Source organism: Candidatus Poriferisocius sp. (assembly GCF_965214065.1).
In the GTDB taxonomy this organism is placed as follows: domain Bacteria; phylum Actinomycetota; class Acidimicrobiia; order Acidimicrobiales; family Bin134; genus Poriferisocius.
On sequence record NZ_CBDCAT010000027.1, the window covers coordinates 343,255 to 399,460 of the forward strand.

The 56,206-nt window shown below is 65.7% G+C and carries 55 protein-coding genes and 1 tRNA gene (1 of these 56 cut by a window edge); 17 read left to right on the plus strand and 39 right to left on the minus strand.

The genetic code is table 11. The annotated features are described in order from the left end of the window. Positions 1–47: 47 nt before the first annotated feature. The 6 genes from ACOOGG_RS07880 to ACOOGG_RS07905 are packed head-to-tail and all read left to right on the plus strand — an operon-like array spanning position 48 to position 7,991. Entirely contained in the window at positions 48–785 is a 738-nt protein-coding gene (locus ACOOGG_RS07880) for a class II aldolase/adducin family protein (protein WP_420433999.1), read from the plus strand. A gap of 27 nt (positions 786–812) precedes the next feature. After that, a complete protein-coding gene (locus ACOOGG_RS07885; protein ID WP_420434001.1) occupies positions 813–3,236 on the plus strand; it encodes a CaiB/BaiF CoA transferase family protein in 2,424 nt (807 codons plus the stop codon). Between the two features lie 20 nt (positions 3,237–3,256). Next, positions 3,257–4,132 carry a hypothetical protein gene (locus ACOOGG_RS07890; protein ID WP_420434003.1) on the plus strand — a complete coding sequence of 292 codons (876 nt, stop codon included), beginning with the start codon at positions 3,257–3,259 and terminating at the stop codon, positions 4,130–4,132. Positions 4,133–4,171: 39 nt separating this feature from the next. Further along, positions 4,172–6,424, plus strand: coding sequence for a molybdopterin-dependent oxidoreductase (locus ACOOGG_RS07895; RefSeq protein WP_420434005.1), 2,253 nt, complete (start codon positions 4,172–4,174; stop codon positions 6,422–6,424). A 36-nt stretch (positions 6,425–6,460) separates the two neighbouring features. Further along, positions 6,461–7,549 carry a phosphotransferase family protein gene (locus tag ACOOGG_RS07900; protein WP_420434007.1) on the plus strand — a complete coding sequence of 363 codons (1,089 nt, stop codon included), beginning with the start codon at positions 6,461–6,463 and terminating at the stop codon, positions 7,547–7,549. Between the two features lie 10 nt (positions 7,550–7,559). Beyond that, positions 7,560–7,991 carry a nuclear transport factor 2 family protein gene (locus ACOOGG_RS07905; RefSeq protein ID WP_420434009.1) on the plus strand — a complete coding sequence of 144 codons (432 nt, stop codon included), beginning with the start codon at positions 7,560–7,562 and terminating at the stop codon, positions 7,989–7,991. Positions 7,992–7,994: 3 nt separating this feature from the next. Here the strand turns inward: ACOOGG_RS07905 and ACOOGG_RS07910 are convergent, their stop codons facing one another. Genes ACOOGG_RS07910 through ACOOGG_RS07935 form a run of 6 tightly spaced genes read right to left on the minus strand, consistent with a single transcriptional unit; the run spans position 7,995 to position 14,788 of the window. Then, entirely contained in the window at positions 7,995–8,771 is a 777-nt protein-coding gene (locus ACOOGG_RS07910; protein WP_420434011.1) for a hypothetical protein, read from the minus strand. A 20-nt stretch (positions 8,772–8,791) separates the two neighbouring features. Next, positions 8,792–9,463 carry a metal-dependent transcriptional regulator gene (locus ACOOGG_RS07915; RefSeq protein WP_420434013.1) on the minus strand — a complete coding sequence of 224 codons (672 nt, stop codon included), beginning with the start codon at positions 9,461–9,463 and terminating at the stop codon, positions 8,792–8,794. 10 nt (positions 9,464–9,473) lie between these two features. Further along, positions 9,474–10,829: a class I adenylate-forming enzyme family protein gene (locus ACOOGG_RS07920; protein WP_420434015.1), complete on the minus strand. Its 1,356-nt coding sequence runs from the start codon at positions 10,827–10,829 to the stop codon at positions 9,474–9,476. 8 nt (positions 10,830–10,837) lie between these two features. Next, positions 10,838–12,496: a class I adenylate-forming enzyme family protein gene (locus ACOOGG_RS07925; protein WP_420434017.1), complete on the minus strand. Its 1,659-nt coding sequence runs from the start codon at positions 12,494–12,496 to the stop codon at positions 10,838–10,840. Next, positions 12,497–13,426: an LLM class F420-dependent oxidoreductase gene (locus ACOOGG_RS07930; protein ID WP_420434019.1), complete on the minus strand. Its 930-nt coding sequence runs from the start codon at positions 13,424–13,426 to the stop codon at positions 12,497–12,499. It lies immediately after the preceding gene. Positions 13,427–13,459: 33 nt separating this feature from the next. Next, the gene (locus ACOOGG_RS07935) at positions 13,460–14,788 is read right to left on the minus strand and encodes a xylulokinase (RefSeq protein WP_420434021.1); all 1,329 of its coding nucleotides are present in this window, start codon (positions 14,786–14,788) and stop codon (positions 13,460–13,462) included. 3 nt (positions 14,789–14,791) lie between these two features. Here ACOOGG_RS07935 and ACOOGG_RS07940 point away from each other — a divergent pair, with 3 nt between their 5' ends. Both ACOOGG_RS07940 and ACOOGG_RS07945 read left to right on the plus strand, forming a co-directional pair. Continuing rightward, the gene (locus tag ACOOGG_RS07940; RefSeq protein ID WP_420434023.1) at positions 14,792–15,763 is read left to right on the plus strand and encodes an NAD(P)-dependent oxidoreductase; all 972 of its coding nucleotides are present in this window, start codon (positions 14,792–14,794) and stop codon (positions 15,761–15,763) included. Beyond that, positions 15,760–16,419, plus strand: a complete 660-nt coding sequence (locus tag ACOOGG_RS07945) for a class II aldolase/adducin family protein (RefSeq protein ID WP_420434025.1) — start codon at positions 15,760–15,762, stop codon at positions 16,417–16,419. Before ACOOGG_RS07940 ends, ACOOGG_RS07945 begins: the two co-directional genes overlap by 4 nt. Before the next feature lie 3 nt (positions 16,420–16,422). Here ACOOGG_RS07945 and ACOOGG_RS07950 read toward each other — a convergent pair whose 3' ends face one another. Both ACOOGG_RS07950 and ACOOGG_RS07955 read right to left on the minus strand, forming a co-directional pair. Beyond that, on the minus strand, positions 16,423–16,992 hold the full coding sequence (locus ACOOGG_RS07950; RefSeq protein ID WP_420434027.1) for a nuclear transport factor 2 family protein: 570 nt from the start codon (positions 16,990–16,992) through the stop codon (positions 16,423–16,425). Between the two features lie 42 nt (positions 16,993–17,034). Then, entirely contained in the window at positions 17,035–17,604 is a 570-nt protein-coding gene (locus ACOOGG_RS07955; protein WP_420434029.1) for a hypothetical protein, read from the minus strand. Between the two features lie 70 nt (positions 17,605–17,674). Between ACOOGG_RS07955 and ACOOGG_RS07960 the strand changes: the two genes are divergently transcribed. Both ACOOGG_RS07960 and ACOOGG_RS07965 read left to right on the plus strand, forming a co-directional pair. Then, the gene (locus ACOOGG_RS07960) at positions 17,675–18,823 is read left to right on the plus strand and encodes a thiolase C-terminal domain-containing protein (RefSeq protein ID WP_420434031.1); all 1,149 of its coding nucleotides are present in this window, start codon (positions 17,675–17,677) and stop codon (positions 18,821–18,823) included. Next, entirely contained in the window at positions 18,820–19,236 is a 417-nt protein-coding gene (locus ACOOGG_RS07965; protein WP_420434033.1) for a Zn-ribbon domain-containing OB-fold protein, read from the plus strand. The genes ACOOGG_RS07960 and ACOOGG_RS07965 overlap by 4 nt, the downstream gene beginning before the upstream one ends. A 32-nt stretch (positions 19,237–19,268) precedes the next feature. On the opposite strand, the gene ACOOGG_RS07970 is transcribed toward ACOOGG_RS07965, so the two are convergent. The 4 genes from ACOOGG_RS07970 to ACOOGG_RS07985 are packed head-to-tail and all read right to left on the minus strand — an operon-like array spanning position 19,269 to position 24,031. Then, positions 19,269–20,039, minus strand: a complete 771-nt coding sequence (locus ACOOGG_RS07970) for an SDR family NAD(P)-dependent oxidoreductase (protein ID WP_420434035.1) — start codon at positions 20,037–20,039, stop codon at positions 19,269–19,271. A 58-nt stretch (positions 20,040–20,097) separates the two neighbouring features. Further along, on the minus strand, positions 20,098–21,783 hold the full coding sequence (locus tag ACOOGG_RS07975; protein ID WP_420434037.1) for an N-acyl-D-amino-acid deacylase family protein: 1,686 nt from the start codon (positions 21,781–21,783) through the stop codon (positions 20,098–20,100). A gap of 42 nt (positions 21,784–21,825) precedes the next feature. Continuing rightward, the gene (locus ACOOGG_RS07980; RefSeq protein WP_420434039.1) at positions 21,826–23,118 is read right to left on the minus strand and encodes a cytochrome P450; all 1,293 of its coding nucleotides are present in this window, start codon (positions 23,116–23,118) and stop codon (positions 21,826–21,828) included. Positions 23,119–23,128: 10 nt separating this feature from the next. Then, positions 23,129–24,031 carry a hypothetical protein gene (locus ACOOGG_RS07985; RefSeq protein ID WP_420434041.1) on the minus strand — a complete coding sequence of 301 codons (903 nt, stop codon included), beginning with the start codon at positions 24,029–24,031 and terminating at the stop codon, positions 23,129–23,131. A 168-nt stretch (positions 24,032–24,199) separates the two neighbouring features. Between ACOOGG_RS07985 and ACOOGG_RS07990 the strand changes: the two genes are divergently transcribed. Then, positions 24,200–24,757: an orotate phosphoribosyltransferase gene (locus ACOOGG_RS07990; RefSeq protein WP_420434043.1), complete on the plus strand. Its 558-nt coding sequence runs from the start codon at positions 24,200–24,202 to the stop codon at positions 24,755–24,757. A 14-nt stretch (positions 24,758–24,771) separates the two neighbouring features. Here the strand turns inward: ACOOGG_RS07990 and ACOOGG_RS07995 are convergent, their stop codons facing one another. Next, positions 24,772–26,445, minus strand: coding sequence for an N-acyl-D-amino-acid deacylase family protein (locus tag ACOOGG_RS07995; protein WP_420434045.1), 1,674 nt, complete (start codon positions 26,443–26,445; stop codon positions 24,772–24,774). 63 nt (positions 26,446–26,508) lie between these two features. On the opposite strand from ACOOGG_RS07995, the gene ACOOGG_RS08000 reads away from it, so the two are divergent. After that, positions 26,509–27,690 carry an amidohydrolase family protein gene (locus tag ACOOGG_RS08000; protein ID WP_420434047.1) on the plus strand — a complete coding sequence of 394 codons (1,182 nt, stop codon included), beginning with the start codon at positions 26,509–26,511 and terminating at the stop codon, positions 27,688–27,690. On the opposite strand, the gene ACOOGG_RS08005 is transcribed toward ACOOGG_RS08000, so the two are convergent. From ACOOGG_RS08005 to ACOOGG_RS08030, 6 genes are all read right to left on the minus strand, one after another. Further along, a complete protein-coding gene (locus tag ACOOGG_RS08005) occupies positions 27,687–29,039 on the minus strand; it encodes an amidohydrolase family protein (protein WP_420434049.1) in 1,353 nt (450 codons plus the stop codon). The two genes, ACOOGG_RS08000 and ACOOGG_RS08005, sit on opposite strands and share 4 nt — an antisense overlap. Before the next feature lie 47 nt (positions 29,040–29,086). Beyond that, positions 29,087–30,601, minus strand: coding sequence for an ATP-binding protein (locus tag ACOOGG_RS08010; RefSeq protein ID WP_420434051.1), 1,515 nt, complete (start codon positions 30,599–30,601; stop codon positions 29,087–29,089). Between the two features lie 108 nt (positions 30,602–30,709). After that, positions 30,710–31,792, minus strand: coding sequence for a phosphotransferase family protein (locus tag ACOOGG_RS08015; RefSeq protein ID WP_420434053.1), 1,083 nt, complete (start codon positions 31,790–31,792; stop codon positions 30,710–30,712). After that, entirely contained in the window at positions 31,789–33,135 is a 1,347-nt protein-coding gene (locus tag ACOOGG_RS08020) for an aromatic ring-hydroxylating oxygenase subunit alpha (protein WP_420434055.1), read from the minus strand. The genes ACOOGG_RS08015 and ACOOGG_RS08020 overlap by 4 nt, the downstream gene beginning before the upstream one ends. 22 nt (positions 33,136–33,157) lie before the next feature. Further along, positions 33,158–33,838, minus strand: a complete 681-nt coding sequence (locus ACOOGG_RS08025; protein WP_420434057.1) for a PaaI family thioesterase — start codon at positions 33,836–33,838, stop codon at positions 33,158–33,160. A gap of 8 nt (positions 33,839–33,846) precedes the next feature. After that, complete coding sequence (locus tag ACOOGG_RS08030; RefSeq protein ID WP_420434059.1) at positions 33,847–35,115, minus strand: sulfotransferase family protein; 1,269 nt, start codon at positions 35,113–35,115, stop codon at positions 33,847–33,849. A 58-nt stretch (positions 35,116–35,173) separates the two neighbouring features. Between ACOOGG_RS08030 and ACOOGG_RS08035 the strand changes: the two genes are divergently transcribed. Continuing rightward, the gene (locus ACOOGG_RS08035) at positions 35,174–35,932 is read left to right on the plus strand and encodes an SDR family NAD(P)-dependent oxidoreductase (protein WP_420434061.1); all 759 of its coding nucleotides are present in this window, start codon (positions 35,174–35,176) and stop codon (positions 35,930–35,932) included. A gap of 51 nt (positions 35,933–35,983) precedes the next feature. Here ACOOGG_RS08035 and ACOOGG_RS08040 read toward each other — a convergent pair whose 3' ends face one another. Genes ACOOGG_RS08040 through ACOOGG_RS08050 form a run of 3 tightly spaced genes read right to left on the minus strand, consistent with a single transcriptional unit; the run spans position 35,984 to position 39,110 of the window. Then, a complete protein-coding gene (locus tag ACOOGG_RS08040; RefSeq protein ID WP_420434063.1) occupies positions 35,984–37,195 on the minus strand; it encodes a hypothetical protein in 1,212 nt (403 codons plus the stop codon). After that, the gene (locus ACOOGG_RS08045; RefSeq protein WP_420434065.1) at positions 37,192–38,145 is read right to left on the minus strand and encodes an alpha/beta fold hydrolase; all 954 of its coding nucleotides are present in this window, start codon (positions 38,143–38,145) and stop codon (positions 37,192–37,194) included. The genes ACOOGG_RS08040 and ACOOGG_RS08045 overlap by 4 nt, the downstream gene beginning before the upstream one ends. After that, on the minus strand, positions 38,145–39,110 hold the full coding sequence (locus ACOOGG_RS08050; RefSeq protein WP_420434067.1) for an alpha/beta fold hydrolase: 966 nt from the start codon (positions 39,108–39,110) through the stop codon (positions 38,145–38,147). Before ACOOGG_RS08050 ends, ACOOGG_RS08045 begins: the two co-directional genes overlap by 1 nt. 93 nt (positions 39,111–39,203) lie before the next feature. Between ACOOGG_RS08050 and ACOOGG_RS08055 the strand changes: the two genes are divergently transcribed. The 3 genes from ACOOGG_RS08055 to ACOOGG_RS08065 are packed head-to-tail and all read left to right on the plus strand — an operon-like array spanning position 39,204 to position 41,959. Next, positions 39,204–40,331: an LLM class flavin-dependent oxidoreductase gene (locus ACOOGG_RS08055; RefSeq protein WP_420434069.1), complete on the plus strand. Its 1,128-nt coding sequence runs from the start codon at positions 39,204–39,206 to the stop codon at positions 40,329–40,331. 9 nt (positions 40,332–40,340) lie between these two features. Further along, positions 40,341–41,150 carry an enoyl-CoA hydratase/isomerase family protein gene (locus ACOOGG_RS08060; RefSeq protein ID WP_420434071.1) on the plus strand — a complete coding sequence of 270 codons (810 nt, stop codon included), beginning with the start codon at positions 40,341–40,343 and terminating at the stop codon, positions 41,148–41,150. A 32-nt stretch (positions 41,151–41,182) separates the two neighbouring features. Beyond that, positions 41,183–41,959, plus strand: a complete 777-nt coding sequence (locus ACOOGG_RS08065; RefSeq protein ID WP_420434073.1) for a Gmad2 immunoglobulin-like domain-containing protein — start codon at positions 41,183–41,185, stop codon at positions 41,957–41,959. 372 nt (positions 41,960–42,331) lie between these two features. Here ACOOGG_RS08065 and ACOOGG_RS08070 read toward each other — a convergent pair whose 3' ends face one another. The 6 genes from ACOOGG_RS08070 to ACOOGG_RS08095 all read right to left on the minus strand — a co-directional run bounded on the left by ACOOGG_RS08070 (position 42,332) and on the right by ACOOGG_RS08095 (position 45,459). Continuing rightward, a complete protein-coding gene (locus ACOOGG_RS08070) occupies positions 42,332–43,453 on the minus strand; it encodes an amidohydrolase family protein (protein ID WP_420434075.1) in 1,122 nt (373 codons plus the stop codon). A gap of 161 nt (positions 43,454–43,614) precedes the next feature. Next, a complete protein-coding gene (locus ACOOGG_RS08075) occupies positions 43,615–43,881 on the minus strand; it encodes a type II toxin-antitoxin system YafQ family toxin (RefSeq protein ID WP_420434077.1) in 267 nt (88 codons plus the stop codon). 6 nt (positions 43,882–43,887) lie between these two features. After that, positions 43,888–44,142 carry a type II toxin-antitoxin system RelB/DinJ family antitoxin gene (locus ACOOGG_RS08080; RefSeq protein WP_420434079.1) on the minus strand — a complete coding sequence of 85 codons (255 nt, stop codon included), beginning with the start codon at positions 44,140–44,142 and terminating at the stop codon, positions 43,888–43,890. Positions 44,143–44,230: 88 nt separating this feature from the next. Then, positions 44,231–44,848 carry a helix-turn-helix domain-containing protein gene (locus ACOOGG_RS08085; RefSeq protein WP_420434081.1) on the minus strand — a complete coding sequence of 206 codons (618 nt, stop codon included), beginning with the start codon at positions 44,846–44,848 and terminating at the stop codon, positions 44,231–44,233. Next, entirely contained in the window at positions 44,845–45,102 is a 258-nt protein-coding gene (locus ACOOGG_RS08090; protein ID WP_420434083.1) for a DUF433 domain-containing protein, read from the minus strand. Before ACOOGG_RS08090 ends, ACOOGG_RS08085 begins: the two co-directional genes overlap by 4 nt. 284 nt (positions 45,103–45,386) lie before the next feature. Beyond that, positions 45,387–45,459: transfer RNA gene (locus ACOOGG_RS08095), tRNA-Thr, on the minus strand. 241 nt (positions 45,460–45,700) lie between these two features. Between ACOOGG_RS08095 and ACOOGG_RS08100 the strand changes: the two genes are divergently transcribed. Further along, complete coding sequence (locus tag ACOOGG_RS08100) at positions 45,701–46,330, plus strand: NYN domain-containing protein (protein WP_420434085.1); 630 nt, start codon at positions 45,701–45,703, stop codon at positions 46,328–46,330. A 29-nt stretch (positions 46,331–46,359) separates the two neighbouring features. Here the strand turns inward: ACOOGG_RS08100 and ACOOGG_RS08105 are convergent, their stop codons facing one another. The 11 genes from ACOOGG_RS08105 to ACOOGG_RS08155 form a co-directional block, all read right to left on the minus strand. Continuing rightward, complete coding sequence (locus ACOOGG_RS08105; protein ID WP_420434087.1) at positions 46,360–47,418, minus strand: ATP-binding protein; 1,059 nt, start codon at positions 47,416–47,418, stop codon at positions 46,360–46,362. Further along, the gene (gene tmk, locus ACOOGG_RS08110; RefSeq protein ID WP_420434089.1) at positions 47,411–48,013 is read right to left on the minus strand and encodes a dTMP kinase; all 603 of its coding nucleotides are present in this window, start codon (positions 48,011–48,013) and stop codon (positions 47,411–47,413) included. Before tmk ends, ACOOGG_RS08105 begins: the two co-directional genes overlap by 8 nt. Next, entirely contained in the window at positions 48,010–49,389 is a 1,380-nt protein-coding gene (locus ACOOGG_RS08115) for an MFS transporter (protein ID WP_420434091.1), read from the minus strand. Before ACOOGG_RS08115 ends, tmk begins: the two co-directional genes overlap by 4 nt. 37 nt (positions 49,390–49,426) lie before the next feature. Then, the gene (gene topA, locus ACOOGG_RS08120; RefSeq protein ID WP_420434093.1) at positions 49,427–52,150 is read right to left on the minus strand and encodes a type I DNA topoisomerase; all 2,724 of its coding nucleotides are present in this window, start codon (positions 52,148–52,150) and stop codon (positions 49,427–49,429) included. A gap of 73 nt (positions 52,151–52,223) precedes the next feature. Next, complete coding sequence (gene nhaA, locus ACOOGG_RS08125) at positions 52,224–53,561, minus strand: Na+/H+ antiporter NhaA (RefSeq protein ID WP_420434095.1); 1,338 nt, start codon at positions 53,559–53,561, stop codon at positions 52,224–52,226. A gap of 75 nt (positions 53,562–53,636) precedes the next feature. After that, positions 53,637–54,086, minus strand: coding sequence for an ATP-binding protein (locus ACOOGG_RS08130; RefSeq protein ID WP_420434097.1), 450 nt, complete (start codon positions 54,084–54,086; stop codon positions 53,637–53,639). Continuing rightward, positions 54,083–54,427: an STAS domain-containing protein gene (locus tag ACOOGG_RS08135; RefSeq protein WP_420434099.1), complete on the minus strand. Its 345-nt coding sequence runs from the start codon at positions 54,425–54,427 to the stop codon at positions 54,083–54,085. The genes ACOOGG_RS08130 and ACOOGG_RS08135 overlap by 4 nt, the downstream gene beginning before the upstream one ends. A 46-nt stretch (positions 54,428–54,473) precedes the next feature. Beyond that, positions 54,474–54,860: a TadE/TadG family type IV pilus assembly protein gene (locus ACOOGG_RS08140; protein ID WP_420434101.1), complete on the minus strand. Its 387-nt coding sequence runs from the start codon at positions 54,858–54,860 to the stop codon at positions 54,474–54,476. A 14-nt stretch (positions 54,861–54,874) separates the two neighbouring features. Continuing rightward, positions 54,875–55,081, minus strand: coding sequence for a DUF4244 domain-containing protein (locus tag ACOOGG_RS08145; RefSeq protein ID WP_420434103.1), 207 nt, complete (start codon positions 55,079–55,081; stop codon positions 54,875–54,877). Positions 55,082–55,130: 49 nt separating this feature from the next. Next, the gene (locus tag ACOOGG_RS08150; RefSeq protein ID WP_420434105.1) at positions 55,131–55,835 is read right to left on the minus strand and encodes a type II secretion system F family protein; all 705 of its coding nucleotides are present in this window, start codon (positions 55,833–55,835) and stop codon (positions 55,131–55,133) included. Between the two features lies 1 nt (position 55,836). After that, on the minus strand, positions 55,837–56,206 hold the final stretch of the coding sequence (locus ACOOGG_RS08155; protein ID WP_420434107.1) for a type II secretion system F family protein. It continues 401 nt past the right edge of the window; only the last 370 of its 771 coding nucleotides appear in the window; the start codon falls outside the window, past its right edge; the stop codon is at positions 55,837–55,839.

Consider the following 56,206-nt stretch of genomic DNA (forward strand, 5'->3'; position numbering starts at 1 on the left):
TTCGACCGGGAAAGCCGTTTGCCATCTGCGCCCACTACTGTGGGCCCATGGCGTTCACCCCCACTGCTGAAAAGCTGGTCCCCGATCTGTCCACCGCCGAGGAACTGGTGCTCTTGGCCCGCTGCCTTTGGCATGAGGGCTACAACGACCATCTAGCCGGTCACATCACCGTGAACATGGGCGACGGCACTCTGCTGTGCAACCCGTGGCTCATCACCTGGGACGAGCTGCATCCCAGCCAGGTGATCCGCATCGACCTCGACGGAAACGTGGTGGAGGGCGACTGGCCGGTGCCCCCCGGCATCCCGCTGCACCTGGAGCTGCACAAGCTCCGCCCCGGAGTGGCCTGGGCCATGCACAACCACCCGCTTTACGGCACGGTGTGGGCCGACATGGCCGAGGTGCCCCCGGCGATGGACCAGTCATCATCGCTGGGCGGCGGCGACCTGGTGATGGTCGACGAGTACGACGGCGCGGTGAACGACCCCGCCTCGGCCCGCAGCGCTTGCGTGAAGATGGGCGACTCCGAACTCGCCTTGCTGGCCGGCCACGGCGTGTTCGTGCTGGGCAACTCGGCCCGAGCCGTGCACCAGCGGGCGGTGGCCCTCGAACAGCGCTGCCAGCGGGCCTGGCACATCCGGGCGGCCGGCGGGGAACTGGCGCCGGTGCTGCCCGATAGCTACGTGCAGATGATGAAGCGCAGCCAGGGCGACAACTTCATCGGGTTCTGGGAGGCGATGGTGCGAGCTGAGCTGCGCCGCGACCCCGATCTGCTCGACGGCTGAGGCCCGGCGAAACTTAGAGGTGAGTCGATGAGCGGCGCCCTCGACGGCATACGAGTCCTCGATCTGACCACCCGCAGCGCAGAGATCGCCGGCAAGACGCTAGCCGATCTCGGGGCCGAGGTGATCAAGGTAGAGCCCCCCGGCGGTTGCGGCGCCCGAACCACCCCGCCTTTTTCCGCCGACGGCCGCTCGCTGTTCTGGGAGGCGATGGGCCTGGGCAAATACAGCGTGATGTGCGACATCAACACCCACCAGGGCCAAAACAAGATCCGCGCCCTAGTAGCCAGCGCCGATGTGCTGTTGGAGTCGTTCACTCCCGGCCATATGGCCGAGCGGAACCTTGGCCCCGACGACATAGCCGCCGTCAACCCCGCTTTGGTGTACGTGTCGGTGACCCCGTTCGGCATCGGCACCCCAGATGAGGCCGCGCCCCAGACCGATCTCACCCTGTCGGCGGCCGGCGGGCTGTTGGCCATGCAAGGCGACCACGACCGAGTGCCCACTCCGGTGGGCTACTCCGAGACGTCGTTCCTCGGGGCCATGCAGGCCGCGGCCGACGCCATCATGGCCCTGTGCGAGCGCGACCGCAGCGGCCTGGGCCAGCACCTCGACAGCTCCATTCAGGCCGCGGTGATGTGGTCGCTGATGTCGATCACCAGCTACGGCGCCCTGGGCCAGGACTTCCCCGGTCGGGGCGACGACCGGGCCGACGTGACCCACCCCGAGGTGGTGCCCGGCGTGCGGATGCCGTTCATCGAGCCCTGCGCCGACGGCTATGTGGGCATGACCCTGGTGCTGGGCGAGCAGGGCAACCGGGGGATGAGGTCGCTCATGGGCTGGGTGATCGAGGAGGGCGCGCTCGACGACGACCTGGCCGAGGTCGACTGGGAGCGCTATCTCGAGATGCTGGGCGACGAGACGCTGTCGAAAGACGACGCCAACCGGGCCTTGGGCCAGATGCTGGAGTTCCTAAAGACCAAGACCCAGGGCGAGATCCAAAAGCATGCGGTGGCCGGCAAGATGCTGGTAGCCCCCTGCTACACACCGGCCCATCTGGCTGCCGACCCCCAGCTTGGCGCTCGGGACTTCTGGGTGGAGGTGGAGGGCACCGTGCACGCCGGACCGTTTGCCCGCCTGTCGGCCACCCCCGTCTCCTTCCGCCATCGGGCTCCCGAACTGGGCCAGCACCAGGAGATCCTAGAAGGACTCGATCCCGTTTCCCGGCCGCCAGCCGACGACAAAGTGTGGGCAGAGCCCCGAGGACCGCTGTTCGAGGGCCTCAAGGTGGCCGACCTGTCATGGATCGCGGCGGGGCCGCTCATCACCAAGGACTTGGCCAATCTAGGGGCCACCGTGATTCGAGTGGAGACCGAGGCCCGCCTCGACACCCTGCGCTGGATTCCCCCCCATCTGCCCCACGCCTCGCCCATGAGCGCCGGGCACCCCATGGCCAACATGAACCAGTCGAAGCTCGGCCTGGCCCTCAACTTCACCATTCCCGAGGCCACCGCGGTGATCGACCGAATGATCGAGTGGGCCGACGTGCTGGTGGAGAACTACACCCCCGGCACCGCCGACCGCCTGGGCTTCGGGTATGAGCGGGTGCGATCCCTCAATCCGTCGGCGGTGATGCTGTCGAGCTGTATGCGGGGCCAGACCGGTCCCGAGGCCCGCCACACCGGCTTCGGCCTACACGGGGCCTGCCTGGCCGGTTTCACCGCCATCACCGGCTGGCCCGACCGGCCGCCGCACCCACCTTGGGGGGCCTACACCGACTTCATCTCCCCCCGCTATGCCCTCTCCGCCCTCGGCGCGGCCCTGCACCACCGCAGCCGCACCGGCCAGGGCCAGTACATCGACCTGTCCCAGATCGAGGCCTCCATCCACTTTCTGGCCCCGCTGGTGCTGGAGTACCGCGACAGCGGCCGAGTGCGCGCCCAGGGCGGGTTGGATTGCGACCGGGCCGCTCCCAATGGCGTGTTCCGCACCGCCGGTGTTGAGCGCTTCTGCGCGGTCGCGGTGGAGACCGACGAGCAGTGGGATGGGCTGTGCTCGGTCGTGCCCGATCTGCACGAGATAGACGACCGGTGGTCGCCGATCGGGGTGGCCAAAGCCGACGACCTGCTGGAGCCCTGGTTCTCTGGCCGCGACAACTTCGAGGCCGCCGCGGAGCTGCGGGCCGCGGGCGTTCCCGCCTATGCGGCCCTGAGGGCCAGCGACTTCTACGCCGATCCCAACTTGGTGGCCCGCGAGTTCTTCATAGAGCTCGACCACGGCGCCATCGGCACCATGACCTTCGACGGCCCCGTCACCCTGTTCTCCGCCACCCCTGCCCGCCCCTGGCGGGCCGGCCCCCTAGTCGGAGAGCACACCCAACAAGTGATGTCGGAGATCCTAGGCTTCTCCGAGGACGAGATCTCCGCTCTCGCCGCCGCCGGCGCTTTGACCTAGCCACCCCGAGGAGGCGTTCCATGACCAGCTTCGAGCCCGACCGGACCCCGGCCGACCGGTCGGTATATGAGCGTCTGGCGCTGCATCTGCCTAATGACATCGGCATCGGCAGCGCGCTCATCACCATGGTGGAGCCCCATGAGGGTTGCGAATACGAGTACAACCGCTGGTACGAGGACGACCACTTCTACTCCGGGGCCATGCACGGCCCCTGGGTGTTCGCTGGACGGCGCTGGGTGGCCCCCAAGTCGCTGCGCGACCTGCGCCCTGAAGTGGACGAGCCCGCCTTCGATCCCCCCGAATCCGGCTGCTACATCTCGCTGTACTGGAGCACGGCGGGCCACGAGGACGATACCGAGCGGTGGAGCTTTCTGGCCATGGCCGAGGCGCTCATGCCCCACGGCCGGGGCTTCCCCCGGCGCACCCACGTCTACACCGCCTTCCACCACTACCGCTTCGGTTTGGTCCGCCCCGGCAGCGGCCCAATGAAGCCCCATCTGGCCCTCGACCACCCCTTCGCCGGGCTGGTGGTTGAGGTGGTGGACGCCGCCGATCCCGACGACCAGGACGCCCTCGAGGAGTGGCTGGCCAACGACCACCTGCCCTCGGTGCTGCTGGGCTCGCCCGCGCAGATGTGTCTGGCCTTCGCCCCCCGCGAGTTCGCCCAGGGCCGCATCGAGCAGCCCGGCACCCCGCCAGTGGCCCCCACCGCCAAGGTGGGCCAGCGCCTGTGCTTGCTGTGGTTCTTGGACCAGGATCCCGCCGACGTGTACCCCGACGCCCTCGCCACCCACCACACCGCCCTAGCCACCCACCCCAAGGCCAGCCTGGCCCTATCAGCCCCCTTCATCCCTACCGTCCCCGGCACCGACACCTACGTAGACCAACTCCGCTGACTTCGGGGGCCGCAGCCGGCCTTCGATAAAATCCCCGGCGTGAACGCCGAAACCCCAGCCCCCAAGTCGTCCAGCAACGGCAACCAGGTGAAGACCCATTTGAGGACCTGTCCGCTGTGTGAGGCCATGTGCGGGATGGTGATCAAGACCGAGGGCGAAAAAGTGCTAGCGCCCATCCGGCCCGACCGCGACGACGTGTGGAGCAAGGGCTTCATCTGCCCCAAGGGCACCACGCTGGGCCACTTGCATGAGGATCCCGACCGGGTGCGGGTGCCGCTGGTCAAAGACTCCAGCGGCACCTTCCAAGAGGCCACCTGGGAGGAGGCCTATGCCCGGTGCGAGGAGCTCCTGCACGGCGTGCGGAACAAGTACGGCGTCGAGGCCATGACCTACTACATCGGCAATCCCGCGGCCCACAACTTCTCCATCAGCCGCTATGTGGGCGCGCTGGTGATGCTGTCGGGCGTGCAGATGGGCTACTCGGCGGGCACCGTGGACCAGTGGCCCAAGAACGTTTCGTCGGTGTGCATGTACGGCAACTCTTGGACGTTCCCCACACCCGACATCATGCGCACCCAGTACCTGGTGGTGATGGGGGCCAACCCCCACGCCTCCCAGGGGAGCCTTCTGGCCTGCCCCGACGTGCTAGGCGAGATGGACAAAATCCGCGAGCGGGGCGGCAAGTGCGTGGTGATCGACCCTCGCCGCACCGGCACCTGCGACCACGCCGATGAGTGGGTGCCCATCACCCCGGGCACCGACGCGGCGTTCCTCTTAGCCCTGTGCCATGTGCTGTTCGACGAGGGCCTCGTCGATTTGGGCACCATGGCCGGCCACGTGAACGGCCTGGACGAGGTGCGTGCCCTGGTGGCCGACTGGACCCCGGAGATGGTGGAGGCCACCACCCAGGTGCCGGCTGAGACCACTCGCCGGCTGGCCCGGGAGATCGCCGCGGCCGACAGCGCCAGCGTTTACGGCCGCATCGGGCTGTGCAACCAGGAGTTCGGCACGCTGGCCTCGTGGCTCATCGACGTGGTGAACCTGCTCACCGCCAACTTCGACGTGCCCGGCGGAATGATGTTCGCCACCCCGATAGCCCCGGCCATGGCCACCCTCAACTTCGAGGAGCCCAAAGAGCCCGAGTTCGGGCGCTGGTACAGCCGGGTGCGGGGCGCCCCCGAGGTGCTGGGCCAGGTGCCGGTGTCGTGCCTGTCGGAGGAGATCATGACCCCCGGCGAGGGCCAGCTGAAGGCGCTGGTGGTGGTGGCCGGCAACCCGGTGATCAGCTCGCCCGAGGCCGGCCGCCTCGATGAGGCCCTGCCCATGCTCGACGCCATGATCTGCGTCGACAACTGGGTCAACGCCACCACCCGCCACGCCGATGTGATCTTGCCCGGCCTCTCCCCGCTGGAGCAGCCCCATTGGGACGAGATGATCTGGTCTTGGGCCGCCCGCACCGCGGGCAACTGGTCGGACCGCATCTTCGATTTCGGCGACCGCCCCGACGAGTGGGAGGTGCTCGTGCGGGTGGGCGCCTTGATGGGAGGCCAGGCAAACGACGAGATCGACGAGAAGGCCATCGACGACGGGTTCTTCTCCGGGATCTGCATGTTCTTTGGCCTCGATCCCGAGCACGTGCTGTCGCACTACGACGAGGGCGGTCCTGAGCGGATGACCGACTTCATGATCCGGGTGGGCCATCGGGGCGACCGCTACGGCGAGAACCCCGACGGCCTCACGTTGCAGGATTTCAAGGACAACCCCCACGGCCTGGACTTCGGCCCGATGGTGCCCCGGGTGCCGGAGATCCTCCACACCCCGTCGGGCCGCATCGAGATGGCCCCGCCCTACATCACCGCCGACGTGGGCCGGCTGCAACGGCGCCTGGGCCGCGAAGACGGCATGGTGCTGGTGAGCCGCCGCCACGTGCGCTCCAACAACTCGTGGATGCACAACGTGAAGGTGCTGGTGAAGGGCAAGGACAGATGCACGCTGATCGTGCACCCCGAAGACGCCGAGGGCATCGGCCTGGCCGACGGTTCGGTGGCCCGGGTGAGCACCGAGATCGGCAGCATCGAGGTGCCGGTGGAGGTGAGCGACGAGATGATGCCCGGCGTGGTGTCGCTGCCCCATGGCTGGGGCCACAGCCTCGACGGGGTGCAGCTCTCGGTGGCCAAGGAGTTCGCCGGGGTCAACAACAACCTTTTGGCCCCGGGCGAGCTGGTGGACGAGATCTCCGGCAACGCCATCGTCAATGGGATCAAGGTGGAGGTGGTGCCCGTCCCCGCCTGATATTCGGCCCGCTTCGGTGGGTATTCTCAGGCTCCTATGGCTATTCCCCAAGACCGCGACATCGATGCCCTCAAGGCCTCCCTGTCCGACTGGATGAACACCCGCCCCGGCGTGTCCGACGCCGAGGTGTCCTTTCTGGTGAACCCCGAGGCGTCCGGATTCAGCAACGAGACCCTGGTGTGCGACGCCGCTTACACCCGCGACGGCCAGACCCGGGACTCGGGCATTGTGGTGCGCAAGCGGCCCACCGACTACGCCATCTTCCCGACCTACGACATGAGCGTCCAGTACCGGAGCATGCAGAACATGGCCGCCTGCGGCAGTGTGCCGGTGCCCGAGATCCTGTGGGTGGAGGACACCGGCGACGTGCTGGGCGAGCCGTTTTTCATCATGGAGCGCCTGCACGGCCGGGTGCCTTCCGACAACCCGCCGTTCTTCTCCGAGGGCTGGGTGTTCGAGGCTTCGCCCGAACAGCAGGCTGAGCTGTACAACTCGTCGGTGGACACCCTCGCCGCGGTGGCCAGAACCGACTGGAAGGCCAACGGCTTCGACTTTGTGGAGCGCCCCCAATACGGCGGCCCCGGTTTCGCCCAGCAGCTCGGCTACCAGCGCTACTACGCCGGCTGGGCCGCCGAGGACCGGCCCAAGCCGCTGATCGACGCTGCGCTCGACTGGTTCGACGCCAACGACCCCTCAGGCTCGATGCCCACTGAGCTGAACTGGGGCGATGCCCGGCCCAGCAACCTCATGTACGGCGACGACTTCAAGGTGATGGCCGTGTTCGACTGGGAGATGGCCGACTTGGGGCCCGGCGAGGTGGACCTGGGCTGGTTCTTGTACATGAACCGGTTCTTGAGCGAGGGCGCCGGCATTAGCTGGCTGCCCGGCTTCGCCGACCGGGAGGGCACCATCGCCCGCTGGGAGCAGGCCATGGGCCGCACGGCCGAGCACGTGGACTACTTCGAGGCCTGGGGCTGTCTGCGCTTTTGCATCATCATGGTGGCCATCGTGAACATGCAGGTGAAGTACGGCGCCCTCAGTGCCGAGGAGGGTTCCTACTACGAGCAGAACAACCCCTCTACCCAGATGCTGGCCCAGTACCTGGGCCTGCCCGCCCCCGAGTGAGGAGAGCCCCATGAGCAACGAAGCTGCCAACCGAGCGCTGGCCGAGGCCCTGTTCGCCGCCCTGGAGCAGATGGACTGGCCCGCGGTGGCCGAGCTGTTCACCGAGGACGGCACCTACCAGGACATGCCCTTCGAGACCGACTCCGGCGGCACCGTCGGCCACGCCGGCATCATCGGCAAGCTGGAAGTCGGCCTGAGCGCCCTGAACCGCTTCGACCTCGGCGTCACCGACATCTGGGTGAGCGGCGACAACGTGCTCGTCGAGCGAGTCGAAGTCTGGCACCACCCCGACGGCACCGTCGCCAGCCTCCCCGTGCTGTGCCGCCTCCAAATCCGCGATAACAAAATCGCCCACTGGCGCGAATACTGGGACTACAACTACCTCATCGCCCAACAACCAGACTCTTGGCTCCCCCAATCCCCCCGCCCCCGCTGGGACTGACCCCTACCAGTAGACCCTTCGCTTGCGCACCCAGTCGGCGGTGCGGAAGAGCAGCAGCCAGGTGGCGGTGAGTCCCATGGCCATGATCGCCAGGTAGATGAGGAGGCCCATTACTCCGACAAATAAGAGAGGGGGCAGGAAGAACAACGACAGGTTGATGGACTCATTTAGCGACAAGCTTTGTGAGGGTGATGCCACAGTCTTGGCTGCCGCGGTACCAAGCGAAAGGCCGGCTGAGGTGAGGCCGCCCAGCAGGAGCGCACCCATCGCCATCCGCCTCGTTGGCTTGAGCCCCACTTTGGAGAGATGGCGAGCAGTCGATTCCGGCCTGACCTTGGATGCGGCTACGCAGAGAATCGTGACGAACAAGGCAACGACCCCGGGCACGCTCAACAAGCTCAACCAGCCGTAGACGTTTACGTGATCTTCCTCGGTAATTCCCTTGGTGGCGTATCTTCCCCCCAACCCGGTATAGAGCCCCAGCATGCAAAGGGACCCCAGCATCATGAACCACCATTTGCGCCAGTGCTCCAGCCAATACTCCACCGCCAGCCAAATGAGCGCAGCCACCACCATCAGCGAAGAGACAAGCCCAATCGGATGGGCCAGCTCATTCAGCCACCCAGGCGCCCGCCAGATGAAGTACAGCCAAAGAGAATCATCCGAGTAATCCGTCTGGTCCCCAAACAGATGCCAGGTAGCCACCGGCAGCAAAGCCACTAGCACCACCGAAGGAATCAGGGGAAGGCAGCGGTTCCCTGTCGGCACCCTCGTTCCCACCCCCTGCAACTAACGTTGGATCAGGCGGCGGTTACTAGGATTCGCTCGCTGGCGTAGCTACCGATGCCGACGTGGTTCCCGTCGATCTCCACTGTGGTTGTGCCGTCAGGCGAGGATGCGGTGATGACTCCTTGGGCACCGGGGACCATCGAAGAGCCTTCCAGGAAGTCGAGCAGTCCCTCGGTGAATTCCAGTTCTTCGGTGATGCGGGCGACCACGAATCGCTGGCCCACTTTAACCTTGGCTAGCGCTTGCGTTTGAGGGGCCTGGTAGTCGGAGCCGGGGATGGGGTTGCCATGGGGGCAGGTGGTGGGGTCGTCGAGCACCCGCATCATGGCCTGCTCCACCAAGGGGGAGATTACGTGCTCCCATTTGCCGGCCTCAGCGTGCGCCTCGGCCCAAGACAGGCCGAGAACCTGGGTGAGGAACACCTCGGCCAGACGGTGGCGACGCACCACCCGCTCGGCTAAATCCATCCCGTCGGGGGACAGTTCGATTGAGCGGCCCCTCAAGGTGACCAGGCCCTCGGCCTCCAGCCGGTGGATCATCTCAGACACCGCTGGGCGGGAAACGTCGAGGCGCTCGGCCACTCGGGCCTGGATGACGTCGACATCATCTTCAGCCAGCTCGAAGATGGTCTCGCAATACTCTTCGAACGCCGGGTGCCATTCAGGGGTCTGGTACTGGGCCACGATCGGAAGTTTATCGAGTGGAATCTTCCAATAGACGAGACAGTTCCGAGCGGTCGGGCTTTCCCGAGGGCATCGCGGGCATTTCGGCGATCGGGATCAGCTGTTCGGGGGTCATGAAGCGGGCCGCGCCGGCCTCGGCGAACCAGCGGCGGCACTCGTCAAGGTCAAAGGGGCCGTCGGCCACCACAAAAGCTGCCACCCGCTCGCCGAGGCGATCGTCGGGCTCGCCCAGCACCACGGCCTGGCTGACCGTGGGGTGGGATTCGAGGATGGCCTCCACCTCGATGGCGTCGATGTTCTCGCCGCCCCGGATGATCTTTTGGCCCAGGCGGCCGATAACGGTGAGATAGCCGTCGGTGTCGATGCGACCCAGGTCTCCGGTGCGGAACCACCCGTCTTCGGTGAAGGCAGCCGCAGTGTGGGCGGAGTCGAGGTAGCCGACGGTTACCTCGGGGCCGAACACCTGGATCTCGCCATGATCGTCGACTCGGATCTGGGTAGGCGCGAACGGTCGGCCGTCGGTGTTGGCCATGCGCTCGGGGTCGTCATCGATGGTGCAGGTGGTGGCGGTGGGGGCCTCGGTGGAACCGTAAGCTCGCTTGACGATGCATCCGAAGGTGTCGCGGGCCCGGTTCACGAACGCAGGAGTGATGCTGGAGCCGCCGATGGATAGAAGCCGGAGGGAGGCGGTGCGGCTGGGGCTGAAGTCGGGGTGGCCCATGAGGTCGTTGAAGAAGGTGGGCGGGCCGACCATGTAGGTGACCTGCTCGTGTTCGATGAGCCGCAGGGCCTCGCCCGGATCCCAGCGGGACATGAGCACGGTCTTGATCGAAGCGGCGCCGGGGATGAGCACCGCGTGGAGCAGCCCGGCGACATGGGCCAAAGAAGCGGGAAAGAGCCCGGCGTCGTCGGGGGTGAAGGCCTGGATGGCGATTGTCTGGCGGGTCTTGTACGCCAGCGCCGCCTGGCTGTGGACCACGCCTTTGGGAGCCCCCGAGGAGCCGGAGGTGAACATGATGAGGGCCCGGTCGTCGGGTTTGGATTGGGCGACCTGGCGGTGGGAGGCGTTGCCGGAAGCGGGGTATTGGGAGGGTTCCAGCAGGCGGTCGATGCCGAGTGTGGCGAAGGCGTGTGATCGCTGGCGGCCCGCGTCGGAATGCAGCAGGGGGACGGCCACCGCGCCGGCTTGCCAGCACGCCCGATAGGCCACCACGCCTTCAGGGCTGGTGGGGAGTTGGAAGGCCGTGAGCCGGCCCGCCTCGAGGGCGGCCGCGGTCTGGGAGGCCCAGGCGATCACCTCGTCGGTGGTCAGGCGGCGGTCGCCGGCCACGATGAGGTCGTCCCGCCGGGGCACAACCGTGAGCATCTCGTGGATCATGAGTTGTCGACGAAGCGCTCGGCCATCAGCTTCTTCACGCCCGACAGGTTGATCTTGCCCGAGTCGAGCCAGGGCAGGTGCTCGGGTGAGTCGTAGACCGCGATGTGGCGGGGAACCTTGTAGGAGGCGACCCGCTCTGCGACATAGGCCCTGAGCTCCTCGGCGGTGAGCGGGGGTCCCGGTCGCAGCACCACCACGGCAGCCACGTCTTCGAGGCGGTCGGGATGGGGCACCCCGCACACGAAGGCATGCATAACCTCGTCGGGCTCTTCTAGGACCAGCTCGATCTCTCGGGGGGCGATGTTCATGCCTGACGACTTGATGAGCTCGCCCATGCGGCCGGTGAAGTAGAAGTAGCCGTCGTTATCGAAGTAGCCGCTGTCGCCGGTGCGGTACCAGCCGTCGGGGGTGAAGGTGTCGGCTCGGTCCACCTTGTACAGCCGGGACATGAGTGCGTAGCCCCGCACCCACACCTCGCCCCGCACCCCCGTCGGGCAGTCTTCTCCTGTCTCGGGGTTCACGATCCGATGCTCCATTCCCGGTGCCGCCCAGCCGAATGAGCCCCGCTTTTCCTCGGGCAGCCGAGAGCCCATCACGCCCAGGGTGTGGGGGCCGAGCGTCTCGGTCATGCCCAGCGAGTTGACCCGCAGCTCGGGATCGTCGATCTGCTGCTCGGGGGGCAAAAGGGCGTAGAGGCTGCCACCCCGCACCGAGGAGAGGTCGCGTCGGGCAAAGTCGGGATGGTTGACTAGCAACTGGGCCATGTGGGGCCAGCCGACGACAATCGTCACCCGCTCCCTCTCGATAAGGGCCAGGGTGGTGCCGGGCTCGAACCGCTCGTCGAAGACCAGGCAGGTACCGGCGTAGATCGACCCCACCAGCCCCATCACCATGCCTCCCACCCAGAACAGGGGCATCGCCGAGTAGATGCGGTCGCCCACCTCCAAGTCCCGAAATTGCCACAGGTTGTGGGCGTGGCTCACCACAGCCCCCTGGGTGTGGACCGCCCCTTTGGGCGACGAGGTGCTGCCCGACGTGTACACCACGGTGAACTCGTCGGCGGGGGTCGCCTGGGCCTCGGCTGCGGCCAGCATCTTGTCGCTGACGGCTTCACCGCCGGCCAGCAATTTGTCCATGGAAGCGGCCCACGGGCGATCGCACTGGCCCCACACCCATACCGAGCGCAACAGGGGATGAGATGGGGAGGCGATGGCTTGATCTTGGCCAGGGGAGACGACCTCTTCAAGTCGGGCCAGGTAGTCGTGGCCCAGAAATCGGGACACGGTCAACAGCACCTGCACATCGGCGTGGCGCAGCACCCAGTCGAGCTCCCGGGCCTTGTAGTAGGTGTTGGCCAGCACGCCGATGGCCCCGATGCGGCCGATGGCCAACCAGGCGGCGATCCAATCGGGGCTGTTGGGGGCCAGCAACCCCACCCGGGTGCCCTTGCCCACGCCGATGGCCAGAAGCCCCTTAGCTATAGCCGCCGAGGCGGCGTCAGCGTCGGCGAAGGTCATCCGCTGGTCATCGAGCACACCGAGTTCGAGGGGGCCGTAGGCATCGACCGCGGCCCGGATCATGTTAGGAACGGTCGGTTCGAACGGCGGGAACTCGACCGGTTGGGTGCCGGGGCCGGGCTCGGCGGTATTGGGCATTTATGTGCTCTGGGAGGGAGCGATGACCGTTTCGCCGTAGCGGCGCATGGTGTCGAGGGTGGCCTCGATGTCGTCGCCGGGGAGGGTGACGGTGATCCAGGTCACACCCAGCGCTTCGAGATCGGCCAGTGCGGCGATGTGGGCGTCGGCGTCGAAGTCGGGGGCGGCTGGTGGGCCGCCGACGGGGTTCAGGTAGCTGACGTCGAAGTCAGCCGGGTTGCGGCCAGCCTCGTCGACATAGGTCCACAGCTCGTCGAGCAAGGCCGCCAAGTCGTCCAGGGTCTCCAATGGCGGGGTTCTGGCTGTGGTGGCCAAGACCCGGGGAGCGGGGAACGGGGTCCAGCCGTTGGCGACCGCGGCCACCCGGCGGCGGGCACGCTTGGAGTTGCCTCCGATCCAGATGGGAGGATGGGGCTTCTGGACCGGCTTGGGGTTAGCGGTTTGGCCCAGGGCGGTGAAGGTGCTGGCCTCGTAGGCGAAATCGTCGGTGGTCCAGATGCCGATCATGGCCTCGATGGCCTCGTCGAAGATCTGGTTGCGGTTGTTGAAGTCCACGCCGAGGGCCTTGAACTCGCCCTTGAGGTAGCCGGAACCGGTGGCGAAGATGAACCGACCGCCGGAGAAGGAGTCGATGGTGGAGATGGCCTTGGCCATGATGAACGGGTTCCGATAGGGCACCACCACTATGTTGGGAATCAGCTTGATGCGGTCGGTGATCGCTGCGCAGAAGGCCAGGGCGGCGAACGGGTCGACGGCATCGTGGCCGCCGGCATTGAGCCAGCGGTCGGTGGGAGCGGGATGGTCGGTGAAGCCCAGTCCGTCGAATCCGGACTCCTCGGCGGTGCGGGCGAAATCCACCACACCCTGCTTGGTGATCAGCTTCTGATCCCATGGGTGGGCCACCATCGGAAACGTCACTGCGAATTTCATTGATCTCCTTATTTCGGCGCGTTCGGCGCGGCTTTACTGTGCAGCCTCGCTCCGGGTATCGCAAGCGGCTCGCCATTGGGGGTAGCGGCGGTTGCCGGCTTCGGCCCAATCGGCCCGGGGCTCCACCCGGCGGCTTGTGCGGGCCCAGCGGCGGGCTTCGGCCAGATCGCCCGACTCCAGACCGGCGCTGACGCGGGCCATCCAGGCCGCTCCCTTCGCCGCGCCCTCGGGTACCGCGGTGACGTCCACGGGCAGATTGGTGGTGTCGGCCAGGGCCTGCATCCAGCGCTCGACGTGGGTGCCCCCGCCTGCCGCGACGATGCGCTCCGGGGTTGCGTCGGCCACATCGAGATGGTGGCGGACGACGAATCCGGCGGCCTCGTAGGCAGCGGCCAGCACATCGGCGGGACCGTGGCCCACATCGAGGCCGACCAGTGCGGCCCGTAGGTCGGGATCGTGGCGGGGGGTGCGCTCGCCCCGAATGTAGGGCACCCACAGCGGCAGGCGGTCGGGGTGGGACGGATCGTCGGCCGGGTCGCCGGTGATCGCCCGGACCCGCTCCAAGAACAGGCCTCCGGCGTTGCTCGGCCCGCCTATGGCGGACAGGCCGGGCTGGAGGTGGGGAATGGTCCACAACCCATCGGCTTCAGGCCATCCCTCGCACACCGCCCAAGTGATGAGGGTGGTTCCGCAGATCACCAGCACGTCGCCCGGCGTGTCGGCCCCGGAGACGAGCTGCTCGGCCAGCGCGTCGACTGTTCCGGCGGCCACCGGGGCATCGCCCCGGTGCCCGACAGGGGTGGAGTCCATGGCCAGTTCGGGGAGTTTGGCGGGGTCGCACCATTGGGCGTCCCAGCCGTCGGCGCCGAAGACGGGCAGGCAGGTCATGGCGGTGATCGCGTCGATGGCGGCGGCACCGCAGAGCGCGGCGCTAGCTACCGCCTGGGCGGGCCAATAGGCATGGGCGTCGGGCACGGCCTGCTCCAGTGAGCGCAAGAATCCGACGAACTCGCCGTCGGGGTGGTGGCCCCGATGGTCGCCGTACAGGATTCCCGGCGAGATAGGCACCCCGTCGCCATCGACCGCAGCCAGCGACGGAACCATGGCGGCCAGTCCGATGCCCACCACTGGGTGCTCGGCAGAAACGGCGTCACAGGCCCCGACCACGCTGGCATTCCACACTTCGGCGGCATCGTGCTCCAGCACCGCTGGAGAGGGGGCGTTCACGGCGTGGGGGATGCGGGTGCGGGCCCGCACGTCGCCGTCGGCGTCAACCGCCACCGCCTTCACCGAGGTCGTGCCGATGTCGATGCCCATCGTCACCTCGAATGTCTCAGCCACAGCTATCAACCCTACGCTCATGGCGTGGGCAGACTTAGGGCACTGGTTACCGCTCCGCTGCGGGGGACGGGTTTGGACCGGTTGCGGGAGGTGGCCGACGTGGAGTTCGACCCGTGGATCGAGCACCAGCCCATCCGTCTGTACAGTGCCGATGACTTGGCCGACCGGTTGGCGGAGGCATCGGCCGACCTGTTGGTATGCGAGGCCGATGAGTGCCGGGGGCCGGTGTTCGAACAGCCGATACGGGTTGTGGCCTCGACCAGGGGAGATCCGACCAACGTGGATGTGGCCGGGGCCACCGCGGCGGGCATCCCGGTGCTGCATGCCCCGGGGCGCAACGCCGACGCGGTAGCGGAAATGACGGTGGCTCTCCTGTTTGCCGTCAGCCGCCACGTGATCCTGGGAGATCGGGACATGCGGGCGGGCACGGTTTTCACCGACACCCTCCCCTATCAGCGATATCGGGCGTGGCAGATGGCCGGTCGCACTGTGGGGCTGGTGGGGCTGGGCGCAGTGGGGCGGGCAGCCAAATGGCGCTTCGAGGGACTGGGGATGAAGGTGATGGCCTGCGACCCCTTCCAGCCCGACGCCGACTGCGAACTGGACGAGTTGCTGGCCTCCGCTGATGTGGTGTCGATGCACGCCCCGGTCAATCCGGAGACCACAGGGATGATCGGCGCCCAACAGTTTGCGGCCATGCGGCCGGGGGCCACCTACGTGAACACCGCCCGGGCCGCGTTGCACGACGCAGACGCGCTGGTGGAGGCGTTGGCGTCAGGGCACTTGGGGGGCGCAGGCCTCGACCACGTGCAGGGAGAGATCCTCCCGGCGGACCATCCGCTGGCCAATCTCGACAACGTGGTGCTGACGCCGCACATCGGCGGGGCCACCTACGACACCGAAGTGAATCACACCGACATGGTGGTGCAGGACATCTGCCGGCTCTTGGCCGGCGAGCGGCCCCACCGCCTGGCCAACCCGGAGGTATGGCAATGACCGACAGCGGCGACGTTCGAACCCAGGTAGTGGCCGCGGCCAAGGCCATGGACGCCGCCGGGCTGGTGGTGGGCACCGCGGGGAACGTCTCGGGGCGAGAGGCCGACGGCACGATCTGGCTGACCCCGTCGGCGCTGCCGTATGGCCAGATGGGCATCGAAAACCTGGCCGCAGTGGACTTGGACGGGAACCTGCTGGAGGACACGGCTCGGCCGTCCACCGAAAAGGCCATGCACCTGGCCTGCTACCGGGCCTTCCCCGAGGTGGGCGGGGTGGTGCACTGCCACCCGATACACGCCTCGATGTTCGCGGTGGCCCATAAGAGCATCCCCGCGGTGATTGAGGAGGTCATCGTGTACCTGGGCGGGGACGTGCGGGTAACCGATTACCGCCCTACCGGCACCGACGAGCTGGGTGAAGAGGTGGTGCGTCATCTGGGTGATCGATCGGCGGTGCTGATGGCCAACCACGGGATGCTGTGCATCGGCGAGTCGCCCGACCACGCCCTGCACGCCGCCCTGGTGGCCGAGCACACTGCCCGCATCGTGTGGGGCGCCAGCCGCCTCGGCGACCCCGTAGACCTCCCAGAAAGAGCCCTTTCCGATTTCACCGGCGCCTATACCTACCTCCGCCGCGAAACCTGGGCGGCGCCTTAGCGGTTAGACGCCAGCGAGTTCCAGTGGAGCGATTTCTTCGAGAGAGATAGGGCGGTCGGCGACGCCTTCGAAGGCGTCGCTGCCGGAGTAGACCTCTTCGCCCCGCAGGCGGGCTTCGGGATCGTCGATGTCGACGGGCCAGACGATGCCCATGCGGGCTTGGGCCACGTAGTAGGAGTCGGCGTCGGGCACGTCGATGCCCATGGCCTCCAGGGTGCGGCCGGGGTAGGCCATGCGCATGACCCCCTCGGTGAATACCGCGTCGTCGTCGGCGATGACCCGGTCGCAGTCGAACTCGAGGCGGTGCGCGCCGGTCTGTACGATGCTGCGGTCGTAGAAGCCTCGGATGGCGTCGCGGGAGCCGCCGGGGCTGGCGACAGGGTCGTCGGGGTTCGACCAGATGATGTACTGCGGCTTCTCGCTGAGGGTGGCCACCACCCCCTCGATGTCGGCCTGGGCCTCGCACTTCATGTGGGCCAGCACCAGCTCCAGCACATGGCGCCGCCGGGGATTGGTCTCGGCCTCCAGCCGCTCGGCCACCAGTCGCCACGTCTTGTTGGGATTCATCTGCATCGGCATCGCCTTTCGCTCTGGCTTCGACGGAGAGACTACCGGTCAAGAGTTGAGAGGCTCCAAGGGAGCGATCTCATCGAGGCTGATGGGGCGGTCGGCGATGCCTTCGAAGCGGTCGCCCTCGGAGTACACCTCTTCGCCTGACAGGCGTGCTTCGGGATCGTCGAGATCAATCGGCCACACAATCCCCATGCGGACTTCGGACAGATAGAAGGACTCGACGTCAGGCACATCGATGCCCATGGCGTCGAGGGTGCGGCCGGGGTAGGCCATGCGCATGACCCCCTCGGTGAACACGGCGTGGTCGTCCACGATCACCCGGTCGAGATCGAGTTCCCAGCGGTGGGCGCCGGTCTGCACCAGGGATCGGTCGTAGAGGTCGCGGATGGCGTCTCGGGAGCCGCCGGGTTTGCGGATGGGGTTGTCGCCACTCGGCCACATGACGTAATGGGGCTTCTCACTTAGGGTGTCGATGACCCCTTCGATATCGAGCCGCAGCTCTCGCTGCATATGATCGAGTACTAGCTGCAAGATGTGGCGGCGCCGGGGATCGTTCTCGGCCTCCAGCCGCTCGGCCACCAGCCGCCACGAACTATCGGGATTGATCTTCATCGACACCCTCCTTGCTTCGGCCCCGACGATAGGGGCTGGATGGCGACAGCGTCACTAGTGTCGCTGGACGATGAGCGATCGGGACTTTGCGGGGCAAACGGCCATCGTCGGCATTGGCAGCAGCGACTTCGCCCAGCTGTACCGGACGCCTGATCCGGAGCGGACCGGTGAGGGGCTGGCCGCTGAGGCCATTGCGGCCGCCATTGCCGACGCGGGGCTGGAGAAGTCGCAGATCGACGGGCTGATCACCGGGGGGCTGGCCCACTACGAGCCGGTGGCCTATCGCACCGGGCTCACCGACGTGCGCTTCGTGGTGGACTACCCCCAAGCGGGGCGCATGTGTGCAATGGCACTGATGCACGCGGCCACCGCGGTACACCATGGGCTGGCCGACTACGTGGTGCTGTTCAACTCGGTGGCGTTCCGCACCCAGGGCACCAGGTTTGGGGCCCAGCCTCAGGGGCTGCTGTACGACACAATTTACGGGATGGCCTCGCCGGGGGCGCAGTACTCGATGGGGTTTACCCGCTACCAGGCCGAATACGGGGGGACCGAGGAGCAGCTGGGGGCCATCCCGGTGGCCATCCGCTCCCACGCCCGGATGACTCCTGGGGCCATCATGCAACAAGAGATGACCATCGACGACTACCTGGCCGCCCGGTACATTGCCGAGCCTCTGCGGCTGTTCGACTACTGCCTGGTGAACGACGGGGCGGTGGCCTACGTGGTGACCACCGCCGAGCGGGCCCGGGATCTAGCCCATCCCCCCGTGCTGATCGCCGGCGCTGCGGGGCGGGCCAACTTCCGGGAGTGGTACGTGGACCTGGGCTTTTGGGACGAGGCCTGCCGATCGATGAAGGCCGACCTGTTCGACCCGCTCGGGGTGACCACCGAAGACATCGACTGCCTTCAGGTATACGACAACTTCAGCGTGTCGGTGCTGTGGGGCCTAGAGGGGTTTGGGTTCGTGCCAAAGGGCCAAGGGTTGGAGTGGGTGCAGAACGGTCGCATCGCTTTGGGCGGGGAGCTTCCGGTGAACACCAGTGGGGGGATGCTGAGCGAGTCGTACCTCCAGGGGTGGAACCAGCACGCCGAGGCGGTGCGCCAACTGCGGGGCCAGGCCGGGCAGCGCCAGATCCTCGACTGCGACTGGTCGCTGTACTGGTGCCTGTCAGCTCTGCCGGGGGCGTCGCTTTTGTGCCGGGACGGGGTGCTGTGAGCAGCGAAGCGGGGTACGCCAAGCCGCTGCCCACGGTTACCCACGAGGACCGGGAGTTCTGGGCCGCGGCCCGCGAGCACCGCTTCGTGCTGCCCCAGTGCCGGGCTTGCGGGCACGTGTGGTTCCCGCCCTATGCCTCCTGCCCGTCGTGTCTGTCGTTCGACCGGGGGTGGACCGAGGCATCGGGGAGGGGCACGGTGTGGGGCTTCACGATCATGAGACAGCCTTACATCGGTTCGTTCGAGCCGGAACTGCCCTACAACGTGGTGCTGGTGGAGCTGGAGGAGGGGCCGATGGTGTACTCCAACCTCATCGCCATAGACAACGCCGATATCGCCTGCGGCTTGCCTGTGGAAGCAGTGTTCGAGGACGCCACCGACGAGATCACCCTCATCAAGTTCCGCCCCGTTTGAGGGGGCTCGGTGGACGGGCTAGGGCGGATCGGCTAGATGGCGGTCATTCCGTGGGAGTGACCGGCGGTGTAGCCGCCGTCAACGGGGAGGGCGACGCCGGTTACGAATGAGGAGTCGTCGGAGGCCAAAAAGAAGGCCGCTCCGGCGATCTCGGAGGGGAGGCCCCAGCGCTTGAGCTTGTGCTGGTCGCGGATGCTGTCGGCGATGGGCCCCAGATGGGGGATGACCGACTGGAACATGGGGGTGTCGATGAAGCCAGGGCAGATGGCATTGGCCCTGATGTTGGCCGGGCCGTAGTCGTTGGCCATGTTCTTGGTGAGCAGGATCACCCCGCCCTTGGAGGCGTTGTAGGTGCTGCCCCCCTCACAGCCTTCTAGCCCCTCGACGCTGGCGACAGTGATGATGCTCCCGGATCGGGCCTCGACCATCGGCTTGAGGGCGGCCCGGCACGACAGCATGGTGCCCTTGAGGTTGATGTCCTGCACCCGGTCCCACTCCTCGACATCGAGTTCGTGAACCTGGCCGCCGCCGGCGACTCCGGCCGCGGTCATCAGCACGTCTAGCCGGCCATGCTCTTGGACGATCTGGCCGACCAGCTCTTCTTGGGCGTCGGCGTCGCGGACGTCGACAAGGTGGAAGCTCGACGCCGGAGCAGTCTCGGCCACTGCCTTCCAACCATCGCTCTCCGCGATGTCGGAGCCGATCACCACGGCCCCCTCCTCGGCGAAACGCTCCGCGGAGGCCAGGCCGATGCCCGAAGCCGCCCCGGTGATCCACGCCACCCTGCCTGTAAGTCGTCCCATCTGCGGTGCCTCGCTCTCTTTTGTGGGTCGGGAAAATCGTAGGCTCGCCGCTGCGTCCTCAGGCAGTCCGGGGACCAATCAACGCGCCGGGAAGCGCATCGGTCGGCGCGCCGTGCCAGTAAGTGGGGACGCCGTTGGCGATGGTGGCTCGAAATCCGCCCGGCTCCCGACTGAACCGCCACGACCCGCCGGGCACGTCCTGTCGCTTGACCTCTGGCCCCAAGTCGATCTCGTCCAGGTTGAACACAGCCAGATCGGCGGCCTTGCCGGGGGCGATCACTCCCCTATCGGCCAGCCCGAAGAAGCCTGCGGTCCGCCCGGTGAGAACGTGGACTGCCTCTTCGAGGGTCAAAAGGCCGGTGTCGCGGTGATAGTGGGTGAGTAGGTGAGTGCTCTGGCCGGCCCCGCAGAACAACTGAAGGTGGGCGCCGCTGTCATTGACGTTGGTGAGGGTGTGGGGCGAGCGGATCGCCTCGGCCAGGGCGGGCTCGTCGTGGACGTCGGGCAGCGCCCGCAGCGACGAGCCGATGCCGTTGTCGAGCAGCCAGGAAGCCAGTGCGTCGGAGACGTGCTGGCCGGTGTTGGCCGCGTGGTCGGCCAGCGAGATCCCCATGGGGCCGACGCCGGTCTCAGACAGGGCAAAGATCAGCGTGTGGGGGTGGTCGACTCGGGCCCGGCGGGACTTCTTGCGGTTATCCCAGTCGGAGCGGGCCTGATCTCGCCACGCGGGATCGGCCAGCAGGGCCATCTTGTTCTCGGGAGGACCGTTGACCAGGTCATTCCAGGCCGGAACCCGCTGAAAGGTCAGCGCCTTCTCAAAGTTGAAGTAGAGGTCGAGCGGACGGGTGCCCACCGTGGGCCAGAAGTCCACCCCGGATTCCCGGAGGCGGCGGTCGAAGGCCAGCGTATCGGCCCGATACTCGGTCTCAGCGGCGATGGCGGGGATGGCCGTCCACTGCCCTCGCACGCCCCGAGGCTTGGCCAGGGTGGCGAAGCGCTCCACGTCGGCCAAGTTGTGCTCGGGCTCGTTGAACCGGGTGATGGCCTGGAAAGTGGCGCCGGGATGGGCGGCCAACACGTCGAACAGTGCGGCGTACTCTTCATCGTCGGCGTGGCGGCTGGGCACCAATCGCAGGGTGCGGTCCATGTCGAAGCCGTTGGTGGACAACCCCAGGGCGCCGGAGGCCAGGGCCTCGTCCAGCGCTTTGGCCATGGCGGTGCGCTCGGCGGAGGTGGCGGGACGGTCCCAGGCGGCGTCGCCCATGACGAAGGTGCGAAGGCTGATGTGGCCGACATAGCCGGCGATGTTGGCCGCGGTGGGCTGGGTGTCGAGCGCGGCCCGGTATTCCGGCCAGCTCGCCCAAGTCCAGGGCACTTCTTTTTCGAAGGCAACCTGGGGCAGGTCTTCCAGGAAGCAGAACAGATCCACCACTTCGTCGCGCTGAGGTCCGTCGAGGGGAGCCATCGACATCCCGCAGTTCCCGAACACGGTGGTGGTTACCCCGTAGCTGGGCAGCGGATCAAAGGAGGGGTCCCACCACATGGCCCCGTCGAGGTGGGTGTGGGTCTCGATGATGCCGGGGGCAACCAGCGCCCCGGCGGCGTCAAGCTCCCGCTCGCCGTCGGAAGCCAAGCCGGTACCCACCTCGGCGATGGTCCGGCCCCGCACCCGAACATCAGCCCGTCGGGCCGGCGCACCAGTGCCGTCCACCACCGTTCCGCCGCGTATCAGCAAGCCGCTCATCTTCATGACAGTACCGCTGTGCTTCGACTCGGGCCGGTGGGGCTAGCCCACCAGGCGGACGCGCTGGTGCTTGACGGCACCTAGGTGGAGGTGGCCGTGGCGCTCGGGCTCGTCGACCAGCTCTAGGCGGGGCAGAAGAGGCAGGATCGCTCGGAGCATGGCCCGCAGCTCCCAGCGGGCCAGGTTGGCCCCCAGGCAGAAGTGGACTCCGTGTCCGAATGCCATGTGGTGGTTGGGATTGCGGCCCACGTCGAAGCGGTAGGGGTCGTCGAACACCGCATCGTCCCGGTTGGCCGAGGGGTAGAACACACCCACGGTGTCGCCCTCTTTGATCAGCTGGCCGTTGCGCTCCACGTCGGCGGTGGCGGTGCGGGCGAATTGGATGACCGGCGACGTCCACCGCAGGATCTCCTCCACCGCCGGCTCGATCAGCGACTCATCGGCCAGGAGACGGTCGATTTGGTCGCGGTGCTGGAGCAGGGCGGTCACACCCGAGGTGGTGGCATTGCGGGTGGTCTCGTTGCCTGCGCCCAGCAGCAGGGTGATGTAGCCGGTGAGCTGCTGGGTGTTGAGCGGGCAGCCGTCGACCTCGCCCTGAACCACCGCTCCGGTCATGTCGTCGCGGGGCTCGGCTTGGCAGTCTTCGATGATCGTCCTGATATAGGCGCTGAAGTCCTTGCCCATCCGGAACCTCAGGTCGTCGAAGGTCTCGCCCGGCTCGGCCCACCGCATATTCTCCTCGTCGTTGAAGGCCATCTCGGTGAACTTGTGAACCTTTGACCAGTCTTCAACATCAAGGCCCATGAGGTCGCAGATGGTGGCCAAGGGCAGCTTGACCGCATAATCGAGCACCAAGTCGGCCTCGCCGTCACGCTCCAATATCTCGACGAACTCGCCGGTGAACCGGGCGGCGTACTGGGCGAGGTGCTCCTCATGCTCCCGCATGGCCCGGGGGGTGAACCGGCGGGCGGTGAGCAGGCGGAACCGGGTGTGGCGGGGCCGGTCCAAAAACACCATGTCCATGGGCTCGTCCAGGTCCCAGCCCAGCTCGGTGAGCCGCCGTGCCCGGCGCTCCCACATGCCCTTGTCCTCTTCAATGGAGGCCAGGCGCAGGCGGGGGCCGCCGTTTATGAACAGCTTGTCGTTGGACGACACCCAGTGGATGTCCTCGTGGCGGGTGACGGCCCAGAACGGCTCGATGTCGGGTCGCTCGTACCAATGCACGGGGGCCTCGGCCCGCAGCATGTCCCACGCCGCCCATGGATAGCCGCGTTCCTGGTACAGGTCAGTGGAGTGGATATCGATCTCGTCGAGTAAGAGTGCCGTATCCGACATCCCACCGACGCTAGTCGCCTCGGCGACCGGCCAATAGTCGGGAGCGGAGAGGCTCGGGGGCAGCCAGCTCGAAGCTCTGGTTGTCGAGACGAGCGAAGCCAGCCAGCGGGTGGCCGGGGCGCCACCACAGCGCATTGGGGCTAACCGAGTTGGGCCCGGCCAGGTAGCGGATGTAGCTGGCGGCCATCATCGAGGCCGAGTGATCCACGAACTGCTCGTTGGTCTCCACCGGGCACACCATCACGGTGTGGGCGGCGGGGATGGTCACCACTGCGCCCTGCGGCCCGATATCGGGAACTGTGCGGGCGAAGTCGAGCAAATGGCCGGAGACGAACAGGGAGTACCCCGAGAACACCCGGAACTGCCCGGACAATTCCTCCGCCTCCATCGGAGCCAGCGGCTCGGCCATCAAGGTGTTGGCCAGCGCGATCGCCATCACCTCGGCGTGCTCCACGCCCCAGTCCTCGAAATAGCTGCGGTCCACCGGGCTGGCGGCGCCGTCCAAGTCCACCGACAGGCAGGCAAAAAGTCCCAGCGGCAGGGGATCGCGCACCGCGTCGATATGACAAAGGTGCTGGGCGCTCACCACCCTGACCCTCAGATCGGGCTGGAGCCGCTCGTAGTCGCCTAAGCGCTCGGCCAAAACATCAGGGGCGAAATCGTCAAGGCGGGCAACATGGTTGTAGATAATGAGCCTCCAGTCGTCGGGGTCGGATGACCGACAGGTTTGGGCCAGGTTGGACAGCCCCAGCACGCAGTCCATCTTCTCGACGGCCACGGTCCCGTCGACCTCATCCACAGCGTGGTGGCCGAATCGGGCTTGAACGACGCTCTCCACTAGGTGCAGAAAGCGGCGGCGCTGGTCTGAGGTCCACCACGGGGCCCAGGCACAGATTTCCGGTGGAGCGGACACGAATCCTTCTCCCTTCACATGTCTCACATGTCGATTGAAGGGGGAAGCTTCGGGGGACGATAGCGGGATTGGGTTGGGGAACGCTTGTGGAAATCCAATTTATTCTATTTTATTTCAACTTATTTCAAGGGGCCGTCTGCCGTCACCGGCGACCACTATTCTGGGGACGTGGCTGACGCGGCGCTTATCAACATCATCAAGCAGCAAGGTCTACGGAAATTGGACCAGCCGATAGAGCTGGCCAGTGGGGCCTTGTCGAGCGACTTCGTCGACGTCAAGGTGGCCCTCTGCCGATGGGCCGACCTCCAGGTGGCATGCCGAGCGATTGTTCAGCGGGTGCGGAAGGCCGGCATCGAATTCGACGCGGCTGGCGGGATGACCATGGGGGCCGACTCGCTGGCGGTGGGCATAGCAGCCGAAACCAACGGCCATTGGTTCTCAGTACGAAAGGAGCCGAAGAAGCGGGGCACCAAACAGCAGATCGAGGGCACTCCCCTCGGACCGGGCCACCGGGTCTTGCTGCTTGAGGACGCAACCACCACCGGAGGCTCGACGGAAAAGGCCTTTAAAGTGGTACGCGACACCGGGGCCGATGTGGTGGCGGTGGCCACAGTCGTCGACCGGGGCGACACTGCCCGGCGCCGCTTCCAAGCCCTGGGCGTGCCCTACTTCCCCGCTCTCACCTACACCGACTTGGGCATCGACCCGGTGGTACCGCCCGAATAGGCCAACCTGATTGCTCAGGCAGAACGGAGGATGGTGGCGGGGAGGGTGTCGAGTTGAGCGAGCAGTGATTTGCCGTCGAGGCGGGTGGGGGTTCCGGCGACGAGGGTGTGGTCGACGCCGGTGGGCTTGTCGGCAATGAGGCGCTCACCGTCGGCGGGCATGTCGTGGACCCGGCGGATGGGTCCGACTTCGAGGTTGTCCCAGTCGATCACGGTGATGTCAGCCACCGCGCCGGGGTGCAGGTAGCCGCGGTCGGGGGCCAGGCCGAGCATCTCGGCCAGCTCGCCGGTGAGCTTGTGGATTCCGGCTTCGGGGGTCATCACCTGGCGGTCGCGTACCCAGCGGGACAAGAAGTCGGTGGGCATAACCGCATCACAGATCTGGCCGACGTGGGCGCCGGCGTCGGACAGGCCCATAACCGCCCCCTCGGCCTGCATGAGGGAGGTCACGCCATCGACCTCGTCGTTGGCGAAGGTGATCTCGAAGCGGGTCAGCAGTCCGTCGGCCAGGGCGATGTCGCACATAGCGTCCCACGGGGTGCAGCCCCGCTCGGCGGCCACTTTGCCCACGGTGCTGCCCACTAGCTCGGGCTGGCTGGGCGACTCCACAATGGCCAAAGTGTTCCAGCGGGAAGCCAGAAGGCCGTTGGCGTCGAGGTCGGACTGCACTCGGGCCCGCCAGTCGGGGTCGGCATACAGCGTGTGGCGGTCTTCATGGGCCAGGGCCACCAGCTCTTTGAACGAGCCCATGGTGTAGAAGGAGGTGGGCTCGATCATGGTGACGTGCTGGGTGATGGGGCGGCAGGTGACCTGCACCCACACGTCGGCCCCGGCGGCCCGGCCGGCCAAGTGGTCGGCCAGCTTGGTGCGGTAGTCGGCCCGGGAGGAGGCCGCGGCAGGGTAGGTGAGGATGGACGACCAGTTGAGCCGCCGGCCCAGCTTGGGCTGGAGGTCGTACACCCAGCGGTAATTCTCCCCCGGCGCCACATGCACCACGCCCCGGCCAATCTCGGCGGTGACGGCGATGAGGGCTTCGGTTTCTTCTTGGGAGGCGGCGATGGACGGCACCGGGCGGCCGCCGTCGCCCAGGTGGAATCCGGCCCGATCGGTGGAGAACCCCAAAGCGCCGCCGTTGATGGCTTCGGCCACCGCGGCCTTCATTTGGTTTACCTCTTCGGGCGTGGCCTCTCGCTCGTAGGCCTCTTGGCCCATGACGTATAGACGCACCGCGGTGTGGCCCACATAGCCGCCGAAGTTGACGGCCAGCCCTCGGTGCTGGATCACGTCGAGGTACTGGCCATAGGTCTCGAAGTTCCAGTTGACCCCTGCCTCGAGGGTGGCCACCCGCATGTCCTCCACCTTGTCGAGGGTGCGTATGAGCGAGGCCCGGTCGGCGGCCTTGGTGGGGGCGATGCTGTAGCCGCAGCTTCCGGCCACCACCGAGGTGACCCCGTGCCAGCATGACGACGACAGCCACGGGTCCCACAGCACTTGGGGGTCGTAGTGGGTGTGGCAGTCGATGAAGCCGGGGCAGACCAGGCGGCCGGTGGCGTCGATCTCGGTGGGGGCTTTGACTGTTTTGTCGATTTCGGTGATGCGGCCGTTGGCGATGCCTATGTCGGCTTGTTGGCCGGGCTGGCCAGTGCCGTCTACGACGGTGCCGCCTCGGATTGCTAGGTCGGGGCTCACGGTTCCAATGTAGGGGAGTCCCCTCGTTCACGCCCGGCGCATACCGGCAATAAGATGTTTGGCATGCCTTCTCGCCTGCTTGATTTCCCGGTTTTTGACGCCGATAACCACATGTACGAGACCACCGAGGCCCTTACCAAACACTTGCCCGACTCCCACCGAGGCCTGGTCGATTACATCGACCACAACGGCCGCACCAAGATCATGGTGAGGGGCAAGATCAGCGAGTACATCCCCAACCCCACGTTCCAGCGGGTGGGCTCTCCCGGCGCCCAGGAGGAGTACTTCAAGAGCGGCAATCCCGAGGGCAAGTCGCACCGGGAGATCATGAAGCCGATCGACGCCCTGCCCGCGTTTTTCTCCCCGGAACCCCGGCTGGAGCTGATGGACGAGCTGGGCCTGAACTACGCCATGATGTACCCCACCTTGGCGTCGCTGGTTGAGGAGCGCTTCCGGGACGCCCCCGACGAATGCCACATCGTCATCCACGCCCTCAACCAGTGGATGCTGGAGCACTGGACGTTCAACTACGAAGGGCGCATCTTCCCGACGCCCATCGTGACCCTTCCCATCGTGGACAAGGCCATCGAGGAACTGGAGTGGTGCGCGGAGCGGGGGGCTCGAGCGGTGTTGATCCGCCCCGCGGCGCCTCCCGGGCTGAGAGGGCCGCGGTCGTTCGCTCTGCCCGAGTTCGACCCGTTCTGGGAGCGGGTGGTGGAGTTGGACATTCTGGTAGCCATGCACGCCTCCGACAGCGGCTACAAGCGGTTCACCGACGAGTGGGAGGGCGTCAGCGGGGAGATGACGGCGTTCCGACAGTCGCTGTTCCAGATGGCGATCTCGCACAACCGGCCCATCCAGGATGCGGTGACCTCGTGGGTGGCCCATGGGGCGCTCAACCGCCATCCCAAGCTGAAGGTGGCCATCGTGGAGAACGGAAGCTCTTGGGTGCGCCCGCTGCTGGCCCATTTGGAGGGCGTCTACGAGCGGTTCCCCCACTCCTGGGAGGAGCATCCGGTGGAGGCCATCAGGCGTAATCTCTGGATCCATCCCTTCCACGAGGACGACCCGGTGGGGCTCATCGATTTGGTGGGAGTGGACAACGTGATTTTCGGCTCGGACTATCCCCACGTGGAGGGCATGGCCGATCCGATCTCGTTCGTGGACCAGCTTGACGGGCTGCCCGACGACCAGGTCCGCAAGGTCATGGGCGGCAACATGGCCGACCTGATGAAGGTGGGCTAGGAACCAGCCCCGGAGGGCGCCGGTTCGAGGTTGAGGAAGCGGGCCAGGTTGTCGCACATGATGGTTTTGATATCGGCGTCGCTCATGCCCTTGAGCTGGGTGGTGGCGTAGAGGGCGGGGAAGGGCAGGCCCTCGCTGTGGGGGAAGTCGGAGCCGAACACAATGGGTTCGATGCCCACCGCCTCCACCACCCGGGCCACATTCTCCTCGGGGAAGGGCGCCACGATGAAGTGGTCGCGGAAGATGTCGCTGGGACGGCGGTCGAGCTTGGGACCCCACTTGGCCCCTCGGCCCATGAGGTAGGCGTGGTCCATCTTGCGGAGGATGTAGGGCAGCCACACAGTGCCCTGTTCTGACAGGCACACCTTCACGTTGGGGAAGCGGCCGAAGAGGTTGTGCAGCACCATGGCGGCCACAGTCTCCATGGCCGGGCGGTCGCCCCAGTAGAGCACCCATTGGAGGGCGTCGAAGTCGCCGAGCACGTCTTCGGGGTCCTCGCTCCAGTCGGCCCCGTACTTCTGGTAGTCGGTGGCCCCCAGGTGGGTCACCACCCGGGCCCCGGCCTCGTTGATGCGGGCCCAGAAGCCGTCGTAGACCGGGTCGGCCATGGAGCGACCGCCCCTTGTGTTGTGGCGTCCACCGTGGACGTGTCCGCTGATGATCTGGATGACGGTGGCCCCCTGGCTGAGCACCAGCTCGACTTCGGCGGCGGCCTCATCGGGGTCGGCCAGCGAGACGTAGGCGGGAAGAAAGAGGCGGTTCAGGTAGCCCCAGCCGATCTCCTCGTTGATCCAGCGGTTGTAGGCCCGGGTGTTGGCGTAGATACCGTCGACGTCATCGGCGAACTCGTACTCCAGCGACAGCACCTGGTTGGGGAACATGAGGGCGGCGCCGATGCCCTGGCTGTCCATAAGGGCCAGCCGCAGATCGCGGTTGCCCCACGACTCCTCCTGGTCGCGGAAGTAGGCCATGAGATCGACCCGCTCGCCGTCGGTGAGGTTGCGATAGGGGTTGAGCCGGGACAGCAGCATCCCCGGCGAGTGGATGTTGGACTGGCCGGGCTTCATCTGGTTCTCGTCGCCCGCTTGTGGCACGGCCCGGGCGGCCACTTCGGCGGCGGTCTCGTCGTCAGCGGCCACCATGGCCACCGCCTGGTTGATACGCGACGGCCGCCCGCCGAACACCCCCACCCAGCGCCCCTGCTCGTCGGCCTCGAAGGTGACCGACTTGTGACGCCACTTGGGGTCGATGTGGTTCACATAGAGATCGCGGGGCTCCACAAAGTGGTTGTCGGCGTCGTTGATGAGAAACGGCAACTCGACATGCGTCTGCACCTGAGCCAATGCCATGGCCGCCATGGTACGGGAACGCCAGAAGGGCGCGTCAGGTGGTGTAGCTAATCCCCGACCCGCAATCGGGACATCATGGCTCGATGGGCCTGAGAGCCGACCGCAATGAGCAGCGCGTCTAGTGGGAGGGTGCCGATGCCACGATCGTTGGATTGCGCTGGAGCCATTGGGACGTTGGGTGCTACCAGATAGCTGTTACCCCGGAATTGCTTGTATCGGTCGATGAGCGCCTCCAGCCCTTCCCGGCTATGGCGCGGCGACGACGCAATTTCGAATGCCAACGGATTGCGGGGTTCGTTGTAGATGAAGTCCACTTCCGACTTGCCCTCGCGCCAATGATGTAGCCGCACTCCGCTATGGGTTGCGAGGGAGCGCAGCGACGTAGCCACCAAGTTCTCCAGCAGTAGGCCCATCTCGCTTGGGTCCTCTAGGGGAGCTATGCCTCGCTGCAATGCTGCATTGCGTACAGCGCCGTCGATGAAATAGAGCTTTCGACCCCGACGCTGCACTGCGGACTCTGTCCCCGAGTAGTTGGGCAGCGTGAATACTAGGAATGCATGCTCAAGATAATTCAGGTAACGCTCAATGGTCGGCACTGCCAGGCCCAAGTCGCTGCTGATATTGGTTGGAGAGAGCAGTCCTGAGACCTGATCAGCCAACACATACAGCAGCCGCTCCAGCATCATTGGGTTGTCCACGCCGAAGGACTGAGGGATGTCCTTGTAGAGAGCCAGCTCTACTGCATCGGGCCGCAGCACCTGTTGGGAGAACAGCAGTAGCTCAGCGTCGGAATACTCGTAGTCACCGTCCGACCGTGCAGCAGCATACGGGAGCAATTCAGGAAAGCCCCCGACCATCAAGAGGCGATGGCGCTCGTCCGAGAACGCTTCGTAAGGGGACTGACCTGGTGCCATCGCCCGTATCGTGTCAGCCAACGTTTCCTGGGCTTCGCCCTCCCAGCCGATGAAGTCTTGACCGGGAACCAGGTCCAACTGAAAGGCCGCCAGGTCCAAGAATTCAAGGAATGAGTATGGCGTTAGCTGCTGCTCGTCCCAACGGCCAACGCCGCTCTCCAACCGGCCCTGATGGAGGGCGGCAGTGGCACTAGACGTTGCCCCTATCTGCACTGGCCATTGCTCGTCATAGAAGGTCTTAAGCCAGATGTCCCAAGACTCGGCGTAGACCAACTCGTCGAGCATCAAGAACACCGGGGTATCCCGGTCCGCCCCGGAGGACTCCACAGCTAGGCGAACCAAATCGCCTAGGTCCTCGCGCAACAAAACCGGATGGTCCAGCCGAAGCCACCAGATCCGGGACGAATCCACTTCGTTATCCAAGAGTCTGGCCACGGTCTGGTAGAGCACAGTGGTCTTGCCCACGCGGCGAGGACCCAAAATGAGCTGATAGCGATGAGGCTCATCATCAAGAAGGCGCTGCCACAGGTCGCCAGCCAATGGCCGCTCTACTGGGAGGGCAAGCGGGCGCGGCACTTGGTCTAGGCGCCACCAGGGGTTCTGCTCTTGAATGACTCGCTGGACGTCTTCCGACCAAGATAGAGGCATAGGGAAACAATTCTTGTGTTTGTGATGGTTATTCTTAGTATAGCCATCACACAAAGATAGCTATATGCCGAATTACAAACATCTGGACGAAAGTGTGTGGCTTGTCGGCTAGAGGCCGATTGCGTCGCGGAGGGCGGGGCGGGGGTTTAGGTCGGCTAGGGCGGCTTCGCAGCGGGCTAGGAAGGTGGCCGCGAAGGCTTGGCGGCCGGGGGAGGCGTCTTCGGGGAAGGTGACCACTTGGCAGCTGGCAGGGACGGAGTAGGCGGCGTGGATGCGGTGAGCGAGCCAGGCTTCGTCAAACGTGATGGGATGGGCGCCGTGGCGGATGCGTCCGTCGAGGTAGCGCTGGATGAGGGCATGGTCGTGGGCCAGGCGGTCGGCGGGGTCCATGGACATGTTGAGGAAGTAGCTCACGTCGCGCATGGGGGCGCCGACGTTAATGAGGCCCCAGTCCAAGAAGCCCGGCCCCCCGGTCTCAGTCACGAACAGGTTGCCGATGTGGCCGTCGCCTTGGAGCACGGTGGCCGGCCCGCCGATGGGTCCCGCGGCCCACGCCTGGTGGAGCTCGGCGGTGTGGTCGATGTAGAGCTCGGCGAGCTCGGCGAATGCGTCGGTGAGCTTCTCCCGGTGGTTGTCGAGCCCGTAGCGCAGCAGCCGGGCACCGTAGTCGCTGCCCTTGTTGGCCAGCGGCACCCAGCTTGCCTCGGCGGCCCGGCGCTGCGGATCCTCGTAACGGGCGTGGAGTTCGGCGAAGTGGTCCATGGCCTCGGCGGCGTAGGCCACTGGCACCCCTGTGCTGTAATCGGGCAAAGACTTGGCCGAGTTGTCCAGGTCTTCCAGCAGCAGCACGAACGCCCCGGTGTCGGGATCGAAGGCAGCCACATAGGCCGTGAGCGTGCGCATGGGCACCCGGTGGGCCAAGCGCTGGTAGAACAGCGCCTCGCGGCGGCCCATGCCGGTTTGGTTTATCTGGGCCCGGCGGTCGGGATCGAGCGGCGGAATTTTGGCGAACATGGTGGCGGGCAGGTCGGTGTCGCCCTGGTAGGTGATGCCGAGGCGGGCGTTGGCGTTGGTGCCGGCGTGGATGGCCAGCACCTCAACGGAAGTGACCACCGTGCCGGGGTAGCGCTCAGCCAGATTCTCGGTGAGCCAATCGGGGGTGATGGCCTCGGGGTGCTCGGGCAGGCTCACCGGGCCTGATCGGCTGGCACCCAGCCGCCGGGCTCGAGGTTGAGGTAGCGCTCCAGGTTGCGGTGCATGTTGATGATGCGGCACTCCTCGCCCGACAGCCACACGTGGGTGAAGCCGGGCTGGTGGAGGCCGGATTGCATGGTGCGGATGACGCTAAAGTCCTGATTGAGCACGAAGCCGAAGTCGGCCTGGTCCATGGGCACGGTGACGTGAACTGGCGACGACGCCGGGGCATCGGCCGACGGCATACGGCTGAGGTGGATGGTGGCCAGCTCGCCCTCGTCGGGATTGGGGCCGGGTCGGGCGGTGAGCACGGTGAAGATGTCGGCGCTGATCAAAACCGTGGTGTTGGGGAAGAGGTTGTACTGGCTGAGGTGGGTGATCTGGGCGGTGTCATAACCCGACAGGTCAACGCCCGCGGTGGCCTGGTGGTCTCTGATCTTCTGGGCGATCACGTCTTGGAGGGTCTGGCCGTCGGGCACTTCGGGGGCGGGGCATGGTTCGTTGTACTCCGGCCCCATGCGGCCGCCCTGGGTAGCGATGAAGGAGTCCCACACCGTCTGGTCGTCCACATTGCGGCCCAGCCGGGGGCTGGGCACGCCGTAGGGCTGATAAGACACACCGTGGCGGTCCCAGATGCGCTGGGGGGAGTTGACGTCGTTGATGCTGCCCAGCATCTCCCGGTGCAGTCCTTGCACGTGGTAGGTCTCGGAAAAGCCCTCGTTGACCACCTTCCAGTTGCAGTTCACCGCAGTGGCGGTGGAGTAGGTGCCCCGGAACTCGTCGAGGTTGGCCCAGGCGATGTCGTCGGGGATGCCCTCCAGCCAGTCGGCCAGCGGCTCGGCGTCGAGATCCAGGTTGACGAACACCAGTCGGGCCCAGGTCTCCACCTGAACCGGCACCAGCGGCAAGTCGTCGTTGCTGATGGGGCCGAAGCCCCGGCGGGAGGGGATTTCCCGCAGCCGGCCGGTGAGGTCCCAGGCCCAGCGGTGGTAGGGGCAGCGCAGCTCGGTAATGCCGGTGCCTGATCCCTGGCACAGGGAGTTGCCCCGGTGGCGGCAGACGTTCTGGAACCCGCGGAGCACGCCGTCTTCGCCCCGCACCAAGATGATCGAGTACTTGCCGAGGCGGTGCTCGAACCAGTCGCCGGGGTTGGCGATGTGGTCGACGGTGCAGGCCACGTGCCACACCTTGGGCCACATCCGCTCGTACTCCAGCTCGGCGAATTCTTGGGAGAGGTAGCGCTGGACAGGGATCTTCACCGGGGCTTCGGCGGCGAGGCCCGAAGCGGTGACCGCGGTGCCTAGAATCTCCGCCTCGTCCGGCGGTGCGACATCAACCATGCCGATAATCGTGGCACACGGCCTATGTCCGCGACTCAGTAATGAAGATCGCTTCGGCGGTGGCGCAGATGGTTTCGCCGGCTCTTATCTCTCCGGTGGCGATGTGTTTGCGGCCGTCGGTGTGGGAGTAGCGGCAGGTGACTTCTAGCGGGGTGTGGAGAGGGGTGCCGGTTTTGTAGCGGATGTTGATGCCGGCGGTTAGGCCGGTGGCGCCGGCTCGGGTGGCGGCGGTGCCCAGGGCTTCGTCGAGGATGGTGGCCACCACGCCGCCGTGGGCCCGGTGGGGTGGGCCGGAGTGGGCTTCGGTGAGGGTTACGGTGGCCCGCATCTCCACCGGCAGGGGCTCGGCTGTGGGGTCGGGCAGGGGGACCGGGTCGAAGATCAGCCGGGGGGCGTGGGGGTTGAGCAGGCCCGAACCGGCCTGGGTGAGGTTGTAGACGGTGCCGTCGTGGTCTTTGGCCACCACAATGTGGGGATCACGGGCTGCGGCCCGCAGCCGCTCGGTGATCTCGGCCAGGGCTTGGGCGATCTCGGCCCGGGTGGCGGGATCGGCGTCGTTGGCCGACACGGCAGCCACCAGATCGCGGGTGCGCTCCACCAGCTCGTAGGCCTCGGGACCGAAGTCGTCGGGGTGGGGCAAGTCGCCCAGCAACTCGGCCAGCCGATAGGCCGAGGCGGTCTCGGGGTGCTCTTGGTCAGCCACTGCCTTGATCAATCATGGTCGGCCACCGGGATGTCGAAACGGTCGATGTAGCGGGCGAAGCGGGCCCGGACCTCGGCTCGGGTGAGCCCGAGGTCTTCGAATTGGTAACGGTGCTCACCGTGTTTGCCGGGCGGGGTGGCGGCGGCGTAGTCGGCTATTGCTGCCTCGGTTTCTGGGGCCAGATTCATACCGAGCTGCTCATAGACCGAGCGGGCGGCGACCAGCTTGTCGGTGCTGACCAGGCGGTGGGGTACTTGGGCGGTGCGGTCGGGGGGCAGGCGCCCCGAGTCGATGAGGTCGATGAGGTTGTCGAGGCTGCGGCCGTAGAGCTCGAGGTGGTAGTGGCCGATGGCGGCGAAGTCCACCCGGTCGGAGTGGGCCCAGCGCATGGTGGCGATGAGGCTGGTGACCGAGGGCAAGATGGCGGTGGGGTCGCGGTGGGTGATCACAAAGCGGGCGTCGTCGAACACCTCCAGCAGGGCGGGCAGGCCCTGGAGGTGGGCTGGCGACTTGAGCACCCACCGGCGGGTGGGCATCCGTCGCTGCAATACCTGGAGCACCTTGCGATGGGTGCGGTAGGCGGGGCGCAGATCGGCCGTGTCATACCACCCCTGGTAGGTGGGCACGTCGGTGCGGCTGACCATCTCCTCTGAGCGGAACTCGAAGGACATGGCCGACAGGCACTCCTTGAACATGCGCCCGGAGTACTCGTGGATAGCCAGCATGCCGCTGGCCACCGTCTGGGGCATGACCAATTCGGCGCCGGCCAGGGCGATGCGGGGGTCGGCGGCCCGGATGTCGGGTTCGGGGTGGGGCGGGGGCACCGGGCGGAGCAGCTCCCAGCCCTCAGGGGCGCGATGAGCCTGGTCTTGGGCCAGCACGCCGTGAATGACGGTGGTGCCGGTGCGAGGAGCGCCGATCACGAAGATTGGCTCGTCGATGGGCTCGTCCAGGGTGCCGGGGTCGGCGTCCAGGTAGTCGTTGAGCTGGATGCGGACTTCCAAAAGGCGCAGGATCATACGCCGCGACATCCAGCGGCCCATGACGGTTAGGTCGGCCTCGTGCTCCAGTCCACGGCAAAACAGGGTGAGGGGCTCGACGAAGTCGTCGTCGCCCAATGCGGCCCGGTCGTCGGGTGTTCGGCCCTGGCGGACAAGTGCTTCGGCCATCAGCAGGTCGGGGTCGAAAGGGCGGCGGGCCTCGTCTACCACCGGACCGGCGTCGCCCCGGTTGACGGCGGCCACCCAGTCGGGCCGGGGATCAGGAGTCCAGCTCATGTCTGGCGCTCCGTGGGCGGAAGCGGGATTGCATCACATAGAACAGTACGCTCAGGCGATGCTGGAAGGGCAGGTCGTAATCGTCACCGGGGCCTCAAAGGGCATCGGCCGGGGCATCGCCGAGTACCTGGTGGACCAGGGTGTGAAGCTGACGGTGACCAGCCGCAAGCCTGAGCGGATCGAGGCCACCGCGGCTGAACTGCGGGAGCGGGGCGGCGACGTGCTGGCGGTGCCCGGGTCGGTGGGCAGCCAGGATCATGCCAACGAGGTGGTGGACCGGACGGTGGAGCGATGGGGCACAGTGGGCGGGCTGGTGGCCAACGCCCAGTCGTTCCGTCCCACCATGCCGCTGTTGGATGTGGACGAGTCGGACATGGACGTGCTGTTCGACACCGGCCCCAAGGGCACGCTGTGGTTCATGCAGGCAGTACACCCCCACATGGCGGCCAAGGGCCGGGGCCGCATCATCACCTTCGGCACCAACGTGGGGATCACCGGCGGACCGGGCTTCGGACCCTACGGGGCAGCCAAGGAGGCAATTCGCTCGCTGACCCGCACCGCGGCCCGGGAATGGGGCCGCGACGGCATCACCGTGAACTGCGTGAACCCGGCGTCAGTGGCCCACCGGGCGCCGCCCGACGACGACCCCGACCGTCTGGCCGCCTACAAGGCCCTGTTCGACAACCATCCCATGGGGCGTGACGGGGATCCGGTGACCGACATCGCCCCGGTGATCGGGTTCTTGCTGTCCGATGCCAGCCAGTACGTGACCGGCGAGACCTTCCAAGTGGACGGCGGCGGCTTGATGCGGCCCTGATAAAGGCAAGCTGATCACGAACCGCGCTGAGCAGCTACTTGGTACTGCTGCTCAGGTCCTGAAGCGATGTCGGAGGTGGGCTTGGCGGGTGGCTAGGTCGGCAGCCCGGTCAGGAAGGATCACGGCGGGATGATCGGCGGGAAGGGCGGCGGCCACGTCGGCCAAGTCGACGACTTGGGTGGTAGGGGTCATGGCTTGGTCGCCGGTGGGCCAGAACCAGCGGAGGGTGCAGAGGCCGTTGCGGCGGTTGGCGTTGTCGAGCCAGTTGGCGGCGCCAGGGTCGGTGCCGCACACCACATAGCGCACTTTGCCGTCAGAGTCGACCGTGGTCTGGGTTTGGTTGCGACACGAGATATGGGCGTAGGTGTCGACCAGCTCGAAGGTGCCCATCATGTAGAGCTGGGCCCCCCAGTAGTGGGCCTCGGGCACCTGGGCGGTCACGATCAGGGCCTGGTCGGGCTCCAAATCCCAGAAGCAGAACTCGTAGCGGGCCATGGACAGGCCTTTGGACACCTCCAGGGTGCGGTTGGTAAAGCTGTTGTCGATGCGTTCGGCCCGGTTCATCACCATGTAGGCGTTCCAGCGCTCGATGGAGTCGGTCATCTGCATCATGGCCCGGCGCACCCGGTTGGCAAAGGTGGTGCCGTCGAGCAAGGGAGCGGGCTCGGGGTCGAGGCACTCGATGGTGAAGAAGGCGGGCTCATCCGCGGTCCAGTCGAAGTAGTACTCCCGGATCGACGCCGAGAGCACTCCGTCGGGGATGGCCACCGCGCCGGGCTCGTCTCCGCCCAGCAAGATCTCGATGTCGTCGTGGCGGCCGAGGCCGAGGTCGTGGGCGGTGACGGTGGCCTTGGTGCCCCAGACGTCGTTGTGCATGAAACCGGCCCGCAGCGCCAGGATGAAGTCGTCGCAGCCGTGCATCTTGCCGGTGATCCGGTAGCGGCGGCCGGGCTCGATGCGGGCATGGCGGTACACGTTGTCGGCGTTGGGGCCGCCCCACTGCACGGTCAGGTCGTTCTGGCGATTGAAGAACGGGCGGGAGGGGTCGGCGTGGAACACCTCCCAGCCCAAGAACGCCTCCACGTTGTCGGCCAGGTGCTCGAGCATCTCAAGATCGCCGCCGCCGTCGGTGGGATAGGGCGGGGCGACCACTTCACGGCCCATGCGCTTGAGCAGTTCGCACCACTCATCCCAGGCCTCGATGGCGGTACCAATGTCGCTCATGGTGTCCCCGGCCTCAACCGCTGCTCCGATGTCGCTCATGGCGTGAAGCTTGCCAAGAACGGCTCTACCGCGGCCAGAAAACCCGGGGTGTTCTGGCCGTGGACATTGTGGCTGCAATCGGGAACGTTCACCAGCGTGCCGTGGGGCAGGGCGTCGGCAAACCGCTCGGCGGCATCGGAGGTGAGCACCCAGGAGTCGGCGCCTCGCACCAGCAACACCGGCTGGGCGATGCGCTCGGCGTCTTCCATGGTGAAGCGATCGCCGGCCCGGCGGTGCTCGGCGCCGTGGGCCAGCCGAGGGCCGTGATCCACCTTGGATATGTAGGTGCCGTCCACCCGCTGGAGCAGGTTGTACTTGACCGTCCGCTCGATGTGCTCGCGGGTGCGGTACGGGTCGTACTTCTGAACTGCGGCCACGAAATCGTCCAAGTCTTGGAACTCCCGGTTCTCAGTGACGAACGTGCGGATGACCTGGGTGCCGACCTCGGAGATCTCGGGGCCGATGTCCACCAGCACAATGGCCTTGGCCAGCTCAGGGTGGTCGAGGGTAAGCCGCATGGTGTTCATGCCCCCCATGGAGTGGCCCATGATGATGGGGTCGGCCACCCCCAGCGCGGCGCAGAAGGCGACGGCGTCGGCGGCCATGGCCCCCGAGGAATAGTCGGCGTCGCGGGCCCACTCGCTGTCGCCGTGGCCCCGCTGGTCGAGGGCCAGAACGTGGTAGCGGTCGGCCAATGCCAGGCTGACCAGATCCCAGGAGTGGGCCGACTGGTTGCCGCCGTGCAACAGCAGCACGGTGGGGGCGTCAGCGCTACCCCACTCCGAAAAGTGGAAGCGGTGGTGGCGGGCCACGATGTTGCGGGACACATAGGAGATGTCAGAGCCGTGGACGATGCCGAGGTCGGCCGCGCTGGCACACAGGCTCTCGAACTCGGCGGTGGCCGTCATGTCAAGCGGCTCAGCGGTGGAGGCGAACTCGTTGAGGTGCATCAGCTTCGCCCCTCCCGCAGATCGGCATAGAAATACTTGACCAGCTCGTTGAACACGTCGGCCCGCTCCCACTGGAGGAAGTGGCCGCACTCGGGGATCACCACCGGCCCCACCCGGTTGGCGAAGGCGATCTCGCAGCGCTTGGGGAAGTCTTTGGGCACCACCTGGTCGTCGGGACCGTACAAGATGAGCGTGGGGACCTGCACCTGGGTGCCCATCATGGGCGGCTCGCTCATCGGCCGGCCGTACTCAAGTTGGTACACCGACCAGCCCGAGGCCAGCCGCTCCAGGTCGGCGAACGGCTCGGTCATGAAGTCGTAGTCGTCCTCCTCGAAGGAGTATTGCGAGGCCAGTAGCCGGTGCTCGTAGAAGTCGCGCACATAGCGTCGGCACCGCTCGGGGGTGTCGAGGTCAGCTCGGAGCTGATCGGGGTCGCGGCCCTGGCGGATGCGGTAGTCGCCGGTGGGTCCATGGGGCAGCGGGTTCAGCGACAAGCCTCGCTCGGTGTACCAGTCCACCTCATCGACGATGAAGGGGGCCACGGTGTTGAAGAACACCATCCGCTCAACGAACTCCGGCCAGCGGTTGGCCATGTCGACGATCACCGCGCCGCCCACGTCGCCGCCCAGCAGTCCGACCTTCTCGTGGCCGAGCACGTCGTGCACCAGAGTGTGGATGTCCCGGGAGTACAGCACCAGGTCGTACTGGTCGTTGTCGGACAGGTCGGAGTCGCCGTAGCCCCGCAGGTCGGGCACGATCACCTCATAGCCGGCCTCGACCAGCGGGATGATGTTGCGCCACCAGATGCGCTTGGTCTCGGGGTAGCCGTGGACCAGCACCAAGGGGTACCCGCCCACTCCCTCGCGGATGTAGGCCAGCGACAGGTCGCCGTCGACAGGGGCCCGGTAGATGGTGAAGGCATCGGCGGGTGGCGTGGCTGGCTGATCGGGTCGGATGGGAGGCACGGTGTGGCAGCCTATTCGCTGGCGCTCTTAGGCCCTGAGGCGAGCGGGATGCTAGGAAATACCAGCCAATCGCAACCTGATAGAGAGGCCGACATGGAGTTTGGACTTTTCATCCAGGGGTACGTGCCCCAGCATCGCCGGGAAAACGACCCCGATGCCGAACACAAGGCATTCATGGAGGAATTGGATCTGGTGATCGCCGCCGACAAGGCCGGGTTCAAGTACGTGTGGCTGCCCGAGCACCACTTCCTCGACGAGTACTCCCACATGTCGGCCAACGATGCCATCGCCGGGTATCTGGCGCATGCCACCGAGCGCATCCACATCGGGTCGGGCATCTTCAACCCGCTGCCCCAGGTGAACCACCCGGCCAAGGTGGCCGAGCGGGTGGCCATGCTCGACCACCTCTCCGGGGGCCGGTTCGAGTTCGGCACCGGCCGGGGCGCCGGCAGCCATGAGATATTGGGGTTCTTGCACAAGGAGGGCATCACCGACACTTCCCACACCAAGGAGATCTGGGAAGACGTGATCGGCGAGTTCGCCAAGATGTGGACCCAGGACACCTACGAGGGCTACGAGGGCAAGTTCTGGTCGCTTCCGCCCCGCAAGGTTCTCCCCAAGCCGTGGGGCAAGGGCCATCCCGCCATGTGGTACGCGGCGGGCAACGTCACCAGCTACGCCATGGCCGCCCGCAAGGGCCTCGGCGTGCTCGGCTTCTCGGTGGGGGCCCTCGACGAGCTGGCCCCGGTGCTGGAGGCCTACAAGCGCGACATCGTCAACGCCGAGCCGGTGGGGGCGTTTGTGAACGACAACCTCATGGTGACCACCGGGGCGTTCGTGGCCGAGACCGACCAGGGCGCGGTGGACCACGCGCTGCGGTCATCGATGACCTACCTCCAGTCCAACGTGTTCCGCTACCACGACACCTTCCCCCGCCCCGAGTGGGTGCCGCCGTGGCCCCAGACCATTCCCATGCCTTCCGCTGAGGAGCTGTGGGAAGGCGTCGGCCAGCCGGGCAGCGTGATGGGCGACCCCGACCAGGCGCTTAAGGGTGCCCAGGATTGGGCCGACGCGGGGGCCGACCAACTCGTGTTCGGCATGGGCTCCAGCGAGCGAGCCGACGACCTCAAGACCATTGAGCTGTTGGGCAAGCATGTGATCCCCAAGATCGACACCGATCCGGTACACCGCACCACCCGGCTGCGGGAGGCCGCCGCCTAAGGTTGCACCATGGCTGAGGCTCCTGCGGGCCACCCCAACGCCGTCATCGACATCGACGACGGCATCATCACGGTCACCCTCGACCGTCCCGACAAGCTGAACGCCATCAGCCACGACATGAGCGCGTCGCTGTGGGAGGCGGTGCTGGCACTGGGCGACCGCGACGACCTGCGCTGCATGGTCATCACCGCCAAGGGCCGCTACTTCACCGCCGGACAGGACATCTCCAGCCCGGCGGGAAACCGACCAGGCGACCCAGAGACCATGGAGCAGCACCCGGGGTGGAACTTCCGGCGGGACTACCGCAGCCACCACTTGCTCTACGACGAGATGGAGGCGGTGGAGAAGCCGGTGATCATGGCCATCCAGGGGCGCTGCCTGGGGGCGGGGGTGGAGATGGCGGGTTCAGTTGACTTCCGGTTCTGCACCCCGGAGGCGTCGTTTTTGTTGCCGGAGGTGAAGTTGGGGAGCATCGCCGGTAGCGGGGGCACCAGCAGGCTGACCCGGCTGATCGGTCCGAGCTGGGCCAAGTGGATGGCGATGGCCATCATGGAGGTCGACGCTGAAGAAGCCAAGGCGATCGGGCTGGTCCACAGGGTGTATCCGGCCGAGTCTTTGATGGACGAGGTGTACGCGTTCTGCCGTCACCTGATGTCGCTGCCCACCGAGGCGCTGGGACTGGCCAAGATGGCGGTGGACGTCTACGCCGACGTGACCGACCGGAACATTCAGCGGCAGTTCGACCGGGTGGCTGTGTTCTCCACGCGGGACGAGTTCGAGAAGTCGATGGAGCGCTTCGGACGCGAACCCAATCGATAGGCAGCCTGGGCGGACCAGGATACTGTTCGAGGGTGATCCGTCGGATTTGGTCCGTACTGTTTGCTGCTGTTTTCGTAATGGCCGCTTGTGGCGGCGATTCAGAGGAGCCTGAAGCGGTCCCGGTGGAGACCGTGGACCTGGATGAGGTTCCAGCGGTGGCAATCCCGACGCCAACGCCATCACCGATGCCGGCTACTCCAACCGCTACCCCCGAACCCACCGCTATCCCCTTCCCAGAGCTGCTGGTGTGGCCCACTTTTGTGCCTGAGGCGTGGCCGCGCACCCCTGATGAGGCGGCGGCGGGCTTCGCTCGGCAAGTGGCTCTCGGAGAAAGGGCGGCAGAGCCTCGTCCGGCCGTCCAATACGACACAAGCGCCACCGCCGAGATACCCAGGCTGGCCGAGGACGGGTCGCCGTTCGGGGTGGCCACCACCATTCATATGCAGCAAGTTCAACTTGGCGACGGCTCGCTGGCCTGGGTGGTGATCAGCGCCCAGTCGGACGACATCGTGGTGGAATCACCTCCGATGGGCGAGCTGTTGGCCGGTGGGACCGTTGTCACAGGGGAAGGGCAGGGCTTCGAGGGCACGATCGTGCTCCAAATCGAAGACCAGGACGGCCTGTTGGGCCTGGCCCTAGCCCAAGGGGGAGCGCTGGGCGTAAATCTCCCGTTCAGAGCCGAGCTCCCCTTCAACCAGCGACCCGCCTCCGGCAACTGGGCAACCTTGACCGGCTACACCGATTCAGCTGTAGACGGCAGCCTCTCCGCCCTAACCATGCTTCCCGTAAGGCTGGTGGACGGCTCTTAGCTGTCCCCAGTCTTCTGCGCGTCTACGCCTACCCCAAGCGCCGATCAGAAGGTCCTGGCATGACTGCCAGCCGGTGATCGCTGAGCTGCTGATCGGTGCCGGCGAGAAGCCGGCCAACACTTGCGTGACGAACCCGGCCTGAGGCTCGAGGTCACAAGAATTACGGCTACAAAACCCTAGTTTTTGCGATCGCCTGACCCCAAGATTCTCGGACGAGTCGGCGTGCTAGACGAACGCGTTCAGCCCGGCACGGGGGAGGCGGCTGCTGCCGCGCGCGATAGGCTGCATACGACCAACTATCAATGCCACACACCTCCGCTTCCACGTTCTCCTCATGATTATGCGGAATCACACTACTTCCGGCTCTGTGGATCAAGCGCCGATCTTGAACAACCTGCGGGCGTTGGTTTCGGCGAACTTGCGGGCGGCGTCCTCGGTCATGGGGGCGGTGGTGTGGGCGAGGGATTCCATGCTGTGAGGGAACAGGGTGGACTCGTGGGGGTAGTCGGACTCCCAGGTGATGTTGTCCTCGCCGATCACGTCGAGAGCGGCGATGGCGGTGTCGTCGCGCAGCATGCACACCGTCATGTGCTCGGCGAAGGTCTCCCTAGGGGGGCGCTCGGCGGGGAGCTGCACCCGGAAGTTCTCGAACACGTCACTGGACTGCTCCAACAGATAGGGCGCCCATCCGGCGCCGCCCTCGGAAAAGGCGACCTGAATGGAACGGTGGCGGTCCAAGATGCCGGAGAACAGCCAGTCGGAGCAGGCGATCATGGAGTTGGCCCCCACATAGGGCAATATCGTGCACGGCGGGGCGTCGTCGGACGACTTGATGAGTTTGGACGACGAGCCGATATGAAGGCACACCACCAGCCCGACCTCGTCCACCGCGGCCCACAGAGGCTCCCAATGGTCGGTGAACACCGACGGCAGCCCCAAGGTGGTGGGGTTCTCAGAGAAGGCCACCGCCCGAGCGCCCATCGCCGCGGTGCGCCGCACCTCGTCGCCGGCGGCCACCGGATCCCAGAGCGGCACCACGATCAGGGGAATCAGCCTCCGGGGATCGGTGGCGCACCACTCCTCCAAGATGAAGTCGTTGTAGGCCCGCACGCACAGCGCGGCCAGATCGAAGTCGTGGCTCACCACGAACCGATGGCCGGCGAACCGGCTGAAGTCGGGGAAGTTGACCTGGGCCCAGATGCCGTCGAGGTCCATGTCTCCAAGTCGGGCCTTCGGGTCGTAGCAGCCGGGGCGCATCTCGCTGAACCGGGCCACGCCGAGGGGGTCGCTGTCGAAACCGGGCAGCGTGCGGGTATTGCCCCGCACCGTTTGGATCACCTGATCCTCATACAGCCAGGCCTCGGTGCCGTTCTCCAACTCCACCACCCGGGGCCCCTGGTCGCGATATGCAGCCGGCAACCTGCTCTGCCACAGATTGGGCGGCTCGATGACGTGGTCATCGACCGAGATGGGCTTCACATCGGCAGGCAGCATGGACCGACCAGGATACTGTTCAAGCGTGATTGGCCTGCTGGTGTGGCCGTAGACGGCAGCCTCTCCGCCCTAACCATGCTCCCCGTAAGGCTGGTGGACGGGTCGCAACCGAACCCGGTCATCTATGTCCAGTATGGGAGATTCGAAAATCAGCTATCCCCCTAGCCGAACAAATCAGCGTGCGTCCCGGTTCTAGCCAACACAAGCGCATCGTCTCGGTAGCCCCATATCAACAGCCAATCCGGTTCGATGTGGCATTCCCAAAACGACGACCACTGGCCAGAAAGGCGATGGGGCCTATAGCGAACGTGGAGGTCTTCGCCCGATTGCAGTGTCCGGACGACCCCCCAAAGCTTGTCCAAATCCTTGCGTCGCCTGTTGGCCCGCTTGAGGTCTCTTTCGAAGCGGGTTGTGGTAAGCAGTCGCACCGGCGACTACGCCTCGGCCTTGAGATCCTCTAGCGTCAGGTACTCCCCAAGATCGGTACCGGTTTGGGCCTGATGCAGCGCCTCGGCGGTTTCGGCGTTGGGAATTCTCACGTCGAACGGCAACCCCCGCTGCATGGCCACCTGCGCATAGAACAAGGTGATCGCCTCTGTTGCGGACATGCCCAACTCTCCAAGCACTTCCTCAGCCTCGCGCTTTAGCTCCGGTTCCACCCGGGCCCGAATCATCTCGGTCTTAGCCACGACTGCACCTCCCATCGCAAGCCTATCTGTTCCCCAATCGAGGAACATAGGCAGCGACGGGATCCCTTGGGGCAGGTGGACCAGCGATTCATCCTGAATTTCGGAACGATCTGTAGACAGCGGCGCGTTGTGCTGGAGATAGCACTCCGGCAAAGGGAGTGACCTGGCGGAGATCGCGACCGTGCTCACTGGGGTCGAGTATGCGGGCAACGATCTGGTCAGTTGTTCCTTCGAGAATCCGCTCCCATTCATCCAAGAGCGGAGACGCGTGGGGGTTCATCGACCGCATCCGCGAGATATTTCGCCGGGCAGTCTCGACGACCACGGATCCACGAGCCCTCAATACCTTTGCAATCGCGGCATGGAGTTCCAGGCTTCTCGCCTGATCGCGGGTGAAGGGCGTTCCGACCGCCGGATAGCACGCGAGGCCCACAGAACTCGCCATCCTCTCCACCGTGCGCCAGGTGGGACTCTTTGCCCCGCTCTCATAAGCAGCCACAGTGGGCTGGGATGTCTCAGCTGCATCAGCCAATGACCGCTGGGGCAAACCAGCTACCGTACGGATAGCTCGCACAGGATTCACTCCTTCAGTATATCCGAACAGATATACTAGCCGAACCCTTTTTTGGTCCCCTGATGTGTCCACCTTTTTTCGGTCTTGGTATGTGAGAGTGGCGGTGTTCTGTGCTGGGAGTTGGGGGCTCACGCAGCCAAGCTGTCCTCATAGCCGATAGCGGCTCTTACCTGCCCAATGGAAAGCTGGTAGTCGTCCGACAAGTCCTCAAACTCCAGTCCAGCATCATGTAGATCAGCCAGTGTCCCGGTGGGAATCCGAGTGCCGTCCACACAAGGTGTGCCTGCCTGCACTTCGGGGTTGATCCACACACAGGTGTGCGGTCGCCAAATCGTGGCCATGCCCGACTCGTCGAAACTGATCGGCTGGAGAAGTGGTTCCACCACAACTTGGAAGGCTTGCTGGCCTCCCAATCCCACATCGACCCAGCTTTCGACCTCAGCAACGGATCCCTATCCGAGCCGGTCCGGGTCCATCCCTCAACCCTGTACCGGGGGCAACGGACGAGGCGGGCTACTTCCGCGACATCGTAGATGCCCCGATCCAGGTAAAAGTCCGTACCAGTGCCCGAGAGCGAAGAGGCCGCCGCCACAAGATCAGAGTAGTGGCGGTAATGACAGCTTTACATCCCCTACCCAGGTCGCAGCGCTGTCTGGCGGTGGTTTCGCGGAGCCCGAGAGGAGAATCGAACTCCTGACCTATTCATTACGAATGAATTGCTCTGCCGACTGAGCTACTCGGGCGCGGCGGTCAGGATACCAGCCCTATTGGCGGGGAGAGACAGGAAAAGGGCTTGGAGGAGGAGGGGTTCGCTGGGGTTGCGCACCAGGCACCCGTGGGCGTCGCGGATTCGGTTGATGTGCGAACCAGCGAATGTGGTTGTGTGTCCACACCATCGCCGATAGTCTGTGGTCAATCTTCCCCGCCTGGCCTGCTCCGCAGGGCATGGCGGGGCTATTTTTTTGTCCAGAACCCTGTAGGTCTATGTCCGACACCAGAGTCGCAGTATTCATCGACTATCAGAACGTCTACCACTGTGCCCGAGACCTGTTTTTCGCATCCGGTAAGGCAGCGCCATGGCTAGGAAGCATTGATCCTCTCCGACTTGGCGAACTCCTGTGCCGACTCGGGTATGAAAAGGATCCGGGACGCAAACTAGCTGGGGTACAAGTGTATCGAGGCCAACCCGACAGCCGCAGCGGCATAAGGCTCAGCAAGTCATTTGACAGACAAGTTGCGAGTTGGAGGCAGCAACGGGGGGTCACGGTCCACACAAGGCCTTTGAGATATCACCGTGTCTCCAAGCTTGGCAGCAAACTTGAATGGGTAGCACGGGAGAAGGGTATCGACGTGATGATGGCCCTGGACATCTCAATCGGGGCACGCAGCAACGGCTACGAAGTGGCTGTTGTCGCCTCCGCTGATACAGACCTGCTACCCGCCCTTGAAGACGCGGCAAGCGTTGGCAAGCGCGTAGAAACGACGACTTGGGGTACGCCGGGGTTGTCCCGTGGCCCACTGCGGATTCCTGGCCGCAACATTTGGAACCACTATCTCGATAAGAGCCTCTTCGACCTTGTACGTGACGACACCGACTATCTCTCCGAGCCGTAGATTCTTGAGCTTGTGGGCAGCTACCAACCCTATTGTCGAGGGAGAGACAGGAAAAGGGCTTGGAGAAGGAGGGGTTCGTTGGGGTTGCGGACCAGGCAGGCGTGGGCGTCGCGGATGCGGTTGATGGCGGTGACTGCATCCTGGGTGTGGCGGTCGTCGGCCATCTGCCGGCGGTAGAAGGCGGCCAGGGTGGCCAGGCCGAAGCGAAGCTCGTCGGCTCGCAGCAGCCGCTGTTCTCGGCGGTGGCGGGAGTCCATCTCCCGTCTGAGACGGCGCTGAGCGCCCAATTCGGCCTCGATGCGGGCCAATTCGTCGGTCTCGGTCTGTTGGCGAGCAGCCAGCGGGGCTTGCGCCTCGTCGATGAGTCCCCGAAGCTCGTCGACCAGCGCCGACACTGTGGTCCCGGTGCCGTCGAGGCGGGCCGGAGCGGCAGCCCATGCCTGCCGGCGGGCGCCGAGGCCCTCGTCGGCGGCCAGCAGCCGAGCCCGGCTCAGGTCGCCCGCGGCGGCAACCACGATGTGGTCCAGATCCTCGGGCTTCGCCCCCTCGTGCTCGAGGATGCGGCGCAAGTCTTCGTCGGGTACCGGATCGAACTCCACGATCACGCAGCGGGAGGCCACGGTGGTGTGATCGGGGGGGATCTCCTCGCTCAACAGCACGATCACCGCGGTGGGAGGCGGTTCCTCGATGGTCTTGAGCAGGCTCGCCACCGCTTCGGGCTCCGCGGTGTGGAACCGGTCGCAGACGATCACTTTGAGGGGCCCTTCTACTGGGCTGCGGGACGCCTCGAAGATGATCTCGTCAGCCTCGGACACGCGCAGGGTGCGGCCTTCGGGCTCGTGGATGGACACGTCGGGATGGCGACCGTCCGCGGCCAGACGGCGGCTGCGAGAATCGACCCCGATCAGCGATGCGGCAAACGCCAACGCGGCGGTGCGCTTACCCGTGCCCCGAGGGCCGCAGAACAGGTACGCGTGGACCGGCTGCGCCGCTGCTGACGACAGAATCTCGGCCGCTCTGGGCTGGCCCACCAAGCCAGCCCAAACATCGTCAACCGCTTCGGCAGCCCCAGCCAGCGCGTCAGTCACCGAGCCGCTCGCTGACCGCGGAATACACCGCATCGGCCACCTTATCCACCGGCCGGTTTCCGTCGACCACCACCCATTGTTCGGGATGCTGCTCGGCCAGGGTCCGATACCCCTCCAGCACTCGTCGGTGGAATTCGGCGGTTTCGGCTTCGATCCGATCGCTCGGCGAAGCTTGACGCGACAGCGCCGCCTCGACGGGAACCTCTAGCAGCACGACGAGGTCGCTTTGGAGTCCTCCGGTGGCAAAAAGCGACAAGGCAAGAATCTCATCGACCCCCAGACACCGACCGAATCCCTGATAGGCGAGCGACGACCCGATAAAGCGGTCGGTCACCACGTCGGTACCGGCCTCTAGGGCGGGGCGGATTACCCCTGCGATGTGCTGAGCCCGGTCGGCGGCCATCAGCAGTGCCTCAGCCTGGGGTGACAGCGACAGATCGGCGGCGTCTAGCACCAGCGAGCGGATCCGGGCACCCAGTTCGGTGGCGCCCGGCTCAAAAGTAAGCAGTGCCCCCAAGCGCTGGGCCAACAGCCGCGCCTGCGTGCTCTTGCCCACGGTTTCGCCCCCCTCGAATGCGATCAGTCGGCCGGTCATGTCTTGGCCTTTCTTCTTGAGGCCAGGGTCAAGAAGCCGGCAGACACCATGATGAGCGCCGCCAGCCATAGCGTGAGGCGCACTCCGGGGATGATCACGTCAAAGCCGAGAATGCTCACATCCTTGTCGAAGAACTTGTCGGAAAGCCCATTGAGGAACAGGGCCAAAGCAGGTCCGAGCAGCAGGGCGAGCATCACCGACGATCGCACGAGGGTGAAGAGCCCCGCGAAGACCCGCACTCGCAATTCCTCGGTGGCGCTCTCCTGGAGCAGGGTGATTCCGAGCACATAGACGGTCCCCGCACACACGCCGAGCCCGCCCACAAGCAGAGACGATCCGATCAGAGTCCACATCGACGTGGCCACAAACAGGCAGGCCCCGGCCCCAAATACTGCGGCAATGAAAACCTGCTCCTTGTGCAGCCGGTTCTGCCTGACTGTGAGGCCGACGATCCCAAGAGCCACACCGATCCCCAAGGCAACCATGAAGGCGCGGAACCCGTCGCCCCCATCCACGTTTAGCACGTCTTCGGCGAACACCGGCCCCAATGGGATGATCATCCCGCCGCCGATCAAGCCAAAGGCAAGAGCCACGTTCACCGTCCGCACGGTGGGATTTATGAAGATGTAGCTCCACCCATCCCGCAGATCTTTGAACACCTGCTCTGGCGCCCACAGCCGGGTTGTGCCGTCGGATTGGTCCTCAGACTGCTTGCCAGCCTGAGGACCACGGGGCAGGGCCAGCCGGGAGATGATGGCTGCTGAAGCAGCGAAAGTGGCCGCATCGATATAGAACGCCATCGACTCGGCGTCGATGCGCAGGAAATCGACGGCGCTGATCCGCTCGATCACCGTGGCCAAGCTGGCCAAGCCGATGGAGACGCCCGCGGCCACCGGAAACGTGCCGTAGGCGGCGACCAGCGACAAGGAGTTGACCCCGGTCAGCTTCTCGCGGGGCACCAGATTGGGAACGGATGCCTCTTTGGCCGGCGCCCACAAAAGGGCAAATCCCTCGAGGATCAGCGAGGCCAGCACCAACTGCCAGATGAAATCTACAAACGGCAACCACAGCAGGGTGAAGGCCCGCCCGAGGTCGCAAACGACCATGGTCCGCTTGCGATCCCAGCGGTCAACCAGAACCCCAGCGGCGGTGCCGAAAACGAGACCGGGAAGGAAGCGGGCGATCATCACATAGGCCACCGACGCCTCCGGGGTGCCGCCGCCAACCCGGTCGGCCGTGATCAAAATGGCGAACAAGGCCAGCCAATCGCCGCCGGAGGAGAAGATCTGGGCGATCCACAGCCGGAAGTACTGGGCGCTGCCGAAAATCCGGTCTACCCAGGTCGAGGCCGCCGCGGACGACCCTTCAAAAGCCATGCCGGGCCGCCTCCACCCGCTCAGGGTAGCTACCGGATCACGAAGCTGACCGAGGCGACGGTTTTTTCTTCGCCGACCCCGTTTTCGCCGCGGGCTTCTTGGCCGCGGCCTTGCGACGGACCGGGGTCTTGCCGCCGCCCGCGGCGATTTTGTCGCGGCGCCTCTGGAGCAGCTCCGAGGCCCGTTCCAAGGTGAGGTTCTCCACCGAGTCGGCCTTGCCCAGCGAGGCGTTCACCTCGCCGTCGGTCACGTAAGGGCCATAGCGGCCGTCTTTGATCACCATGGCCTTGTCGGTGGCCGGATCGGGACCGAGGTCTCGCAGGGGAGGCTTAGCCGTTTGCCCCCGTCGGCGACGGGGCTGGGCCAAGAGCTCTAGGCACTGCTCCAAGGTGATGGTGAACAGTTGGTCTTCGGACTCGAGGCTCCGGTTCTCCTTGCCCTTGCTGACATAGGGTCCGTAGCGGCCGTTCTGGACCACCACCTCGGTGTCGTCGGCAGGATCGATGCCTACCACTCGGGGCAGCGACAGAACCTTGAGGGCGTCTTCGAGGGTGACCGTGTCAGACTGCATTGCCGCCAGCAAAGATGCCCGCTTGGGCTTTTCCCCACCGTTGTCGTCTTGGTCTCCGATTTGGACATAGGGGCCGAACCGCCCGGTGCGCACCACCACCGGCAAGCCGCTGTCGGGATCGTCGCCCAGGGTGCGATCTCCGGAGGGAGCAGTGATGAACGACAGGGCGCGCTCCATGGTCAGCTCGTCGGGGGGCAGGTCTTCGGGAAGGCTGGCCCTTTCCTCGCCGCGCTGCACGTAGGGCCCATAACGACCGACCCTCACCACCACCGGCTCATCGTTCTCGTCGGCGCCGATGGGAATGGAGTTGACCGCTCGGGCGTCGATGTCGCCAAGGCGGTCAGACACCGCGGTGCGGAGCCCGTACTTGGCCACTCCGTGGGCCGACTTGTCGTCGGACTCGCCGTCGGCAGGGCCGAAATAGAAGCGGCTAAGCCAGGGAATGGCCTCGCGGTCACCTGATGCGATGCCGTCGAGGTCGTCCTCCATGCGGGCGGTGAATGCGTAGTCGACCAGATTGGGAAAGTGCTGCTCTAGCAGGCTGACCACGGAAAACGCGGTGAACGACGGAACCAATGCCGAGCCCTTCTTCCACACGTAGCCCCGGTCGACGATGGTGTTCATAATGCTGGCATAGGTGGACGGGCGCCCGACTCCCAGCTCTTCCAGCCTGCGCACCAGCGAGGCCTCGGTATAGCGGGCCGGGGGCTGGGTGGTGTGGCCGGCCGGTTCCACCTCTTCGATGGCCAGCGGGTCGCCGGCGGCCAAGGCGGGCATCCGCCGCTCGGCTTCCTCCTGGTCGGCGTCGTCGTCGGTGCCCTCGGTGTACACCCGGCGGAAGCCCTCATGAGTGATCACCGTTCCCGCGGCCGAGAAGGCGGCGTAGCGCCCATCGTCGGTTGCCCCGCCAAGGTCGACGTGGACGGTCTCCCCCACGGTGTCGGTCATCTGGGAGGCCACGGTGCGCTGCCAGATCAGCTCGTAGACCTGCGCTTCGAGCTTGGGTACTTGGCCCCCGACCTCCTCGGGGGTGCGGAACCGGTCTCCCGACGGGCGGATCGCCTCGTGGGCCTCTTGGGCGTTCTTGACCTTCTTGGCATAGTGGCGGGGCGCATCGGGCAGAAAAGAATCCCCGAAACGCTCAGAGACCGCAGCCCGAGCCGCTCGCAGGGCGGTGTCCGACAACGTGGTGCTGTCGGTGCGCATGTAGGTGATGTAGCCCTTCTCATACAGCGACTGGGCCGCTCTCATGGCCATGGCCGCCGACAGGCGCAGCTTGCGGCCGGCCTCCTGCTGGAAGGTCGACGTCATGAAAGGGGCCGCGGGCCGGCGGCGGTAGGGCTTGACCTCCACCGACCGCACTGCGATATCGGCATCGGCCAACCCCCGGGCCAGGCCATTGGCCGACTCTTCGTCGAGATGCACGGCACCGGGGCTGCGAAGTTGGCCGTCGCGGTTGAAATCCTTGCCGGTGGCCACCTTGGCGCCGTCAACCGCGGTCAGCGAAGCGCTGAAGACCGAAGAGTCTCCGGGCTCCAGCTCCCCCAGAACTCGGAATTGCGCGCTCAGGCTCCAGTAGTCGGCCGCGGCAAACGACATGCGCTCCCGCTCGCGCTCGACCACGATCCGGGTGGCTACGCTCTGCACCCGGCCTGCCGAGAGGCGGGGCAGCACCTTCTTCCACAGCACGGGGGAGACCTCATAGCCGTAGAGACGGTCCAACAGCCGGCGGGCCTCCTGGGCATCCACCAAGCGGCGGTCCAAGTCGCGTGGGGATTCAATGGCCGCCTGAATGGCCGACGGGGTGATCTCGTGGAACACCATGCGCTTCACGCTCACCGCGGCCTTGGGAGACAGGACTTCGAGCAGGTGCCAGGCGATGGCCTCTCCCTCCCGATCCTCGTCAGTGGCGAGGTAGAGCGCGTCGGCCTCTTTGAGCAGTTGCTTCAGCTTGCGAATCTGGGGCTTCTTGTCGGAGGGCACCACATACAGCGGCTTGAAGTCGTTGTCGACGTCGATTCCCAGTCGGGACCACGACTCGTCGCGATAGGCCGCAGGCACCTCACTCGCGTTGCTGGGCAGGTCGCGGATGTGCCCGATGGAGGACTCCACCACATAGCCGGTACCCAAATAGCCCGCGATGGTCTTGGCCTTGGCTGGCGATTCAACGATGACGAGTGCGTTGGGCACGGGGAGAAGGTAGGGGGTGAGGAGGAGTGGTTGTCAAACAGACCCTAAACCCATGCGGCGACAATTCTGGGGATCAGGCTTTGTCTGCGTACTTGGGCGGGGGCTCGGTGCGGGACAGAATTGCCATGCCAACGACCGCAGCGACCAGCGATCCCACGAGAATTCCGATCTTGGACTCGTCGGCAATGGATGGGTCGTCAAAGGCCAAACGGGAGATGAACAGCGACACGGTGAAGCCGATGCCGGCCACCATGGCCAACCCCACCATGTGAAGGCCGGACATGGACTTTGGAATGGTGACCCAGCCCAACCGGTGGGCAATCCACGAGAACACTGAGATGCCCGCGGTCTTGCCCACCACCAGACCAAGAACCACCCCCAGCGTCACCGGCGAGGCGACCGCATCGGAGAGCACATCGCCCGAGAGCTCGACCCCGGCGGCGGAAAGAGCGAAGAGGGGAATAATGATGTAGCCGGCGATGGGGTGAAGCAGCTCTTCAATCCGGAGGCTGACCGGCTGCGACTCCCGAATGTGGAATCCCACTCGGCGCACGTCGTTGAGGTGGACCACATCTTGCATTTGCAGCCAGCTGGCCCAACGGCGGGCCTCGTCTTCGGATTGGAGGGGCTTGGCCGGCGTTATCAGACCGAGGATCACCCCGGCGATGGTGGCGTGGACCCCCGATTCCAGAACAGCCAGCCAGAAGGCCACGCCGATTACGAGGTAGACGGGCAGATACCAGACTTCTAGTCGCCGGAGCATCAGGACGCCGGCCAGCAAGATGGCCGCGGTGAGCAGCCAATTGCCCGAGAGATCGCTGGTGTAGAAGATGGCGATCACCAATATGGCGCCGATGTCGTCCACGATGGCCAGGGTCAAAAGGAACACCTTCATCTGCCGGGGAATCCGGTTGCCGAGCAGCGACAAGACGCCGATGGCAAAGGCGATGTCGGTGGCCATGGGGATGCCCCAGCCGTCCTGGCCCGGTCCGCCGGCGTTGAAGGCGAAGTAGACGAGGGCTGGCACCACCATGCCGCCGAGGGCGGCCACGGCGGGCAGCGCGGCGAAGCGAGGATCGCGGAGCTGCCCGTTCACCAACTCCCGCTTTATCTCCAAACCGACCACGAAGAAGAACACGGCCATCAGCCCGTCTTGGACGATGTGCTCGAGATCGTGCTCAAAGTGGTAGTCGCCCACCGAGAACGACACGTGAGTGTGCCAAAAGTCGTAGTAGGAGTCCTGCCAGGGGGAGTTGACCCAAACGAGCGCGGCCACGGTGGCGATCAGCATCAGGACGCCGCCGGCGGCTTCAATGGCCGCGAATTGGTGTATGGGCCGGCCGATGAATCGAGCCAACCGACTGGGGCCTCCCAGAAAAGTCAGATCGCTGAGAAGATTCTTGTCAGCCACCAGGGTCGAACGTAGCGCCTTTGGGCTTGATTTACTCAGTCACAGCCAAGAGTTGGCAGTTCGTTCACAGCCAGGTCAGGAATTTGAGTTATTCATTGGCAGGCGCATGATCAGACACACCTCGGTTCCGTCGGGGCTGCTGTGGATCTCGGCCTTGTCCGTCAGGATACGCATGAGATAAAGCCCGAGGCCCCGTTCGTATTCCAGGCGGGTGGGATCGTCGGGCTCAGGAAGGACCTCGACCTGATCGGGGTAGAAGCCAGAGCCGCGATCGGTGATGTGAACTTCGACGCGGTCAGCAGCCAGAGTGCAGCGAATCTGAATGGAGTCGTCCAAGCAGGCTCGGGCGTGGGCCTCCATGGCGTTCGTGGCGGCTTCGGAAACAGCCACTTTCAGATCTTCCAAGCGCTCTTGGCTGAGAGCTGAGTCCATGTCGGCAGCCTCGACCACCAAGGAGCGGACCAAAGACAGGTACTCCGGTCGAGCGGGCACCTCAAAATCGATGCTGGTGGGATTGGTCGTCACGAGCCCGAGTCATCGGTGGCGGCGGCTACTGAGTCGAACACATCGAGGACGCGGTCGAGCCTGGTCAGCTCGATGAGGTCCGCTAGGCGAGACCCCACCGAAACCAACCGGATATCCCCGCCCGCGCTTCGGACGCGTTTGGCCGCGCCCATCAGCACCCCTAGCCCAGTGGAATCGATGAAATCCACACTTGAGAGGTCGATCACCACATTCTGGATGCCGGTGCTGATCACCGCCAGCAGACGTTGCCGGAAACGGGGGGCGGTGGCCATGTCGATCTCGCCGGCAACGGTCAGTACTTGCCACTCACCGCGTGAGGCAACCGCTACACCGAATTCCACGAACTATCAGACTAGCGGCCACCCCATTCAGTTTCCGGCGCAGCCGCTACTCCACCCGGATGGTCAAATCCTCCCGAATGCTGATCGAGGGAAATAGGCGGCCCACGATGGGAACCTCAAGTTTGGGGCGATAGCCAACTGCGATCCGCAGACGGCTGCCGCTGCCCCGGCTGCCCGCTATGTCCACATACAGTCGGGTGGGGTCCAGTCCGGTTGCGGACACGGCCGCGGCGGTAGCCGTTTCGGCGGTGGGATCGACCGCAGCCGCCCGCGCCGCCTCTCGGGCCGCATGAACCACCAGAATGTGGTCGCGTACCAACAGCCCCACCTGAACCAGCGCCAGCATCGCGGCCAAGAGCAGCGGTAGTACCAACGCGGTTTCGACGGCGGCTTGACCTCGGTCGCGGCATTGAACACCGGCGCTCGTTGGCAACTCCGCTGCTCAGTTCAGCTCACGAGGCCCGTGATGTGGCGGAAGACAGCATCGAGCAGATTGGAGATGCGATTGGTCCTGGTGACCCAGGACACCAGCAGCATGGCCACCGCGGCTGCTCCCAGCAAAACCAGCGCGTACTCCGCGGTGGCCTGGCCTCGCTCGCCGCAGCTGCGGATCAGCCAGGCATTCAATTTGATCAGCAGTCGAAGCACGATCATGGGGGACTCCAGTGCGGGAAGGATGCCGAGGGGGAAGAAGAACGCCTGATCATCGTCGAATCGCAGCCAGAGTCTCCGCGATGACCGGAGCCAGCGTGAGGAGGATGAAGGCGGGAAGAATGCAGCCGACCAGCGGGAGCAAGAGCCGGAGAGGCAAGCGGCGAGCGTGGTCTTCTGCTTGGCGGCGACGCAGCAGCCGGCTGTCGGCGGCCACCTGCTCCAACGCTGGCCCTAGATCAGTGCCATAGCGATCGCCGTCGATCAGCACCCGCACCAAAGAACGCACCGGTTCGCCGATCGTGTCGGGCAGCGGCTCCAGTGCATCGGCTAGGCGAAAGCCAGCCTGGGCCTGTTGAGCCGCGTCAGCCAAGCCCCGCCCCACCGGGCCAGGGAGTCTCTCCCCCACCGCGGCCACGGCCAAGTGGACGTTGAGGCCCGATGAGACAGCCAGGCGGAGCAGATCGACTGCTTCCGGCAGCTCCTCGATGATCGCGGCCTGCTGCCGCTGGCGCTGCTGGGCCCGCCGGCGGTGGGGGGCAACCCATACCAGCAGTCCTGTGCCGACTCCCAGCACTGGATGCCCAGCCAATGCGATCACGGCAGCCAGCGCGAACCCGGCAGCGGGTGCGGTCTTGGACGAGCGGACCCGTGGCGGAGTTGGTACGGGGGACCGAACTTGGCGGGGCCGCGTCTGCCATCCCCACAGCACCACCACGGCCGTCCACAGCAAGCCCAAAGCGATGGGAAGACCCATTTCAATGGCGGGGATTGATGATTCGATGCATCCACAGAGCGCCGAGGGCATCGAGGCCCAACCCGGCGACCAGAACCGCCAGACCGAGGCGGGTGGTGAACAAGAAGTCCATGGCGTGATCACCAATACCGGCGGACAACAGCATAAACCCGACGGGCAGAGCCGCGATCATCATGGCTGAGACCCTCGCCTGAGACGTAAGGGAGCGCACCTCCAGTCCGAGAGCCGCCTGATCCCGCAACGTGGCAGCTACTCCGTCGATGGCCCGGGCCCGAGCCCCGCCCGCGGTAGCGGCGAATGCCATTGCAGCCGCAGCCAGACCGGCACCGCTGCCAGGGCGGCGACGGGCCCAACGGTCGAACACGTCGGAG

Bases quoted from the DNA above. Each gene is read 5' to 3' on its own strand.
- ACOOGG_RS08100 (WP_420434085.1), top strand. From the start codon at position 45,701: ATGTCCGACACCAGAGTCGCAGTATTCATCGACTATCAGAACGTCTAC.
- ACOOGG_RS08000 (WP_420434047.1), top strand. From the start codon at position 26,509: ATGCCTTCTCGCCTGCTTGATTTCCCGGTTTTTGACGCCGATAACCAC.
- ACOOGG_RS07975 (WP_420434037.1), bottom strand. From the start codon at position 21,783: ATGAGCGGCTTGCTGATACGCGGCGGAACGGTGGTGGACGGCACTGGT.
- ACOOGG_RS08020 (WP_420434055.1), bottom strand. From the start codon at position 33,135: ATGGTTGATGTCGCACCGCCGGACGAGGCGGAGATTCTAGGCACCGCG.
- ACOOGG_RS07960 (WP_420434031.1), top strand. From the start codon at position 17,675: ATGAGCGATCGGGACTTTGCGGGGCAAACGGCCATCGTCGGCATTGGC.
- ACOOGG_RS08115 (WP_420434091.1), bottom strand. From the start codon at position 49,389: ATGGCTTTTGAAGGGTCGTCCGCGGCGGCCTCGACCTGGGTAGACCGG.
- ACOOGG_RS07885 (WP_420434001.1), top strand. From the start codon at position 813: ATGAGCGGCGCCCTCGACGGCATACGAGTCCTCGATCTGACCACCCGC.
- ACOOGG_RS08145 (WP_420434103.1), bottom strand. From the start codon at position 55,081: ATGATCGTGCTTCGACTGCTGATCAAATTGAATGCCTGGCTGATCCGC.
- tmk (WP_420434089.1), bottom strand. From the start codon at position 48,013: ATGACCGGCCGACTGATCGCATTCGAGGGGGGCGAAACCGTGGGCAAG.
- ACOOGG_RS07925 (WP_420434017.1), bottom strand. From the start codon at position 12,496: ATGCCCAATACCGCCGAGCCCGGCCCCGGCACCCAACCGGTCGAGTTC.
- ACOOGG_RS07980 (WP_420434039.1), bottom strand. From the start codon at position 23,118: ATGTCGGATACGGCACTCTTACTCGACGAGATCGATATCCACTCCACT.
- ACOOGG_RS07935 (WP_420434021.1), bottom strand. From the start codon at position 14,788: ATGAGCGTAGGGTTGATAGCTGTGGCTGAGACATTCGAGGTGACGATG.
- ACOOGG_RS08005 (WP_420434049.1), bottom strand. From the start codon at position 29,039: ATGGCATTGGCTCAGGTGCAGACGCATGTCGAGTTGCCGTTTCTCATC.
- ACOOGG_RS07955 (WP_420434029.1), bottom strand. From the start codon at position 17,604: ATGAAGATCAATCCCGATAGTTCGTGGCGGCTGGTGGCCGAGCGGCTG.
- ACOOGG_RS07880 (WP_420433999.1), top strand. From the start codon at position 48: ATGGCGTTCACCCCCACTGCTGAAAAGCTGGTCCCCGATCTGTCCACC.
- ACOOGG_RS08055 (WP_420434069.1), top strand. From the start codon at position 39,204: ATGGAGTTTGGACTTTTCATCCAGGGGTACGTGCCCCAGCATCGCCGG.
- ACOOGG_RS08040 (WP_420434063.1), bottom strand. From the start codon at position 37,195: ATGAGCGACATCGGAGCAGCGGTTGAGGCCGGGGACACCATGAGCGAC.
- ACOOGG_RS07950 (WP_420434027.1), bottom strand. From the start codon at position 16,992: ATGCAGATGAATCCCAACAAGACGTGGCGACTGGTGGCCGAGCGGCTG.
- ACOOGG_RS08045 (WP_420434065.1), bottom strand. From the start codon at position 38,145: ATGCACCTCAACGAGTTCGCCTCCACCGCTGAGCCGCTTGACATGACG.
- ACOOGG_RS07920 (WP_420434015.1), bottom strand. From the start codon at position 10,829: ATGCTCACGGTTGTGCCCCGGCGGGACGACCTCATCGTGGCCGGCGAC.
- ACOOGG_RS08150 (WP_420434105.1), bottom strand. From the start codon at position 55,835: ATGGGTCTTCCCATCGCTTTGGGCTTGCTGTGGACGGCCGTGGTGGTG.
- ACOOGG_RS08030 (WP_420434059.1), bottom strand. From the start codon at position 35,115: ATGAGCTGGACTCCTGATCCCCGGCCCGACTGGGTGGCCGCCGTCAAC.
- ACOOGG_RS08035 (WP_420434061.1), top strand. From the start codon at position 35,174: ATGCTGGAAGGGCAGGTCGTAATCGTCACCGGGGCCTCAAAGGGCATC.
- ACOOGG_RS08060 (WP_420434071.1), top strand. From the start codon at position 40,341: ATGGCTGAGGCTCCTGCGGGCCACCCCAACGCCGTCATCGACATCGAC.
- ACOOGG_RS07970 (WP_420434035.1), bottom strand. From the start codon at position 20,039: ATGGGACGACTTACAGGCAGGGTGGCGTGGATCACCGGGGCGGCTTCG.
- ACOOGG_RS07945 (WP_420434025.1), top strand. From the start codon at position 15,760: ATGACCGACAGCGGCGACGTTCGAACCCAGGTAGTGGCCGCGGCCAAG.
- ACOOGG_RS07890 (WP_420434003.1), top strand. From the start codon at position 3,257: ATGACCAGCTTCGAGCCCGACCGGACCCCGGCCGACCGGTCGGTATAT.
- ACOOGG_RS08010 (WP_420434051.1), bottom strand. From the start codon at position 30,601: ATGCCTCTATCTTGGTCGGAAGACGTCCAGCGAGTCATTCAAGAGCAG.
- ACOOGG_RS07905 (WP_420434009.1), top strand. From the start codon at position 7,560: ATGAGCAACGAAGCTGCCAACCGAGCGCTGGCCGAGGCCCTGTTCGCC.
- ACOOGG_RS08070 (WP_420434075.1), bottom strand. From the start codon at position 43,453: ATGCTGCCTGCCGATGTGAAGCCCATCTCGGTCGATGACCACGTCATC.
- ACOOGG_RS07900 (WP_420434007.1), top strand. From the start codon at position 6,461: ATGGCTATTCCCCAAGACCGCGACATCGATGCCCTCAAGGCCTCCCTG.
- ACOOGG_RS07930 (WP_420434019.1), bottom strand. From the start codon at position 13,426: ATGAAATTCGCAGTGACGTTTCCGATGGTGGCCCACCCATGGGATCAG.